This window comes from Sphingomonas sp. (assembly GCF_036402235.1).
Lineage (GTDB): Bacteria > Pseudomonadota > Alphaproteobacteria > Sphingomonadales > Sphingomonadaceae > Sphingomonas.
The window spans coordinates 1-54,828 of the sequence record NZ_DASWTG010000087.1; the positions used below are offsets into that span (position 1 = coordinate 1).

General features: G+C 68.2%; 56 protein-coding genes, 1 tRNA gene and 1 pseudogene (1 of these 58 only partly in view). 17 read left to right on the plus strand and 41 right to left on the minus strand.

Going from position 1 to position 54,828, the window contains the following annotated elements; genetic code table 11:
* Positions 1-88: 88 nt before the first annotated feature.
* From VGD28_RS17345 to VGD28_RS17390, 10 genes are all read right to left on the minus strand, one after another.
* Entirely contained in the window at positions 89-1,096 is a 1,008-nt protein-coding gene (locus VGD28_RS17345) for an RcnB family protein (protein ID WP_331029609.1), read from the minus strand.
* Between the two features lie 192 nt (positions 1,097-1,288).
* Positions 1,289-1,774, minus strand: a complete 486-nt coding sequence (locus tag VGD28_RS17350; protein ID WP_331029610.1) for a GAF domain-containing protein — start codon at positions 1,772-1,774, stop codon at positions 1,289-1,291.
* Between the two features lie 41 nt (positions 1,775-1,815).
* A complete protein-coding gene (locus tag VGD28_RS17355) occupies positions 1,816-2,268 on the minus strand; it encodes a hypothetical protein (RefSeq protein WP_331029611.1) in 453 nt (150 codons plus the stop codon).
* Positions 2,269-2,271: 3 nt separating this feature from the next.
* Complete coding sequence (locus VGD28_RS17360) at positions 2,272-2,952, minus strand: DNA alkylation repair protein (protein ID WP_331029612.1); 681 nt, start codon at positions 2,950-2,952, stop codon at positions 2,272-2,274.
* Complete coding sequence (arfB, locus tag VGD28_RS17365; RefSeq protein ID WP_331029613.1) at positions 2,949-3,350, minus strand: alternative ribosome rescue aminoacyl-tRNA hydrolase ArfB; 402 nt, start codon at positions 3,348-3,350, stop codon at positions 2,949-2,951. The genes VGD28_RS17360 and arfB overlap by 4 nt, the downstream gene beginning before the upstream one ends.
* Complete coding sequence (locus VGD28_RS17370; RefSeq protein WP_331029614.1) at positions 3,343-4,035, minus strand: RNA pseudouridine synthase; 693 nt, start codon at positions 4,033-4,035, stop codon at positions 3,343-3,345. The genes arfB and VGD28_RS17370 overlap by 8 nt, the downstream gene beginning before the upstream one ends.
* A 40-nt stretch (positions 4,036-4,075) precedes the next feature.
* Positions 4,076-5,059 (minus strand): glycosyl hydrolase family 43, encoded by a 984-nt coding sequence (locus tag VGD28_RS17375; protein ID WP_414714519.1) that lies wholly within the window; start codon positions 5,057-5,059, stop codon positions 4,076-4,078.
* A 153-nt stretch (positions 5,060-5,212) separates the two neighbouring features.
* Entirely contained in the window at positions 5,213-5,995 is a 783-nt protein-coding gene (locus tag VGD28_RS17380; RefSeq protein WP_331029616.1) for a class III extradiol ring-cleavage dioxygenase, read from the minus strand.
* A 4-nt stretch (positions 5,996-5,999) separates the two neighbouring features.
* Positions 6,000-6,602 (minus strand): NAD(P)H:quinone oxidoreductase, encoded by a 603-nt coding sequence (wrbA, locus tag VGD28_RS17385; RefSeq protein ID WP_331029617.1) that lies wholly within the window; start codon positions 6,600-6,602, stop codon positions 6,000-6,002.
* Between the two features lie 84 nt (positions 6,603-6,686).
* A complete protein-coding gene (locus VGD28_RS17390; RefSeq protein WP_331029618.1) occupies positions 6,687-7,385 on the minus strand; it encodes a pirin family protein in 699 nt (232 codons plus the stop codon).
* Between the two features lie 194 nt (positions 7,386-7,579).
* Here VGD28_RS17390 and VGD28_RS17395 point away from each other — a divergent pair, with 194 nt between their 5' ends.
* Positions 7,580-8,509 carry a LysR family transcriptional regulator gene (locus tag VGD28_RS17395; RefSeq protein WP_331029619.1) on the plus strand — a complete coding sequence of 310 codons (930 nt, stop codon included), beginning with the start codon at positions 7,580-7,582 and terminating at the stop codon, positions 8,507-8,509.
* A gap of 53 nt (positions 8,510-8,562) precedes the next feature.
* Here VGD28_RS17395 and VGD28_RS17400 read toward each other — a convergent pair whose 3' ends face one another.
* Complete coding sequence (locus VGD28_RS17400) at positions 8,563-11,511, minus strand: TonB-dependent receptor plug domain-containing protein (RefSeq protein ID WP_331029620.1); 2,949 nt, start codon at positions 11,509-11,511, stop codon at positions 8,563-8,565.
* A gap of 327 nt (positions 11,512-11,838) precedes the next feature.
* Here VGD28_RS17400 and ctrA point away from each other — a divergent pair, with 327 nt between their 5' ends.
* From ctrA to VGD28_RS17420, 4 genes are all read left to right on the plus strand, one after another.
* Positions 11,839-12,546 carry a response regulator transcription factor CtrA gene (gene ctrA, locus VGD28_RS17405; protein ID WP_331029621.1) on the plus strand — a complete coding sequence of 236 codons (708 nt, stop codon included), beginning with the start codon at positions 11,839-11,841 and terminating at the stop codon, positions 12,544-12,546.
* A gap of 81 nt (positions 12,547-12,627) precedes the next feature.
* Positions 12,628-13,161 (plus strand): DUF1697 domain-containing protein, encoded by a 534-nt coding sequence (locus VGD28_RS17410; protein WP_331029667.1) that lies wholly within the window; start codon positions 12,628-12,630, stop codon positions 13,159-13,161.
* 44 nt (positions 13,162-13,205) lie between these two features.
* Positions 13,206-13,502 carry an autorepressor SdpR family transcription factor gene (locus tag VGD28_RS17415; protein ID WP_331029622.1) on the plus strand — a complete coding sequence of 99 codons (297 nt, stop codon included), beginning with the start codon at positions 13,206-13,208 and terminating at the stop codon, positions 13,500-13,502.
* Entirely contained in the window at positions 13,499-13,873 is a 375-nt protein-coding gene (locus VGD28_RS17420) for an ammonium transporter (RefSeq protein ID WP_331029623.1), read from the plus strand. Before VGD28_RS17415 ends, VGD28_RS17420 begins: the two co-directional genes overlap by 4 nt.
* A 4-nt stretch (positions 13,874-13,877) precedes the next feature.
* On the opposite strand, the gene VGD28_RS17425 is transcribed toward VGD28_RS17420, so the two are convergent.
* A complete protein-coding gene (locus VGD28_RS17425; RefSeq protein WP_331029624.1) occupies positions 13,878-14,207 on the minus strand; it encodes a hypothetical protein in 330 nt (109 codons plus the stop codon).
* A 371-nt stretch (positions 14,208-14,578) separates the two neighbouring features.
* Positions 14,579-16,255 (minus strand): amidohydrolase, encoded by a 1,677-nt coding sequence (locus VGD28_RS17430; RefSeq protein ID WP_331029625.1) that lies wholly within the window; start codon positions 16,253-16,255, stop codon positions 14,579-14,581.
* A 210-nt stretch (positions 16,256-16,465) separates the two neighbouring features.
* Between VGD28_RS17430 and VGD28_RS17435 the strand changes: the two genes are divergently transcribed.
* On the plus strand, positions 16,466-17,710 hold the full coding sequence (locus VGD28_RS17435) for a threonine ammonia-lyase (protein WP_331029626.1): 1,245 nt from the start codon (positions 16,466-16,468) through the stop codon (positions 17,708-17,710).
* Positions 17,711-17,979: 269 nt separating this feature from the next.
* Positions 17,980-18,753 carry an arginyltransferase gene (locus VGD28_RS17440; RefSeq protein WP_331029627.1) on the plus strand — a complete coding sequence of 258 codons (774 nt, stop codon included), beginning with the start codon at positions 17,980-17,982 and terminating at the stop codon, positions 18,751-18,753.
* 5 nt (positions 18,754-18,758) lie between these two features.
* Here VGD28_RS17440 and VGD28_RS17445 read toward each other — a convergent pair whose 3' ends face one another.
* From VGD28_RS17445 to VGD28_RS17470, 6 genes are all read right to left on the minus strand, one after another.
* Complete coding sequence (locus VGD28_RS17445) at positions 18,759-19,565, minus strand: transglutaminase family protein (RefSeq protein WP_331029628.1); 807 nt, start codon at positions 19,563-19,565, stop codon at positions 18,759-18,761.
* A 9-nt stretch (positions 19,566-19,574) separates the two neighbouring features.
* Positions 19,575-20,510: an alpha-E domain-containing protein gene (locus tag VGD28_RS17450; protein WP_331029668.1), complete on the minus strand. Its 936-nt coding sequence runs from the start codon at positions 20,508-20,510 to the stop codon at positions 19,575-19,577.
* Between the two features lie 160 nt (positions 20,511-20,670).
* Positions 20,671-22,143, minus strand: coding sequence for a circularly permuted type 2 ATP-grasp protein (locus VGD28_RS17455; protein ID WP_331029629.1), 1,473 nt, complete (start codon positions 22,141-22,143; stop codon positions 20,671-20,673).
* A gap of 284 nt (positions 22,144-22,427) precedes the next feature.
* A complete protein-coding gene (locus VGD28_RS17460) occupies positions 22,428-22,709 on the minus strand; it encodes a LysR family transcriptional regulator (protein ID WP_331029630.1) in 282 nt (93 codons plus the stop codon).
* A gap of 133 nt (positions 22,710-22,842) precedes the next feature.
* The gene (locus VGD28_RS17465) at positions 22,843-23,448 is read right to left on the minus strand and encodes a redoxin domain-containing protein (RefSeq protein WP_331029631.1); all 606 of its coding nucleotides are present in this window, start codon (positions 23,446-23,448) and stop codon (positions 22,843-22,845) included.
* 22 nt (positions 23,449-23,470) lie between these two features.
* The gene (locus VGD28_RS17470; RefSeq protein WP_331029632.1) at positions 23,471-25,516 is read right to left on the minus strand and encodes a protein-disulfide reductase DsbD family protein; all 2,046 of its coding nucleotides are present in this window, start codon (positions 25,514-25,516) and stop codon (positions 23,471-23,473) included.
* A 71-nt stretch (positions 25,517-25,587) separates the two neighbouring features.
* Between VGD28_RS17470 and VGD28_RS17475 the strand changes: the two genes are divergently transcribed.
* Positions 25,588-27,228 carry an alkaline phosphatase family protein gene (locus VGD28_RS17475; protein WP_331029633.1) on the plus strand — a complete coding sequence of 547 codons (1,641 nt, stop codon included), beginning with the start codon at positions 25,588-25,590 and terminating at the stop codon, positions 27,226-27,228.
* A 133-nt stretch (positions 27,229-27,361) separates the two neighbouring features.
* Here VGD28_RS17475 and mmsB read toward each other — a convergent pair whose 3' ends face one another.
* From mmsB to VGD28_RS17495, 4 genes are all read right to left on the minus strand, one after another.
* The gene (gene mmsB, locus VGD28_RS17480) at positions 27,362-28,267 is read right to left on the minus strand and encodes a 3-hydroxyisobutyrate dehydrogenase (RefSeq protein WP_331029634.1); all 906 of its coding nucleotides are present in this window, start codon (positions 28,265-28,267) and stop codon (positions 27,362-27,364) included.
* Positions 28,268-28,446: 179 nt separating this feature from the next.
* Positions 28,447-29,220: an enoyl-CoA hydratase gene (locus VGD28_RS17485; RefSeq protein ID WP_331029635.1), complete on the minus strand. Its 774-nt coding sequence runs from the start codon at positions 29,218-29,220 to the stop codon at positions 28,447-28,449.
* Positions 29,221-29,228: 8 nt separating this feature from the next.
* Positions 29,229-30,269, minus strand: coding sequence for an enoyl-CoA hydratase/isomerase family protein (locus tag VGD28_RS17490; protein ID WP_414714518.1), 1,041 nt, complete (start codon positions 30,267-30,269; stop codon positions 29,229-29,231).
* A 42-nt stretch (positions 30,270-30,311) separates the two neighbouring features.
* Positions 30,312-31,454 carry an acyl-CoA dehydrogenase family protein gene (locus VGD28_RS17495; protein ID WP_331029637.1) on the minus strand — a complete coding sequence of 381 codons (1,143 nt, stop codon included), beginning with the start codon at positions 31,452-31,454 and terminating at the stop codon, positions 30,312-30,314.
* Between the two features lie 82 nt (positions 31,455-31,536).
* Between VGD28_RS17495 and VGD28_RS17500 the strand changes: the two genes are divergently transcribed.
* Complete coding sequence (locus VGD28_RS17500; protein ID WP_331029638.1) at positions 31,537-31,734, plus strand: hypothetical protein; 198 nt, start codon at positions 31,537-31,539, stop codon at positions 31,732-31,734.
* A gap of 8 nt (positions 31,735-31,742) precedes the next feature.
* On the opposite strand, the gene VGD28_RS17505 is transcribed toward VGD28_RS17500, so the two are convergent.
* Complete coding sequence (locus tag VGD28_RS17505; RefSeq protein ID WP_331029639.1) at positions 31,743-32,669, minus strand: polysaccharide deacetylase family protein; 927 nt, start codon at positions 32,667-32,669, stop codon at positions 31,743-31,745.
* A gap of 71 nt (positions 32,670-32,740) precedes the next feature.
* On the opposite strand from VGD28_RS17505, the gene VGD28_RS17510 reads away from it, so the two are divergent.
* A complete protein-coding gene (locus VGD28_RS17510) occupies positions 32,741-33,157 on the plus strand; it encodes a nuclear transport factor 2 family protein (RefSeq protein ID WP_331029640.1) in 417 nt (138 codons plus the stop codon).
* A 15-nt stretch (positions 33,158-33,172) separates the two neighbouring features.
* Here VGD28_RS17510 and VGD28_RS17515 read toward each other — a convergent pair whose 3' ends face one another.
* Positions 33,173-34,684, minus strand: coding sequence for a CoA-acylating methylmalonate-semialdehyde dehydrogenase (locus VGD28_RS17515; RefSeq protein ID WP_331029641.1), 1,512 nt, complete (start codon positions 34,682-34,684; stop codon positions 33,173-33,175).
* 198 nt (positions 34,685-34,882) lie between these two features.
* Between VGD28_RS17515 and VGD28_RS17520 the strand changes: the two genes are divergently transcribed.
* Together VGD28_RS17520 and VGD28_RS17525 are read left to right on the plus strand one after the other, a co-directional pair.
* Positions 34,883-35,761: a LysR family transcriptional regulator gene (locus tag VGD28_RS17520; RefSeq protein WP_331029642.1), complete on the plus strand. Its 879-nt coding sequence runs from the start codon at positions 34,883-34,885 to the stop codon at positions 35,759-35,761.
* 162 nt (positions 35,762-35,923) lie between these two features.
* A complete protein-coding gene (locus VGD28_RS17525; protein WP_331029643.1) occupies positions 35,924-37,201 on the plus strand; it encodes a methyl-accepting chemotaxis protein in 1,278 nt (425 codons plus the stop codon).
* 147 nt (positions 37,202-37,348) lie between these two features.
* On the opposite strand, the gene VGD28_RS17530 is transcribed toward VGD28_RS17525, so the two are convergent.
* The 4 genes from VGD28_RS17530 to VGD28_RS17545 are packed head-to-tail and all read right to left on the minus strand — an operon-like array spanning position 37,349 to position 41,131.
* Complete coding sequence (locus VGD28_RS17530; protein ID WP_331029644.1) at positions 37,349-38,596, minus strand: adenosylmethionine--8-amino-7-oxononanoate transaminase; 1,248 nt, start codon at positions 38,594-38,596, stop codon at positions 37,349-37,351.
* Positions 38,593-39,192 carry a dethiobiotin synthase gene (gene bioD, locus VGD28_RS17535; protein ID WP_331029645.1) on the minus strand — a complete coding sequence of 200 codons (600 nt, stop codon included), beginning with the start codon at positions 39,190-39,192 and terminating at the stop codon, positions 38,593-38,595. The genes VGD28_RS17530 and bioD overlap by 4 nt, the downstream gene beginning before the upstream one ends.
* Positions 39,189-40,298, minus strand: coding sequence for an 8-amino-7-oxononanoate synthase (locus VGD28_RS17540; protein WP_331029646.1), 1,110 nt, complete (start codon positions 40,296-40,298; stop codon positions 39,189-39,191). The genes bioD and VGD28_RS17540 overlap by 4 nt, the downstream gene beginning before the upstream one ends.
* On the minus strand, positions 40,295-41,131 hold the full coding sequence (locus VGD28_RS17545; protein ID WP_331029647.1) for a CoA ester lyase: 837 nt from the start codon (positions 41,129-41,131) through the stop codon (positions 40,295-40,297). The genes VGD28_RS17540 and VGD28_RS17545 overlap by 4 nt, the downstream gene beginning before the upstream one ends.
* Positions 41,132-41,233: 102 nt before the next feature.
* On the opposite strand from VGD28_RS17545, the gene VGD28_RS17550 reads away from it, so the two are divergent.
* Positions 41,234-41,307: transfer RNA gene (locus tag VGD28_RS17550), tRNA-Gly, on the plus strand.
* Between the two features lie 110 nt (positions 41,308-41,417).
* Entirely contained in the window at positions 41,418-42,635 is a 1,218-nt protein-coding gene (locus VGD28_RS17555) for a serine hydrolase domain-containing protein (RefSeq protein ID WP_331029648.1), read from the plus strand.
* Here VGD28_RS17555 and VGD28_RS17560 read toward each other — a convergent pair.
* The 8 genes and pseudogenes from VGD28_RS17560 to glmU all read right to left on the minus strand — a co-directional run bounded on the left by VGD28_RS17560 (position 42,622) and on the right by glmU (position 48,983).
* Positions 42,622-43,227 (minus strand): ATP-binding cassette domain-containing protein, encoded by a 606-nt coding sequence (locus VGD28_RS17560; protein ID WP_331029649.1) that lies wholly within the window; start codon positions 43,225-43,227, stop codon positions 42,622-42,624. The two genes, VGD28_RS17555 and VGD28_RS17560, sit on opposite strands and share 14 nt — an antisense overlap.
* On the minus strand, positions 43,217-43,906 hold the full coding sequence (modB, locus tag VGD28_RS17565; protein ID WP_331029650.1) for a molybdate ABC transporter permease subunit: 690 nt from the start codon (positions 43,904-43,906) through the stop codon (positions 43,217-43,219). Before modB ends, VGD28_RS17560 begins: the two co-directional genes overlap by 11 nt.
* Positions 43,906-44,661: pseudogene (modA, locus tag VGD28_RS17570) on the minus strand (molybdate ABC transporter substrate-binding protein). Before modA ends, modB begins: the two are co-directional and overlap by 1 nt.
* A gap of 4 nt (positions 44,662-44,665) precedes the next feature.
* Positions 44,666-46,504 carry a glutamine--fructose-6-phosphate transaminase (isomerizing) gene (glmS, locus tag VGD28_RS17575; RefSeq protein WP_331029651.1) on the minus strand — a complete coding sequence of 613 codons (1,839 nt, stop codon included), beginning with the start codon at positions 46,502-46,504 and terminating at the stop codon, positions 44,666-44,668.
* Between the two features lie 15 nt (positions 46,505-46,519).
* Entirely contained in the window at positions 46,520-46,900 is a 381-nt protein-coding gene (locus VGD28_RS17580) for a PIN domain-containing protein (protein WP_331029652.1), read from the minus strand.
* Positions 46,897-47,259, minus strand: coding sequence for a ribbon-helix-helix protein, CopG family (locus tag VGD28_RS17585; protein WP_331029653.1), 363 nt, complete (start codon positions 47,257-47,259; stop codon positions 46,897-46,899). Before VGD28_RS17585 ends, VGD28_RS17580 begins: the two co-directional genes overlap by 4 nt.
* Before the next feature lie 60 nt (positions 47,260-47,319).
* On the minus strand, positions 47,320-47,631 hold the full coding sequence (locus VGD28_RS17590) for a hypothetical protein (protein ID WP_331029654.1): 312 nt from the start codon (positions 47,629-47,631) through the stop codon (positions 47,320-47,322).
* Positions 47,628-48,983 (minus strand): bifunctional UDP-N-acetylglucosamine diphosphorylase/glucosamine-1-phosphate N-acetyltransferase GlmU, encoded by a 1,356-nt coding sequence (gene glmU / locus VGD28_RS17595; protein WP_331029655.1) that lies wholly within the window; start codon positions 48,981-48,983, stop codon positions 47,628-47,630. The genes VGD28_RS17590 and glmU overlap by 4 nt, the downstream gene beginning before the upstream one ends.
* Before the next feature lie 80 nt (positions 48,984-49,063).
* Between glmU and VGD28_RS17600 the strand changes: the two genes are divergently transcribed.
* The gene (locus tag VGD28_RS17600; RefSeq protein WP_331029656.1) at positions 49,064-49,777 is read left to right on the plus strand and encodes an HAD-IA family hydrolase; all 714 of its coding nucleotides are present in this window, start codon (positions 49,064-49,066) and stop codon (positions 49,775-49,777) included.
* On the opposite strand, the gene VGD28_RS17605 is transcribed toward VGD28_RS17600, so the two are convergent.
* The 4 genes from VGD28_RS17605 to VGD28_RS17620 form a co-directional block, all read right to left on the minus strand.
* Positions 49,719-50,723: a nucleotidyltransferase family protein gene (locus VGD28_RS17605; RefSeq protein WP_331029657.1), complete on the minus strand. Its 1,005-nt coding sequence runs from the start codon at positions 50,721-50,723 to the stop codon at positions 49,719-49,721. The genes VGD28_RS17600 and VGD28_RS17605 overlap by 59 nt on opposite strands.
* Positions 50,720-51,583, minus strand: coding sequence for an HprK-related kinase A (locus VGD28_RS17610; protein WP_331029658.1), 864 nt, complete (start codon positions 51,581-51,583; stop codon positions 50,720-50,722). The genes VGD28_RS17605 and VGD28_RS17610 overlap by 4 nt, the downstream gene beginning before the upstream one ends.
* Positions 51,583-51,852, minus strand: coding sequence for an HPr-rel-A system PqqD family peptide chaperone (locus tag VGD28_RS17615; RefSeq protein WP_331029659.1), 270 nt, complete (start codon positions 51,850-51,852; stop codon positions 51,583-51,585). Before VGD28_RS17615 ends, VGD28_RS17610 begins: the two co-directional genes overlap by 1 nt.
* A gap of 189 nt (positions 51,853-52,041) precedes the next feature.
* On the minus strand, positions 52,042-52,443 hold the full coding sequence (locus VGD28_RS17620) for a hypothetical protein (RefSeq protein WP_331029660.1): 402 nt from the start codon (positions 52,441-52,443) through the stop codon (positions 52,042-52,044).
* 96 nt (positions 52,444-52,539) lie between these two features.
* Here VGD28_RS17620 and VGD28_RS17625 point away from each other — a divergent pair, with 96 nt between their 5' ends.
* Both VGD28_RS17625 and VGD28_RS17630 read left to right on the plus strand, forming a co-directional pair.
* Positions 52,540-53,745 carry an ATP-binding protein gene (locus VGD28_RS17625; protein ID WP_331029661.1) on the plus strand — a complete coding sequence of 402 codons (1,206 nt, stop codon included), beginning with the start codon at positions 52,540-52,542 and terminating at the stop codon, positions 53,743-53,745.
* An 81-nt stretch (positions 53,746-53,826) separates the two neighbouring features.
* Positions 53,827-54,828, plus strand: partial view of a substrate-binding domain-containing protein gene (locus VGD28_RS17630; protein ID WP_331029662.1) — the 5' portion only. Its footprint extends 27 nt past the window's final position; the window shows 1,002 of its 1,029 coding nt (coding positions 1-1,002); its start codon is at positions 53,827-53,829; its stop codon lies beyond the right edge, outside the window.

The following is a 54,828-nucleotide window of genomic DNA, read 5'->3' on the forward strand; positions in this document are numbered from 1 at the left end:
CCCTGGCGGGGGAGGATCAAAGAATATCGAACATCGACTAATATAGCCCGCTACCGCCTTCCCCCCGGAGACGGCAGCGGGCGGCGCCTCAACGGCAATAGCAGTTCTTGCTCTTCACCGGCGCGCGATACAGTTTCTTGCTGGGGGCACGGCGCACGACCCTGCGCCCGCCATAGGTCACATATTCCTCGGTCACGGTCGTGGTCGTGGTCACCACCGGCGCCGACTGGATCACCACAGTCGTGGTCGCCGGGGCGCCGTAATAATAGCCTTGGGTGTAGCAGTTCGCGACGCACACCAGCGGCCGCGCCGCATAGCCCCGATGCCCATAGTCCCCGCGATAGTCGTAGCGGTCGTCATGCCGCAGGCGCACGTCGCGGTCATATTCGGACTCGTCCGCATAATCGGGCGCGTCGTAATCGACGCCATGGCCGCGATCCTCGTCGGCATCATAGCCGTCATCGTCATAATAGTCATAGCCATGGCCGTCGCGGTCCCAGTCGAGGCCGCTCACCGAATCCCACACGCGGCCGCGCCGGTCGATCAGCACCGCATCGTCATAATAGCGGATCCAGTCATAGCCCGCCGCCGGCGCGCTCAGCCCCCAGCTCGACCAGTCGTTGATCCAGAAGCCGCCGCCGATCCAGTAGCTCGGCAGCGTCCAGCCGCGCACCGGACGGCGATAGGCGCCCCAGCCACCCGGCGCCTTCCATCCGGCATGCCAGCGCCCGTCGATCCGCCGCCCCCAGCGGCCCGGGCGCATCGGCTGCCAATGGCCCGGCCGCGGTGTCCCGGGCTTCCATGTGCCGGGCCGATGCGGCGTTCCAGGCCTCCATCCGCCTTGCGGCGGTTGGCCAGGCCTCCATCCGCCTTGCGGCGGACGCGCCGGCTGCCAGCTGCCGGGCCGCGGCATGCCGGGACGCTGCGGCATGTGCCGCACGGCGGGCGCTCCCGCGGCAGGCGTCGCGACCATCGGTGCGGCCGGCGCGATCGCAACCGGCGCCGGGTAGGAGGCGCCCCGCACCTGCTGCGCGTGCGAGGGCATGGCGAGCGACAGGCCGCTGACGGCTGCGACGATCAGGGTGGCGGTACGCATCGTGGCGGCAAACTCCCTTTTGGAATCGCGCCGGCCAAAGGCGAAGACGCGAATCTTCACCCTTTCTTAACATTCTCGCCCGCGTCGCTCCACGATACGCTGTGGTTAAAAGTCCCAAATCGGGCCAATGGCTTAGTCGGCACTCAAGCCTGGCAGCCAAAGCCGTGCCAATTCAGAACAGCAAGATCCGCGTCAGCGCGCGATTCGCGGCGCCAGCAGCGCCGCCAGCGCCTCGCATCCCGCCGCGTCCTCGGCATCGAACCGTCCCCGCACGGGGCTATCGAGATCGAGCACGCCGATCAGCCTGCCCTCGTGCGAAATCGGCACGACCAGCTCGGCGTTGCTTGCCGCGTCGCACGCGATATGGCCAGGAAAGGCATGGACGTCCTCGACCAGCTGGGTCTCCCCGCTCGCCGCCGCGGCGCCGCATACGCCCTTGCCGAACGGGATGCGGATGCACGCCGCCTTGCCCTGGAACGGCCCGAGCACCAGCTCGCCCTCGACGTTGCGGTAGAACCCCGCCCAGTTGAGGTCGGGCAGATACTGCCAGATCAGCGACGCGGCGTTGGCCATGTTGGCGATGGCGTCGTCCTCCCCTGCGGTCAGCGCATCGAGCGCGGCCAGCAGGTCGCGGTAAAGCTCGGCCTTGGATCCGGCCGCGATGTCGAAACTGTACATGCATGCGCAAGTGGCCCGCGGCGGCGCCATGCGCAAGGGGATCAGGGGCAGCGCACGCGGTCCATCCCGTCCGCGCTCAACGTCCTCCCGTCCACCGAGAGGGTGAAGCGCCGCTCATTCTCCCACGTCTCGCCCTCGCCGGTGTAGCGCGCGCGCACCGCGATCGTTTGCCCCTCCTCGCGCACCGCCAGCACCTCGCCGCTGCTCTCGTGGAAACGGATGCGCTTCGCCTCGATCCGCAGCCGGCTGTCGTTGCGCGCGGTGCCGCAATCGGCCGCCACGCGATTCCACTCGCCCCGGAACGCCTCGGGGATCACCTCCGCTTCGGCCGGCGCGGACGGCGAGATTGCCGGGACCGGCAGCGGAGCTTCCGGCCCGGGCGCGGTCGGCCGCTCGGCCTCGTTCGTCACGGATGGCGGTGCCGCCTCCTGCGAGCAGGCGGCGAGGATCACGGGCAAAGCGAGCAGCAACGGGCGCATCCTGTCCCAACGCACGAGCTAGCGCGCGGTGCCCTTGCCGTCCGCCTTGGCAAAGGCGCGCAGCGCGTCCTTTCCGTTCCAGCGCGCGGTCCGGTCATCCGACGCGGCCAGCTTCGCCGCCAGTTCGCGCGCCGCCGCGCGCAGTGCCGGATCCTTCTTCCCGCCGATCGCGCGCAACGCCCAGTTGGCGCCCTTCTTCACGAAATTGCGTTCGTCGCTCGCCGCGCCCTCGATCAGCGCAAGGCCGCGCGGATAGTCCGCCGGCTTCCCGTGCAGCGCCAGGCAGGCAAGCAGCGCGAACCCCGCGCGCCGCCCCATCTCGTCGTTGAGCCGCGTCCACGGCTCCACCATCGCCGCCGCGCCATCGACCTTGTCGAACAGCTTGAAGCACGCGGTGTCGGTCACCGCCCAATTGTCGAACCCGGCGCGCCACGCGTCCATCTGCGCATGCGTCACCCGCGCCGGATCGTCGATCAGGAACGCAATCATCCGTCCCTCATAGACCCGCGTCCCCCACATCGCGGCCGCCAGATCATGATCCTTGCCCAGCGGCCTGGCGATCGCCTGGATCCGCGCCATCGGCACGCCGAACACGCGGTCGGCGGTGACGATGCCGTAGCGCGGCCCCATCGCATCGCGCACCTTGGCCGATCCCTCGGCCTCCAGCGCCGCCAGTACCGCTGCGGCCCGCGCGGTCATTCGATCCGCACCTTGCCGCGCCCGGCCTTGATCGCCGACCGCCCCTTCTTCTCGTCCACCCGCCGCGCCTTGGCCGCCTTGCTCGGCTTGGTCCTGATTCGCCGCGCATCGCGTTCGTGCGCCCTGGCGATCAGCTCCATCACCCGCTCGCGGGCATCCTGCCGGTTGGCCTCCTGCGTGCGGAATTTCCGCGCAGTGATCACCAGCTCGCCGCCCGCGGTCATCCGGCTCCCGGCCAGCTCCCTGAGCTTGGCATAGGCATAGGGCGGCAGGCCCAGCCTGAACACATCGACGCGCAGCTGCACCGCGGTCGCCACCTTGTTGACATTCTGCCCGCCCGGCCCGGACGCGGCGAGGAACTTCTCCTCGACGATCGCCGCCTCGGGCAGCTCAGGCATCGCTGGCCCCGGCTTCGTAGCCGCTCCCGCCAAACCCCATCGCCTTGAAGCGCTCGGGCGTCGGCGCCTCGGCATGGACGTCGGGCTTGCCCGGCCGCGGCACGGTGAGCTGCGCGGCGTGGAGCATCATCGTGCGCCCGCCCGCGACGCCATAGACCGGATCGCCGGTGATCGGGATACCCAGCCCCTCGGCGGCATGCACGCGGATCTGATGCGTGCGGCCGGTCTCGGGATAGAAGGCGACGAACGCCCGCCCCTCCTTCGCATCCAGCACCCGCCAGCGCGTCCGCGCCGCCTTGCCTCTCCGGCTGCCGTCCGCATCGCCCGTCATGCGCCAGCCGCGCTCCGCGCTCGATACCTTGATCAGCGGCAGGTCGATCAGGCCCGAAGACTCCTCGGGCACCCCGTCGATCACCGCCAGATAGCGCTTGGTCACCGCGCCCGCCTCGAACGCCTGCTGGAAGCGCGCATGCGCCTTGGGGTTGCGCGCAAGCAGCAAGCAGCCGCTCGTGTCGCGATCCAGCCGGTGCACCGCGGTCGGCCAGCGCCGGAAGCCGAAGGTCAGATTGCCCAGGTAATTCTCCAGGCTGACCGATCCGTCGCGCGGCGGATCGACCGGCAGGCCTGCGGGCTTGTCGATGATGATCGCCTCGCCGTCGATGAAGAGAACTTGGTCCTGGATCATGCCCCGCTTTGCGGAAAGGCGGGGCCGCATGCAATGGGGATCACTTCCCGTCAGGAAACGCAGCGACCAGCGCGTCATGCTCCTTGCGGCTGATCCGGATCATCGATCCGTGCCGCACGCCCGCCGGCATCGCGTAGCGGTTCCACGCCGGCACGCCGGTGTTGCCCGACACCTGATACCAAGGCCCTTCCAGCCGCCGCGCCTTGGACAGGCCGTATCCGGTCCCGGCATATTGCTCGTAATAGAGCAGCCATTCGCGATTCCCGGGCGATCGGATCAGCGTCGGCGCCTCGCGAAAATTGGGGCTGAGCGGCGGGCCGGGCTCGGGATAGGGGCCGAGCAGCGACGGCGCGCAGCTGATCCGGATCGTCTTGCCGGTCGTCCAGTCATAGGACGGATAGCGCTCGTCCTTGACGATCGCGCAATAGCCGCCCGCCGGGTTGGGCTGGATGACCGTGTCGATCGTCGCCATGTCCCATCCGAACAGCCGCCGCGGCGGCCCGTCGAAGGTCCTGAGGTCCTTCGACAGCACATAGAGCGTGCGCTGGCTCGCCCAGTAGCGCTCAGGGTCCTTGTCCGATCCCGGCACGTTCGGCGTGTGCCAGCTCAGCAGGAACTGACCCGACGGCTTGTCGAAATAGAGCTTGGGGGCGCCGATCCGCTGCATCGCGTTAGGTAGCCCGGCGATGCCCTTGAGGTCCGGCCGGTAGGTGCCATAGGGCGTCCAGCGGATCAGGTCGCCCGAGACCCAAAAACGGATCAGCGGATCGCTGTCGCTCTTGTTCCCCACCAGATAATAGCGCCCGTCCGGCCCACGCGCGATCGAGGCATGGCCGTGATAGTCGGCCGACACCGGCCTGCCGCCGTTCAGCCGCTTCCAGTGCAGGCCGTCGACGCTCGCCGAATAATAGAGGACGCCGTAGCGCTCCTTGGTCATGTGCGCGAACAGATAGGCCGTGGCGGGATCGACATGCGGCGTCTCGGGTGCGCCGGGCGGCACCTCCTGCCCTGCAGCCGCCGGCATGGCAGCGAGCGTCGCGATGGCGAGCAAGGTCCAGGGGAATCGCCGCATGCTTCACGCCTCCGCTACCCGCGCGCGGCGAAGCCTGCGGCTCCCGCGTCACCAGTCGCGGGATAGCCTGACGATTATTATCATACAAGTGCGATAATTAACCTGTCACCCGAAGCGATAGGAATCCATCGCCAGCACGCCATAGGTGTAGCTGTGGTGCAACCGCTGCCCCGGCATGCCGCCCGCCCCCATCGCGGTGAACAGCGGCAGGATGTGGTCCGGCGTCGGATGGTTCTGCCTGCCGAACGGAGCGCGCTCGACCGCATGCAGCACCGCATCTGTATCGCCCGCGTCCATCCGCTCTTTCATCCAGTCCGCGAACGCCGAGACCCACTCGGGCACCGCCGCATCATGGTCGCGCGCCTCGGCGAAGATCGCGCGCAGATTGTGCGTCAGGCTGCCCGATCCGATGATCAGGATATTGCGCTCGCGCAGCGGCGCCAGCGCCTGCCCTACGCGATGATGCCATTCGGGCGCATGCGCGCTGCTGATCGACAGCTGCACCACCGGCACGTCCGCCCCGGGCCAGGCGAGCATCAGTGGCACCCACGCACCATGGTCGAGCCCGCGCTTTGGATCGAGGAAGGCAGGGATCCCCGCCGTCTCGACCAATGCCGCGACCTCCGCCGCCAGCGTGGGATCGCCCTTCGCCGGATAGCGCAGGTCGAACAATTTCTGCGGGAACCCGCCGAAATCGTGGATCGTCGCCGGCGCCTCCACCGAGGTCACCACCGCCTCCGCCATATCGTGATGCGCGGAGACCATCAGAATCGCATCGGGCCGCTCGACCTGCCCGGCCAGCCCGGCGAGGAACTCCCGCGCCGGGCTGGGCTCGAACATGATCATCGGCGAGCCGTGCGATACGAACAGGGCAGGCTGACGCGCCATCGGATCAGCCGAACAGCTTCGCCGCGGTCTCGGCGATGCGCTTGCCCTGGTAGCGGGCGCCACCCAGATCCGCCTCGCTCGGCTGGCGGCTGCCGTCGCCATCGGCGATCGTGGTCGCGCCATAGGGGCTGCCGCCCTTCACCTCGTCCACGCCCATCTGCGCGGCATAGCCATAGTCGAGCCCGACGATGGAAAGCCCGTGATGGAGCAGGTTGGTGATGATGCTGAACAGCGTCGTCTCCTGCCCGCCATGCTGGCTCGCGGTCGAGGTGAAAGCACCGCCGACCTTGCCGACCAGCGCACCGCGCATCCAGATGCCGCCGGTCGTGTCCCAGAACGCCGCCATCTGGCTCGCCATGCGGCCATAGCGGGTCGGCGCGCCGACGATGATCGCGTCGTAATTGGCGAGCGCCTCGGGTCCTTCGATCACCGGATGCGAATGATCGGCCTGGAACCCCGCGGCCGCAACCACCTCGGGCGGCGCCGTCTCGGGCACGCGGCGGATATCGACCTCGGCGCCCGCCGAGCGCGCGCCTTCGGCAACCGCGTCGGCCATCTTCGAGAGATGTCCGTAGGACGAGTAATAGAGGACCAGAACCTTGGCCATGATGTGTCTCCTGATGTGTAGAGGGGGGTGGAGCGGCCCGCCTTGGGAAGGGGGGCAGGCCGCGGGCCGCTCCGGGGGGTCTTGTCAGTCGGCGTCGACCAGGACGATCTCGGCGTCCTCGATCGCGGTGATCGTCACGGTCTGCCCGCCGGTCAGGGCGGCGCCGTCACGCGCGTCGAAGGGCTGTCCATCGATCGTGATCTTGCCCACCGCGGGAACGAGATAGGCATAGCGCCCCTCGCCCACCGTGTGCGTCAGGCTCTCGCCCGCCTTGATCGTCGCGCCCAGCACGCGGGCATCGGCGCGGATCGGCAGCGCGTCGGTGTCCTCGGCAAAGCCCGAGGCCAGCGTCACGAACCTGCCCGAGCGCTCGCCCTTGGGAAACGGCTTGGCGCCCCAGCTCGGCGCGCCGCCTTCGGCCCGCGGCACGATCCAGATCTGGAACAGCGTCGTGGTCTCCGGCTCGAGATTGTACTCGGCGTGCCGCACGCCGGTGCCCGCGCTCATCACCTGGACGTCGCCGGCGCCGGTCTTGCCGGTGTTGCCCATCGAGTCCTGGTGCGTGATCGCCCCGGTGCGGACATAAGTGATGATCTCCATGTCCTTGTGCGGGTGCGCCGGAAAGCCGCTGTTGGGCGCGATCTCGTCGTCATTCCACACGCGGAGCGATCCCCAGCTCATCCGGTCGGGGTCGTAATAGTTGGCGAAGCTGAAGTGATGGCGAGCGTTGAGCCACCCGTGATCGGCATGGCCCAGGCTGTCGAACGAGCGTTTCTCGATCATGTGTGCCTCCTTGGTTGACGCCCAAGATAGGCTCTGCGATCAGTGCGTAAATGGAAACGTCCGAAACAGATCGTTTCGTATTTACAGACAAGCCGTCACCCCGGCCTTGAGCCGGGGTCAAGCTTCTTACACGTCGCGGAAGGAGCGGGACCCCGGCTCAAGGCCGGGGTGACGGAGTTGATCAGGAGCAACCGATGCGCTTACCCGATTTTGAAGCCTGGGCGATCTTCGCCTGCGTCGTCGAGCACCGCTCGTTCAGCGGCGCTGCTGACGCGATCGGCGTGTCCAAGGCGACCGTGTCCAAGGCGATCGCCCGCCTGGAAACCCAACTCGGCACCGCACTATTCCATCGCACCTCGCGCCGCCTCACCCTCACCGACAGCGGCAATGCGCTGGCCGAGCGCGCCGGCCGCATCCTGGCCGAGGCGCAGCAGGCCGAGGAGGCCGCGCTCGATGCCGCCAAGGCGCCCTCGGGCCTGGTCCGCATCGCCGCCCCGATCACCTTCGGCATCCGCTTCGTGTCCGACGCGATCGCCGACCTGCTCGTCGCGCATCCCGGCATCGAGATCGATCTGCGGCTGTCCGACGCGCGCGTGGACATCGTCGCCGACGGCTTCGACATCGCGCTGCGCATCGCCGATCTGCCCGACAGCTCGCTGCGCGCCCGCCGCCTCGCCCCGATCACCGCGCGCGTCGTCGCAGCGCCCAGCTATCTCGAGAAGCACGGCACCCCGCGCCATCCGGCCGACCTCGCCCACCATGCCTGTTTCCTCTACGCCAATGCGATCGGCGCCTGGCATTTCCGCAAGGCGGATGGCGAAGAGGCGGCGGTCCGTCCCGCCGGCCCGCTGATCACCGACAATGGCGACGCGATGCTCCCGGCTCTGCGCGCCGGACTCGGCATCGCCCGCCTGCCCGATTTCATCATTGACGAGGATCTGGCGAAGGGGACGCTGGTCGAGATCCTCACCGGCTGGTCGCCGATGAACATCGCGCTTCATCTGCTCACCCCGCCCAGCACCCTGCGACCGGCGCGAGTCGAGCTGGTGATCGACTATCTCTCGCACCGCTTCCGCAACATCTGCAGCAGGGTCGAGGCCGAGCGGACCGCGAGCCGCGCATAGAAAAAGGCCGGCCCGCGCACCCGCGGACCGGCCTGTTTTCCTGTGCCTTCAGATCAGAGCTTGTAGCGGAAGCCGATACGGAACTGACGTCCCAGCATGTCCGAGTAAGTGGTGTTCGATGCGTTGCCCGTCTCCGGAACCAGCAGCGGCCAGCGGTTGAACAGGTTGGTCACATTGAAGAACACTTCCGCTTCGGAGCTGCCTGCCTTGACCTTCTGGGTCAGGTTGAGGTCGGCATAGAACAGCCCCGACACGCGATTGTTGTCATAGGTCGGGAAGTTCGTCGTCGAGAGCGGGCAGCCGCTGGTGCACTCGATGCCGTTCGCGACATATTTGCCTGCGCTTATGCCACGGCCCGTGAACGTCGCCGAGAAGGTCGGCGTCTCGTAGTTGATGCTGCCGCGGAAGATCCAGGTCGGCGTGCTGAACTGGCCGCCATTCGCGCCGACGGTGTTCACCGGCGCCGAGCCGGCGACACCCGTCACCGCCAGATTCTCGATGTAGCGCGTCGCGATACCGCGCAGCGTGACCTGCCCGCCGCCCAACGGGATGCGATAGGCGGCGTCGAAGTCGATGCCGCGCACCAGCCGGCGGACATAGTTGAACGGCTGGGTGCGGATCAGCAGATAGGGCGCTCCGGGCTGCGAACGCGCCGGATCGGTGGTGATCGCATCACAATATTCCTGAACCTTGTCCGCGTAGCAACGATTGACCACCTCCTGCGCGGTGATGGAGTCAATCGCTCCTTCCAGGTCGATGCGGAAATAGTCGGCCGATATGGTGAAGCCGGGCAGGAAGCGCGGCGACAGCACTGCACCGATGTTCCACGAATTGGCGACTTCGGGCTTCAGGTTCGGATTGCCCGTGGTCAGGCCCGAATAACCGTAGCGCTGCGGTCCGTTCGCACCGTCCTGAGTATAGATCGGGTTCGCCACGGAGTCGCTGTTGGCGGTGCCCGCCTGGTACAGCTCGTTGAGGTTGGGCGCGCGGATGTCGCGCGAGCGGGTCACGCGGATCCGGATATCCTCGATCGGCTGCCAGGTCGCGCCCAGCTTCCAGGTCGTGACATAGCCGGCGTTCGAGTAGTCGGTAGCGCGCACCGCACCGTTGAACTCGAGCCCGAAGCCCAGCGGCACGACGGTCTCGAGATAGGCTTCCTTCACCCGGTATTTGCCCCGGAAAGGCAGATAGTTGCCGACCGACCAGGCGTTGCTGGTGGTCCCGTTGGGATTGATCACCGGCTGGAACTCGGTCGGCACGCTGCCGCGGATCTTCTCCTCGCGATACTCGCCGCCCACCGACACGCTGACGTCGCCGGCCCAGGTCGCGAACGGCGTGAAGGCCCAGTTGGTGCCGACCACGATCTGCTCCAGCACCTGATCGCGATACGGATCGCCGAGCACATAGTCGATCGCCGCCGGATTGGCGACGCCCAGGCCGAGGCGGTTGAGCGGCACGCAGTTCGGATCGTCGTTCGTCGTGCTGGCATCGACGTTGATCAGGCACTGGATCGAGCCGACCGCATAGCCGCGCGCGTTGCCGGCCGGCGCGAACGCCGCGGCGGTGGCGGCATTCATGCGCGCGGTGTGCATGATGTTGCGCAGCTGCTCGCGCACGTCGGACCGGCCATACTGGCCATAGAAGTCCCAGCGGGCGGTCCTGCCGAACGCATCGAACGTGCCTTCAAAGCCGAGGACATAGCGCTGGACCTTGCGCTCGTTGTCGATCGCGCGGAACGGCAGGTCGGCGGCGGTCGTGGCCAGGGTGAAGCTGCTGACGCCGTTCAGCCGCGCAGCGCCCAGGGTCTGCAGCGCAAAGGCGTTGCAGGTGACGGGCGTCGGGACGGTGGTGCAGCCCGTAGTGGTATAGGTGATGCCGGTCGACAGGTTCGGACCCGCGTTGAAGAACACCTTCTGGTGGTTGTAAGATCCCTCGAAGAACATCTCGACGCCGTCGAGAATCTCGTAGCTCAGCCGGCCGAACACGCCCCAGCGATCGTCTTCGGGCATCAGGCCGATGCGGCGGCCGGAGTCGTTGACTTGCCACGACCCGTTCTGGACCACCGACGGCGCAGAAGCGCCGCCGAGGGCGGGGAACTGGAAGGTGCCGTAATCGAAAACGTTCACCGAACCGCCCTGACCGAAGTACAGGCCGCGCAGCGCGGTGCTGGTGATCAGACCGCCGGGCGTCGAGTTCGAGGCGCCGACATTCCGGAGCGTCGTGATGTAGCGCGGGACCGTCGCGTTGGCGCTCCACGCCGGGTTCTCCACCCGGACATAGCCGGTGTGGTTCCACTTGCGATCGATCGGGTCGATCTCGAAGATGCCGTCCTGGTGCGCGATCTCGGCATTGAACAGCACATGGCCGCGCCCGCCGGCGAACGAGGTGCCGCCCGAGACGCTGCCCGAATAGTTGAAGCCGTCGCCATAGGTGGTGACGCCGGCCTCGCCGGTGACGCGCAGCCCCTCGAGCTTCTTGTTGAGCACGAAGTTGACCACGCCGCCGACGGCGTCCGAGCCATAAGCCGCCGAAGCGCCGCCGGTCACCACCTCCACGCGATCGACCAGTCCCTGCGGGATCGTGTTGATATCGACCCATCCGTAGATCGTCGAGCCGACCGAGCGGCGGCCGTCGAGCAGGACCAGAGTACGGCCCTCGCCCAGGTTGCGCAGGCTCAGTGCGTTGATGCCCGCCGAGCCGTTCGACAGGTTGAGGCGCGAGTTGGCCGGCTTGGTCGAGCCGGCAAGCTGCGGCAACTGGTTGACGAAATCGGCGATGTTGTTGGTCGGCGAGGTATTCTCGATGTCCTGCCGCGTCAGAACGGTCAGCGGCGTCGGCGCCTGGAACCCGTCGCGCACGATGCGCGTGCCGGTGACGACCACCTCGCCCTCGCGCTCGGGTTCCTGTGTCGCCGGGGCGGGTGCGGGGGCCGGAGCGTCCTGCGCAAGAGCCGGTTGCGCCAGCGCGCAAACCGAGACGAGAAGCGCGGCTTTGATCTTCATATTGACCCCCTGAGTGTCCCGGCCCGCGTTATCGCGTGACCACCCCTGAAAGGGCGAAGCTAACCACGCGAGCTCTCGGTCGGCAAACGCAAAAAAAGGAGGAGTCCCATAGACTGGGGATATGGCCTGCGACCGTGATAAAAAGGCGACAGCCGCGCGTATCCAGGTGGCGCGCGTGCCTACGCGCTTCCGCCGGATTCGCCGCGACTCGCGGATTCCCGCGGGTTAGCACTAAATTAACCTTTTGCCTTCAGACCTGCTTAGGTTAATGAATCAGTCGCGTTGCGGCCACAGGGGGCTGGCAACCGGCACAGGGGGATCCCGCACATGCGCGTGCTGCTGATCGAAGACGAGCCGACGACTGCCAAGGCGATCGAGCTCATGCTCTCGACCGAGGGCTTCAATGTCTACACCACCGATCTGGGCGAGGAAGGCCTCGATCTGGGCAAGCTGTACGATTACGACATCATCCTGCTCGATCTGAACCTGCCGGACATGCATGGTTACGACGTCCTCAAGAAGCTGCGCGTCGCACGGGTGCAGACCCCGGTGCTGATCCTGTCGGGCATCAGCGAGATGGACAGCAAGGTGCGCTCGTTCGGCTTCGGCGCGGACGATTACGTCACCAAGCCGTTCCACCGCGAGGAGCTGGTCGCGCGCATCCACGCCGTGGTCCGCCGCTCGAAGGGCCATTCGCAGTCGGTCATCCGCACCGGCAAGCTGGCGGTGAACCTGGATGCCAAGACCGTCGAGGTCGACGGCGCCCGCGTCCACCTGACCGGCAAGGAATATGCGATGCTGGAGCTGCTCTCGCTCCGCAAGGGCACGACGCTCACCAAGGAAATGTTCCTCAACCACCTTTATGGCGGCATGGACGAGCCCGAGCTCAAGATCATCGACGTCTTCATCTGCAAGCTGCGCAAGAAGCTCAGCATGGCATGCGACGGCGAGAACTATATCGAGACCGTGTGGGGCCGCGGCTATGTGCTGCGCGACGCCGAAGAAGTCGCCGTGCCGGTCAGCGCGGTCGCCTGACGCGAGCTTTCACGCAGAAGGGCAAATGGCCGCGGGATCCGACCGGGTTCCGCGGCCATCTCTTTTGACCGGAGCACGACCCTGGCAACCCATGTCGCCCTCCTCCACAGCGTCACCCTCGCGCCGGGCAAGCGGCTGGTGATGGCCGAATGGCGCGATATGATGGCGGCGATCGGCCTCGAGCGCCCGCATACCCTGATCGCCACCGGCAACGCGCTGTTCGACAGCAGCGGCGCGTCGGTCGCTCAGCTCGAGCAACGGCTCGAGACCGCCTTCGCCCGGCGCTTCGGCCGCCACATCGACACGATCGTGACCACCGCCGCGCAATGGCACGGCCTCGCCGCCGCCAACCCCTTCCCCGAGGAGGAGGACGGCACCCGGATCGCCGTGCGCGTCATGCGCACGCCGCTCGACCCGTCAGCCCTCGCCGCGCTCGCGCCCTATGCGACGCAGGGCGAGCAGCTGAAGCTGGTCGACGGCCATCTCTGGCTGCATTTCGCGCAGGATCCGGCGCGCTCGCGCCTCACCGCGCAGCTCACGATCAGGCGGCTCGGCGCGGGCACCGTGCGCAACTGGAACACCGTGCGCCGGCTGGACGAGATGATCGCCGGCTAGAAGCGCCGCTTGACTCATTTCGATGATTAGCTAATTATCGATTTATGAGCCAGGTCTTCAAAGCCCTTTCCGATCCCACCCGCCGCCGCGTGCTTCAGCTGCTGCGCAAGGGGCCGATGAGCGCAGGCGAGCTCAGCGACCAGTTCGACGTGTCGAAGCCGACCATGTCGGCGCACTTCGCGGTGCTGAAGGAGGCCGATCTGGTCCACACCGAAAGGGACGGCAAATCCGTCATCTATCACCTGAAGCTGACCGTGCTTGAAGAGGCGCTGCTCGGCTTCGTCCATTCGTTCGGCATCGGCGCGGAAGCGGCCGATCCCGGGAAGGAGACCGCACGATGAACAAGGAACTGATCCCCGGCATCGCCTGGGCTGCCGGTGCCATCGGCCTCGCCCTCGGCGCCACCGCCGCGCGCAAGGCCGGGCTGATCGACGGCGACACCGTCGTCCGGCTGGTCATCGGCTTCAACGGCCTGATGATCGCATGGTTCGGCAACCGAATGCCCAAGAACTTCGTGCCCGACGCCCGCGCGCGACAGGTCGCCCGCGTCGGCGGCTGGTCGATGGTGCTCAGCGGCCTCGTCTATGCCGGCTTCTGGGCGTTTGCGCCGATCCAGACCGCGGTGATCGGCGGCTGCGCCGCAGTGCTGCTCGGGATCGCGGTAACGGTCGGCTACGCGCTGTCGCTACGGGGCAAGGCGAACGCGGCCTGAAGGATCACACTTTGACCAGCCGTTCGCACGGCTTCGTCCCGATGACCTTCACGGTCGTATGCATGTGCCGGGTGACATAGCCGACCTGCTTGCGGACGCCGTTCCTGCAGCGGACCTCGATGGTGCCCTCGACCCGTGGAATGGCATAGAAATAGCCGCCCCACAGCCTGTGCAGCGCTCGCTCGGTGCTTCCATTGCCGGCCACCGCCGTTTCGACGCCCCCTGTCTCGTCGATCACGACCATCGATCCGGCCAGCCAGAAAAAGGCCGCGATCGACACCAGGGCAAAAGCGCCGATCAACCATGGCAGGGGGCTGGAAAGCAGCGTGCGCATCGGTCGAGCATCCACCACATGTCCAGCCTCCGCAAGGACCCATAACGCCCTTCCAATGTTGGAATTCATCTGATCTATCCTGATCGATGAAACAGCGGAAATCCCGGCGCCAGTCAGGTCCGCCGCGTCACCGCCGCGCGGATGGCGCGTCGCTGCCGCGTCCCGCGCCGGTGCCGTTCGTTTCCGGCGCGTCGGTGCGGCGTCAACGCCGCGTCGGACGAGCGTCGATGACGCGCAACTGGCGCGTCGGTGACGCGTCGCAGGCGCGTCGTGGAGCGAAACCGGTGCAAACCCGGCGCGTCGCCGGCGCTTCCGCCGAAAAACCCCTGTTTTCTGTCAACTTTGTAAATCGCCGCGCAACGGCGGACCGATCAGCGCCCCTGTCCTGTCCCCGCCGCGTCGCTGCGCCGGTACACGCGCTGCCCGCCGACCCAGGTCTCCAGCACTACCGTGCCGCGCAGATCGGTCGGCGACGACAGCAGCGGGTCGCGGTCGACCACGATGAAATCCGCCAGCAGCCCGGGCGCGAGATGACCGAACAGCTTCTCGCCGAACCCGGCATAGGCTGCGTCGATGGTGAAGGCCTTCCATGCCTGCTCCCTGGTCACCGCCTCCTCCGGACGCCAGCCGCCGAACGGCTGGCCCTGCGCGTCCTGCCGGGTGAACGCCGCCGCCCAGCCCTCGAACGGGTTGGGGCTCTCGACCGGATAGTCCGATCCGAACGCCAGCCGGACCTTGTTGTTCAGCATCGATTTCCAGGCATAGGCGCCCGCCAGCCGCGCTGGCCCCAGCCGCGCTTCGGCCATCGTGCGGTCGCTGGTCTGGTGCACCGGCTGCATCGAGGCGATGATGCCGTGCTTCGCGAAGCGCGGCAGATCGGCGGGGTCGACGATCTGGGCATGCTCGATCCGCCAGCGCCGGTCGCCGTTGAACGTGTCCGATACCTCGTCGATCGCGTCGAGGACCTGCTGGTTGCCGCGGTCGCCGATCGCGTGAATCGCGAACTGGAAATTGTCCATCGCCCCCCGGCTGATCGAGTTGAGCAGCTGCGCGTCGGTCAGGAACGGCAGCCCGCTATTGCCCGGCGCGTCGGCATAGGGCGCCTTGAGCCATGCCCCGCGCGAGCCGAGCGCGCCGTCGACCATCAGCTTGATCCCGCCCATCCGCAGCTTGTCGCCGTAGAGCCACGGCGTCGGGCCGGTGCCGGCCGCAACCAGCGCGGTATCGACTCCCGCCGCATAGCTCATGATCCGGAGGCGCAGCGCGCCGAGGTCACCCATGCGGCGGAAGGTCTGCCAGTCGTCCAGGCTGGTGCCCATGTCGGCGCTGGCGGTGACGCCCAGGCTCAGCAACTGATCCTGCGCCTTGAGGAACGCGGCGTTGCGGTCGCGGGGGGTGGGCTTGGGCAGCGCCTTCTCGATCAGCTCCATTGCCGCGTCGACGAACACCCCGCCCGGCTTGCCCGCGATCAGCTCGATCCGGCCGCCTATGGGCGATTTGGTCGCGGCGGTGATCCCGGCGGCACGCATCGCCGCGCTGTTCGCCCAGCCGGCATGGCCGTCGGCGCGCACGAACCATGCGGGCTTGTCGCCGGTCGCAGCGTCCAGCTCGGCAGCGGTCGGGAAGCGGCCCAGCGCCCAGGCTTCCTGGTTCCACCCGCCCCCGGTCAACCACGGCCGCGCCGCATTCTCGAGCGCATAGCGGCGGATCGCCTCCTGCGCCTGCACGAGCGACGTGGTGGCGGACAGGTCGAGCGCGAGTGCGCGGAAGCCCAGCCCCATCACATGGCCATGCCCGTCGATCATGCCGGGGATCACCGTCCGGCCCTTCAGGTCTTCCTTCCAGTCGGGCCGCTCGGGCCGCTTGTCGCCGCGCTTCAGCAGCTTCGCCACCTTGCCGTCAGGCGCGATGACGATGCCGTTGAAGCGCACCACCTCGCCCTTCTCGTCCAGCGTCATGCCGTCGACATTCTCGACCAGCGCGTCGGCGTGGGCGGGCGAGGCGAGCAGCAGCGACGCGGTCAGGGCAAGCGAAACGGGAAGGCGCACAGAGGTCTCCGGACTGGCTGGCTGAAAAGCCACACTTGGCTGCGCTTTCGCATAGGCGGTGTTCCCCCGCCGCGCCAGATGGTCTACGGCCACACCGATCCGTTCGGGCTGAGCTTGTCGAAGCCCTGTTCTTCTCTGTGGAACGCGGAAAACAGAAAAAGCAGCCCTTCCCCCGGATCAAGTCCGGGATCAGGGCGAACGGAAGTTAGAATGGCAACCCAGGCAGCAACCGCACCGCAATCCCTCCCCGTCACCCTCGCCGACGTTCAGGCGGCGGCGGGCCGGATCATGGGCGCGGTGGTGCACACGCCGACACTGCACAGCAAGACGCTGTCAGATCTCACCGGCGCGAACGTCTATCTCAAGTTCGAGAACCTTCAGTTCACCGCGGCCTACAAGGAACGCGGCGCACTCAACACGCTGCTCCAGCTCGACGATGCGGCGCGGGCCAAGGGCGTGATCGCGGCCTCCGCCGGCAATCATGCCCAAGGCCTCGCCTATCACGGCAACCGGCTCGGCATCCCGGTCACGATCGTGATGCCCAAATCGACTCCGACCGTGAAGGTCATGCAGACCGAGAGCCACGGCGCGTCGATCATCCTCGAGGGCGAGACCTTCGACGAGGCCTATGCCCATGCCCGCCAGCTCGAGGCATCCAACGGCTATACCTTCGTCCATCCGTTCGATGATCCGCGCATCATCGCGGGGCAAGGCACCGTCTTTCTCGAAATGCTCGCCGACGCGCCGGCGATCGATACGCTGATCGTGCCGATCGGCGGCGGCGGGCTGATCTCCGGCGCACTGACCGTCGCCAAGGCCGCGGACAAGCCCATCGAAGTGGTCGGCGTGCAGGCCGAGCTGTTCCCGTCGATGTTCAACCGCGTCACCGGCGCACACGAGCCGATCGGCGGCGATACGCTGGCCGAGGGCATTGCGGTCAAGGAACCGGGCGGCCTCACCGCGCAGATCGTCGAGGCGCTGGTCGACGAGATCATGCTGGTCAGCGAGCGCAGTCTCGAGGAAGCGGTCAGCCTGCTCCTCCAGATCGAGAAGACCGTGGTCGAGGGCGCCGGCGCCGCCGGCCTCGCGGCGCTGATGACCCGGCCCGAGCGGTTCCGCGGCAAGACCGTCGGCATCATCCTGACCGGCGGCAACATCGACACGCGCCTGCTCGCCAACGTGCTGCTGCGGGACCTCGCCCGCTCGGGCCGCCTGGCCCGGCTGCGCATCCGTCTCCAGGACCGCCCCGGCGCGCTCTATCAGGTCGCCCGCATCTTCCAGGAGCAGGCGGTCAACATCCTCGAGCTGTCGCACCAGCGCATCTTCACCAACCTGCCGGCCAAGGGCCTGAGCCTCGACGTCGAGTGCGAAACCCGCGATCGCGCGCATCTCGAGCGGCTGAACATGGCGCTCCAGGACGCGGGTTACGAGGTGCGGCTGATCGAGCTCGCGTAAAGCCTCTTGGTTACTATCCACGTTTTCCACAGCTTGTGGACGAACTGAATCGCACGCGCGACGAACCGAGTCGCGCGACGCTTTCAGGTGAGTCATCACCTCGATAATGATTCACCACAGATGCGCCCGAAACGGCCTTGCGCGTCGTCCACAACTCCTTTCATCCGTTAACTCTCTTTCGTGGTGAATCGCCTTTTCATCACGATTCGCCTGATTCATAAGAGACGTATCGCACAACGGTTTCGGCGATCGGCAAGGGGCGCAGAAGGGTGACGGCACTTACCCGCTTTCCACGGTTCTTCGTGACCAGCCCCTCGCCATGCCCGTATCTTCCGGGCCGGCAGGAACGGAAGATCTTCACCGAGCTTTCGGGGCCACACGCGGGCGAACTGAACGACGCGCTCGGCCGGATCGGTTTCCGCCGCAGCCAGTCGGTTGCCTATCGCCCCAGCTGCGTCGGCTGCAACGCCTGCCTGTCAGTCCGCGTCGTCACCAACGAGTTCCGTCCGAATGCGACCCAGCGCAAGCTGGTACGCCGCCATTCCGACCTTGAGGTCACCGCCTGCCGCCCCTGGGCGACCGAAGAGCAGTTCGACCTGCTCCGTCGCTATCTGGCGAGCCGCCATCCCGGCGGCGGCATGACCGCGATGGACGAGAGCGACTATTCGGACATGGTCGAGCAGTCACCGGTCGGCACCTATGTGATCGAGTATCGAGAGCCCGCCGACCGTGGCGGGAAGCTGGTCGGCGCGTGCATCACCGATCATCAGGCGGACGGGCTGTCGATGATCTACAGCTTCTTCGACGCCGACAATGCCGACCGCCCGGGGCTGGGCAACCTGATCATCATGGATCACATCATCCGCGCCCGCACCGCGGGGCTGCCCTATGTCTATCTCGGCTATTGGGTGAAGGGCAGCGCGCGCATGGCCTACAAGACCCGCTACCAGCCGATGGAAGTGCTCGGCCCCAATGGCTGGCGCCCCTTCAGCGAGGAAGAGGCCGCGCCGCCCCGGCAGATGCAGGTGCGCGAGCTGGCCTGATCCTTCTAGGCGTCGCCGCCCAGCCGGCCCACTTGCAGCTCGACGTCCATCTCCTCGCCACCCTGCCCCAGCCTTGAGCCGGCGATCGATGCGGCGCCGGGCGCGTCCAGCCCCACCGCGACGCGCACATAGCATTCGTCCGGGCTGATCCCGGCGGAAGGGTCGAACCCCACCCAGCCCAGATCGGGCACCCATGCCTCGGCCCAACCGTGCGGTGCGCAGGCGTCTGCGCCCCGCCGGTAGCCGGAGACATAGCGCGCCGGCACGTCGATTGCGCGGGCGCCGGCGATGAAGATATGGGCCAGATCGCGCGAGCTCGGACGCGGCTTGGCAAATGCCTGCGCTGCCGACAGGCCGGAGTCGGGCAGGTCGGGAACGCCGGGGAAGCGCTTCGCCAGCGCCCTGTTCCAGCGATGCAGGCAATCGAGCGGGCCGCTGCAACCGCCGCGCGCTTCACCTGCGAACGCGGTCAGCGCCTCACTGGCGGCGGTGCGCGCGGTCTCGCGCAGGAACAGCCCCTCGGGCAGCGGCTCGTGGCTTCCGCGCACGACGCCGTTGGACTCGGTCGTCAGCACCTGCCCCGCCACGGTGATGTCGATGCTCTCCAACGGCCCTTCGGCATAGAGCATCGTCACCTTGTTGCCGAATCCGTCGATCGCGTCGCGCAGCCGCACGTCGCAATCGACGTCGACGCGCCAGGTCAGCACCGTCTGGTCGATCGTATCGCTAGGGGTCAGCCGCAGCATCTGCACCAGGCGCGACTGCGGCTCGCTGAACCGGTATTGCGTGTGATGCTCGATCGCGAGACGCATGGCCAGACCTCAAATGAACCGGAACTGCCGCGCGATCGATGCGTCGAGCATCGCATTCTCGCGGATGAACGCCTCGAGATATTCGTGCAGCCCGCTGACGATCACCTCATGGCTGCGCGTCTTCTGCATCCGCGCGATCCGCCCGCGCGCCATCCGGTCGGCCTCGCCCTGCAACCCGGTCCGCTTGGCCAGCGCGCTGAGCAGCTCGACCACCTCCTCGACGCACGCCGCCAGGCTGCGCGGCAACTCGGCATGGCAGACCAGCAGGTCGATCACGTTCACCGGCTCCAGCCCTTCGGTGTACAGCCAGCGATAGGCCGTGACCGCGGACACCGTCTGCAGGATCGTCGTCCACTGGTCGCGGTCCACCACCCCGCCGACCTGCTCCCCCTCGGGCAGCAGCAGGTGATATTTGACGTCGAGCAATCGCGCGGTGTTGTCCGCACGCTCGATCGCCGCGCCGAGCTGGATCAGCAAGGTCGCCTCGTTGCGCATCATCCGGTGAATCGCGCCCTCGAACCCGCGCGCCTCGGCCATCACGCCCTCGACCAGATTGAGCGTCGCCGCCGATCCGCCGGGGCTGGAGCGATTGGCGAACAGCAGCCACAGCCGGTTGATCGCGGTCCACGCTTCCCGCGTCAGCGCCGTGCGCACCGCCCGCGCATTGTTGCGCGCCTGCTCGAGGCAGCGCACGATCGACCCGGGATGAGTCATGTCGAGCGTCAAATAGCGCGCGACCGGCTGCTGGCTGACATTCTGCCCGGTCGCAGCGAACCCTTCGGCATTGTAGGTCACGCTGAGCGCGCTCGCCCAGGCCGCCTCACCCGCCGGGCGTGCCGACAGGGCATCGAGCCGGACCGTCGCCTCGACCAGCCGCGCGGTGAAGTCGGCCCGCTCGACATAGCGACCGAGCCAGTAGAGCGCCGCCGCGGTGCGCGAGAGCATGCGCATCAGTAAAGTCCTCCCCCGGAGGGGGTGGGGGACCGGCGCAGCCGGTGGAGGGGTAATCTCCCCTCGCAGGCGGTCTCGTGTGGGGAGATTACCCCTCCACCATGCTGCGCATGGTCCCCCTCCCCCACCGGGGGAGGAATAAGGAATCGTCCCCTCATGCCTGCACCTGCGTCTGGATCTGCCCATGCCCCTCGGGCAGCAGCACGAAGCTGTCCTTGGTCCCGCCGCCCTGGCTCGAATTCACCACCAGCGATCCTTCCTTGAGCGCGACGCGCGTCAGCCCGCCCGGCACCACGCGCACCCCGTCCGATCCGGTCAGGACGAAGGGCCGGAAGTCCACATGCCGCGGCGCCAGCCCCGTCTCGGTCACCGTCGGCACGGTCGACAGCGCGAGCGTCGGCTGCGCGATGTAGCGGTGCGGCTCGGCCTTGAGCGCGGCGCGGAACGCCTCGATCTCGGCCTTGCTCGCGGTCGGCCCCACCAGCATGCCGTAGCCGCCCGATCCGTCAACCAGCTTGACCACCAGCTCGCCCAGATGATCGAGCACGTAGCTCAGCGCCTCGGGCTCGCGGCAGCGCCAGGTCTCGACATTGGGCAGCTTCGCCTCGCTGCCCGAGTAGAATTTCACGATCTCCGGCATGTAGCTGTAGATCGCCTTGTCGTCGGCGATGCCGTTGCCCGGCGCGTTGATCAGCGCGACATTGCCCGCCCGATAGGCCGAGATGATCCCCGGCACGCCGAGCAGCGAGTCCGGACGGAACACCAGCGGATCGAGGAAATCGTCGTCGATCCGGCGATAGATCACATCGACCTTCACCCGCCCGGCGATGGTCTGCATGTAGACGACATCGTCATCGACCACGAGATCGGCCGCCTCGACCAGCTCGATCCCCATCGTGTCGGCGAGGAAGCTGTGCTCGTAATAGGCCGAGTTGAAATGCCCCGGCGTCAGCACCACGCAGACCGGCACGCCACTCGAACTCGCGCGCGTGGGGGCGACCGAGCGCATCGTCTCACGCAGCATGTCGCTATAGCTGTCCACCGCCGCCACGCGGAAGCTGCGGAACAGCTCGGGGCACAGCCGGATCATCGCCTCGCGATTCTCCAGCATGTACGAGACGCCCGAGGGGGTGCGGGCATTGTCCTCCAGCACCCAGAACTCGTCCGGCCCGGTGCGGACGAGGTCGATCCCGCAGATATGCGCCCAGATCCCGTGCGGCGGGCGGATGCCGGCGACCTCGGGCCGGAATTGCGGGTTCTTGAGGATCAGCTCGGCCGGGACCACGCCTTCCTTGAGGATGCGGCGCTCGCCATAGATGTCCTCCAAGAAGGCGTTGATCGCCTCGACACGCTGGACCAGCCCCGCGCTCAGCCGCTGCCATTCGTCATGCAGGAAGATGCGCGGCACGATGTCGAACGGGATGATGCGTTCGCTGGCGTCGCTGTCGCCATAGACGGCGAAGGTGATGCCGAGCTGGCGGAAGGTGGCCTCAGCCGATTGCTGGCGGCGATGCAGCTCGGATTGGGGGGTGTCGGCGATCCACTCGGACAGAGCGGCGAAATCGGGCCGCGGGTTCTCCGGCCCGCCATGACCCCAGATCTCATCGAACGCGCGGCCTTTCCCCATTCAGCCTCCCGGTGCCGACTGCCAACCGCTGGCGTGCCGGACTGACGTCATGCTGCAACGCTTTGCTGCGTTGCACAAGGGGGTGCCCGGCAAAGCGCCGGTTGACAAAGCTGACGCAAAACCGGGGTTTCCGCGCAATGCGCCTGCAACGCGCCGGATCCGCGCCGCAAACGCGCCGCTCACGCGCCACCTGCGCACCAGCCGTGCGCCGACCACGCGCCAGTCGCGCGGCGGCGACGCGCCGCTTGGGCACCGTTTCGCGCCACCGACGCGCCACGCGCGCATCAGGCGCGCGCCGCCGGCGCGGCAGGCGGGACGGCAAATGGATCGGCCAGGCGTCGCTCGTGCGCCGACAGCACCTGATCCCAGGTGCGATCGAACGGCGTGCCGGACAGGCGCCGGCGCAACCGGTTGGCGCTCGAGCGCGACATGCCGGCGGCGCGCGCCGCCGCCGCGACGCTGCCGGTTTCGAGAAGCGCGGCGAGGAAGATGCGCTGCTTGGCGGGAGTCCAGCGCGCATGGCTGCGGGCCGGCGGGGCGGATTGGGGGACGTTCTCAATGCTCATGCCGCCAGCGCAGCACGGATTTTCCAACATGTATCCAACAAAATGCGGCAGCCCGCGCCGCCCGACGAAAAAGGCCGGGGTTTCCCCCGGCCTTCTCTCCCTCCCTGCCCCCTATAACAGGGAAGGAAAGCTCTTATTCGGCGTATTTCACCGAGCAGCCATAAGGCTGGCTGGTGGCAACGGAGACGGGCTTGCCCGCCTTCATCTCGCCCAGCGCCGCAAGGACATGGTTGCGCGCGGCGCCCATCTCCTCGACCCGCGCCGCAGGCTTGTCGTCGATGCCGCCCTGGTAGCGCAGCACGCCATCGCCATCGATGATGTACATGTGCGGGGTCGTCTTCGCGGCATAGCCCTTGCCGACGATGCCCTTGGGATCGAGCAGATAATGCGCGGGCACCGCCTTCTGATCGCCCACCCATTTCCTCGCGCCGGCGCCGTCCATATGGCCCTGCTTGCCCGGCGCGCCCGAATTGATCGTCAGCCACACCACGCCGCCGGCCTTCGCCGCAGCCTGGGTCTTCTGCATATTGCCCTGATAGTGGCGCTGCACGAAGGGGCAGCCGGGGTTGTTCCATTCCAGCACCACCGTCTTGCCCTTGAACTGGGAAAGCTGGACGGTGTTGCCATTGGCATCGGTCAGCTTGAAATCGGTGGCCTTCTGGCCATTGGCCTGCTCGGCCGCGGCCGGCATCGCGAGTGCCGCGATCACCGCTGCGCTAATCGGGATCAACTTGTTCATCACCCTGTCTCCTGGTTTCGCGTTACGCACCGTCCCCCGGAAGCGCGGACAACATGCCTTGGGTCAGCACTTGCGGCAAGACCTTCGGCTCGTTCGATCCCTTGGGATACCAGAGATATAGCGGCACGCCCGCGCGGTTGTGCCGTTCGATGAAGCGGCCGAGCGCGGGGTCGCCATCGGTCCAGTCCCCCACCAGCACCGCGACGTTGCCGTCGCTGAACGCATCGCGCACCGCATCGGTTTCGATCGCGGTCTTCTCGTTGACCTTGCAGGTCACGCACCAGTCGGCGGTGAAATAGGCGAAGACCGGGCGGCCTTCCGCGCGCAGGGCCGCGAGGCGCGTTTCGCTGAACGGCTCGGCACCCGTGGCCCTGGCCTCCGCGGCGGCGGGCTTATCGATCGCCGCGACGGCCCAGATGCCGGCAAGCGTCACCAGCAGCGCTCCGGCCCATGCCGCGCGGCCGCCCGCACCCCGCGTCTGCCGCCGTCCGACGATCCACAACACCACCGCCAGCGCCAGCGCGACGATCAGTCCCACCGCCATGCCGTTGACGCCCTTGAGGCCACCCAGCACCCAGGCGAGCGCGATCGCGGTGAGGAACATCGGCACCGACAGAATCTTGCGGAACGTGTCCATCCACGCCCCCGGCTTGGGCAGCATGCGCCGCAATGCAGGCACGAAGCCGAGCAGCAGGAAGGGCAGCGCCAGCCCCAGCCCGAGGCCGAGGAAGATCACCGCGGCGACGTACCACGGCAGCACCAGTGCCGCCCCCAGCGCCGCGCCCATGAAGGGGCCGGTGCACGGCGTCGCGATGAACGCCGCCAGCGCCCCGGTCATAAAGGCGCCACCGGAACCGCCGCTCGCCAGCCGTCCGGCGAATTTGGGCGTCATCAGCTCGAACAATCCGGCCAGGTTGAGCGCGATCCCCAGCACCAGCAGCAGCAGGAACAGAATCACCCGCGCATCGGTGAGCTGGAACGCCCAGCCGACGCTCGCCCCCGCCGCGCGAAGGCCCAGCATCGCGCCGCCCAGGGCGAGCACCACCAGCACCACGCCCGCGGTATAGGCCAGCGCCTCGGCCCGGGCGTGGCTTTCGCTCGTCCCGCTCCTGGCGAAGCTCAGCGCTTTCAGGCTCAGGATCGGGAAGACGCAGGGCATGACGTTGAGGATCAGCCCGCCGAGCAGCGCGCCGCCGAGCGCGACCAGCGCTGCGGTCCAGTCGATCGCGCCGCCCTGCGCCGCGCCCGCCGCGACCGCGCCCGGCACCGCCGCCAGCGCAAAGCCCTGCCCCGGCCCGACCGACAGCACGCCCTCGAGCTTCGCCGGCGTCTTCGTCCCGGCCTTCACCTCGACCACCACCGTGTCGCCGTCGCGCGTCACCTTCTGTGGCGCCGAATAGTTCACCGCCTCCAGCGTCAGCGGGAAGAAATAGGCGTCGGCGCCCAGCGGTGCGTTCGCCGGATAGGGGATCGCGACCCGCAACATTCCGTCGGCCGCCGCGAACCTGCCCTCGCTGCCCAACGGCCTGGGGAAGGCGCGCCGCCACTCGTCGAAGCGCGCGCGCCGCTCGGGCGGGATCGCGCCGTCGCCGACGGTAAGGTCGATCGCCAGATTCTCGGTCTCCGGCACGCACACCTCGTCGGTGCAGACGAGATAGTCGGCGCGCACAGTGACCGGCAGCGCGGTGCCGGGTTTCAGGCTTGCCGGGACTTTCAGGGTGACGAGCTGGGTGTAGCTGCCCTTGTAGACATAGTTCATGATCCCCGCGACCATCAGCCGCGTCGGCACCGGATAGCGCAGCTCGCCCGCGGTCACCCCCTGCGGCAGCTTCCAGTCGAGCCGCGTGTCGAGGCCAGCGTCGCCGGGGTTCTTCCAATAGCCGTGCCAGCCCTCGTCCGGCTTCGCGACGAACGCCAGCGTGACCTCACTGCCTGGCGCGGGCGTATCGGTCTCGGCCACCAGCTCGACGGTGAGGTTGTCCTGCCCGGCCTGCTGCGCCGCCGCGGGCAGCGCGGCCGCCAGCAGCCACGCCAACACTGTCACCAACGCGAAACTCAACCTGCGCATTCACCAGTCCTTGCCGTGCGGGAGCGAAAGGAACATAGCGCCCGCGGCCCGATTTGCCATCCGGAGGAAAGATGCTTCGTTCGCTCGCCGCCGCCCTGCTGCTCGCATCGCCCGTTCTTGCGCAGGAAGCACCGCCCCCTCCCGCACCGCTCCCCCCGCCGAAGCTGATCGTCGCGATCGCGGTGGACCAGTTCTCGGCTGATGTCTTCGCGGAGTATCGCCAGCATTTCACCGGCGGCCTCGCGCGGCTCGCCAACGGCGTCGTCTTCCCCTCGGGCTATCAGAGCCATGCCGCGACCGAGACCTGCCCGGGCCATTCGACGATCCTGACCGGCAGCCGCCCGGCGCGCACGGGGATCATCGCGAACGACTGGATCGATCTCAAGACGCCGCGCAAGGACAAGACGATCTATTGCGCAGAGGACGAGAGCGTTCCGGGCAGCAGCTCCTCCAGCTACACCGTCTCGCCGATCCACCTGAAGGTGCCGACGCTGGGCGAGCGGATGCAGGCCGCCAACCCCGCCGCGCGCGTCGCCGCGGTCGCGGGCAAGGATCGCGCCGCGGTGATGATGTCGGGGCACAGGGCCGACCAGGTGTGGTGGTGGGGCGGCAAGGGCTTCGTCAGCTATGCCGGCCGGACCGCGCCCGAAGCCATTACCCGCGGCAATGCCGCCGTCGAGAAGCGCATCGCCGAGGCGCAATCCGCGATGGAGCTGCCCGACTTCTGCAGATCACGCGACATTGCGATCCCGATCGGCGGCGGCAAGACCGTCGGCACCGGCCGCTTCGCGCGCGACGCCGGCGACGTGCGCCGCTTCCGCGCGTCGCCCGAGTTCGACATGGCGGTGGTCGGCATCGCCGCCGACCTGCGCGCCGAAATGAAGCTCGGCGAGGGCAGCGCCACCGACCTGCTCATCGTCGGCGCATCGGCCAGCGACTATGTCGGCCACACCTACGGCACCGAGGGCACCGAGATGTGCCTTCAGATGGTCAACCTCGACCGCACGCTCGGCTATCTGTTCGACATCCTCGACAAGACGGGGATCGACTATCAGGTCGTGCTCACCGCCGATCATGGCGGCCACGACCTGCCCGAGCGCCATAACATGCACGGCATCCCCGAGGCGACACGGGTCGAGGCCGGGATGGGCGCCAGGGCGATGGGGCAGAAGGTCGCGGCGAAGCTCGGCCTGGGTGACGCCCAGCTGCTGTGGGGCGGCAATTTCGGCGACATCTATGTCGATCCGGCGCTCCCGGCGAAGCGGCGCGAGGCGGTGCTGAAGGAGGCGATGGCGCTTTACCGCGCGCACCCGCAGGTCGCTGGGGTCTATACCCGCGCCGAAATTGAAGCCACGCCCAGCCCGAGCGGCCCGCCCGAGACCTGGTCGATGCTCCAGCGCGCCCGCGCCTCGTTCTTCCCCGAGCGCTCGGGCGACTTCGTCGTCGCGCTGAAGCCGCGGATCACGCCGATCTCGGACCCCACCAACGGCTCGGTCGCGACGCATGGCAGCTTCTGGGACTATGACCGCCGCGTGCCGATCCTGTTCTGGCGCAAGGGCCTGACCGGGTTCGAGCAGCCCATGTCGGTCGAGACGGTCGACATCCTGCCGACGCTGGCAGCCTTGATCGGACTGCCGATCCCGGCGGGTGAGATCGACGGGCGGTGTCTCGATCTGGATGCGGGGCCGGGGACGACCTGCCCGGGACGGTGACCAGGCCGATCCTCCCTCGCCAGGGGGAGGTGGCAGCCGAAGGCTGACGGAGGGGGCGGACGCGAAACGCCGGTGGCTCGTGTCCTCCCCCTCCGTCGCGCTATGCGCGCCACCTCCCCCTGGCGGGGGAGGATTAGTTTGATTGCGCGCTGCCGACCTTCCCCTCATCCAGCATCTTGATGATGCCCGAGAAATCCGTTCCTGCATTCCCTTCGTCCGCGAACTTCGCGTAAAGCTCGGCCGCGCGCGCACCCATCGGGGTTTCGGCATGGGTGCTCGCCGCAGCTTCCATCGCGAGCTTCAAGTCCTTGAGCATCAGCCCCGCGGCGAACCCGCCCTGATAGCCATTGTCGGCGGGGGTCTGCGGCCCCATGCGGGGCAGCGGGGCATAGGTGTTGAGCGACCAGCACGCGCCCGACGAGACCGAGGCGATGTCGTAGAAGGTCTGCGGGTCGAGCCCGAGCTTCTGCGCCAGCAGCAGCGTCTCGCAGGTCGCGACCATCGTGGCGCCGAGCAGCATGTTGTTGCAGATCTTCGCCGCCTGCCCCGCGCCGTTGCCGCCGGCATGGATCACCGCCTTGCCCATCGCCGACAGGAAGGCATCCGCCCGGTCGAACGCCGCATCGTCGCCGCCGACCATGAAAGTCAGCGTTCCAGCCGCCGCCGCCGCGATGCCGCCGGAGACCGGCGCATCGACCGCTGCCAGCCCCTTGGCCGCCGCGGCATCCGCAACGCGGCGCGCGGTGGCGACGTCGATCGTCGAGCAATCGATCAGGATCGCGCCGGTATCCGCCGCGCCGAACACGCTGTCCTCATAGACCTGCTCGACATGCTTGCCCGCAGGCAGCATCGTGATGACTGCCTCGGCCCCCTCGGCGGCCGCAGCGGCGCCCTCGACGGGCAGGCAACCCGCCGCCTTGGCACGGTCCAGTGCCTCGGCCGAGAGGTCGAAGGCGCGCACGTCATGCCCCGCCTTCGCCAGGTTCGCGGCCATCCCGCCGCCCATATTGCCGAGGCCGATAAAGCCGATACGCGCCATTCCTGCTCTCCCAAACCTTCTCCAGAGGGAGAAGGATACCGTAGCTTGGCGCTTCAGCGCCTAGCGGAAGTTGGATGAGGGGAAGCGCCCTCGATAGCGCGATCCCCTCACCCAGCTACGATTAGGCAGCAAGCTGCCAAATCTTCGCATCCCTCTCCCGATGGGAGAGGGAAGTTGCACTACTTCCCCGTCCAGTTGCCGGGCCGCTTCTCGACGAAGGCGGCCATGCCTTCCTTCTGGTCCGCCGTGCCGAACAGGCCGTGGAACAGCCGCCGCTCGAACTGCACGCCCTGCGCCAGCGTCGTTTCAAACGCGGCGTTGACCATCTCCTTGTTCGCCAGCACCGCGAGCGGCGCCATCGCCGCAATCGCGGCGGCGGTCTTCACCGCCTCCTCGACGAGCTCGGCGGCGGGCACGATCCGGCTCACCAACCCGGCACGCTCCGCCTCCTCGGCGCCCATCATCCGCCCGGTCAGGCACATCTCCATCGCCTTGGCTTTCCCAACGGCCCGCGCGAGGCGCTGCGACCCGCCCATGCCGGGCGCGACCGCCAGCTTGATCTCCGGCTGGCCGAACTTGGCGGTATCGGCGGCCAGGATGAAATCGCACATCATCGCCAGTTCGCAACCGCCGCCCAACGCAAAGCCGGCCACCGCCGCGATCACCGGCTTGCGCGTCCGCGTGAACTGGTCCCAGCCGGCGAAGAAATTATGGCCGTACATGTCGGCGAAGCCCTGCGCCTGCATCTCCTTGATGTCGGCACCGGCGGCGAACGCCTTCTCGCTGCCGGTCAGCACCCCGCAGCCCTGCGAGGCGTCGGCGTCGAACTTCACGAACGCATCGAGCAGCTCGCCCAGCACCTGGCTGTTGAGCGCGTTCAGCGCCTGCGGCCGGTTGAGCGTCACCAGCGTGACCCTGTCGCGCTGCTCGACGAGGATGGTTTCGTAGCTCATGTCTTCTCCTATGCCGGCGTCCATGCCTCGCCCTCGGCCAGCGGCGCGAAGATCTGGTCGATCAGATGATCGCTCACTTCCTCGGCGCTCGCCGGGTTCCATTTCGGCGCATTATCCTTGTCGATGATCAGCGCGCGCACGCCCTCGACAAAGTCGTGACGCTGCACGACGTGGCTGGCGACCGCGAACTCCTGCCGCATCTCGTCCTCGAAGGTCGGCATGGCCTTGCCGTCGAGCAGCAGCTTGAGGCTTACCTTCATCGTCTGGGGCGACTTGGTGCGAAGCGTCGCGAGCTGCTGCGCCGCCCATTCGCCGCCATCGGTCTCCAGCGCCGCCAATATGTCTTCGAGCCGGTCCGACGCGAACAGCCGGTCGATCGCGCCGCGATGCGCGAGGATGCGGGCGTCAGGCGACGGGGCGGACAGATTTTCGAGGACCGTATCGATCGCCTGCGGATCGGCGATGATCCGCGCCTTCGCCGCCTCCAGCGCGTCCGAATGGAGATAATGGCTCGCCAGCCCCAGCGCGAGGCACTCCGCGCCGTCGAGCCGGTGCCCGGTCAGCGCGAGATACTGCCCCATCCGGCCCGGCAGCCGCGAGAGATACCAGCCGCCGCCGACATCGGGGAGCAGGCCGATCCCCGTCTCAGGCATCGCCAGCTTGATATTCTCGGTCGCGACCCGGAACTTCGCCGGCTGGCTGATCCCGACGCCGCCGCCCATCGTGATGCCGTCCATGAAGGCGACGATCGGCTTGGCATAGGTGAACAGCGCGTGGTTCATCCGGTACTCGACGCGGAAGAAGTCGCGCGCCGCGCTGCCGTCGCCCGCGCCGCTTTCGGCGATCATGCGGATATCGCCACCCGCGCAAAAGCCCCTACCCTCGGCATGGTCGATCATCACCGCTTCGACCGCGGTGTCGTCGCGCCATGAAGTCAGCGCGTCGAGGATCGCAGCGCACATGCCGGTGTTGAGCGCGTGGATCGCCTTGGGCCGGTTGAGCCGGATGCGGCCGACCTTGCCCTCGATGGAGATGAGGACGTCGGACATCAAATATCCTCCCCGGTACGGGGAGGATTTGAAGTATCGTACTCATTGCCGCGTCAGCTCCCGCCCGACGATCATCCGCATCACCTGATTGGTCCCCTCCAGGATCGAATGGACGCGCAGGTCGCGCCAGAAGCGCTCGATCGGATAGTCCATGAGGTAGCCATAGCCGCCGTGCAGCTGCAACGCGCGGTCGACCACCGACGATCCGGTGTCGGTCGCGAAGCGCTTGGCCATCGCCGCGAACTTGGTCTTGTCGGGCGCGTTCGCCGTCACCTTGGCCGCGGCGAGGTAGAGCAGCGCGCGCGCCGCCTCGAGCTCGGTCGCCATGTCGGCGAGGGTGAACTGGGTGTTCTGGAAATCCGCGATCGCCGAGCCGAACTGCTTGCGGTCCCTGGTGTAGGTCACCGCTTCGTCGAGGCAGCGCTGCGCCCCGCCCAATGAGCAGGCGCCGATGTTGAGCCGACCGCCGTCGAGTCCCATCATCGCGATTCGGAAGCCCTCGCCCTCGCCGCCGATCAGGTTCCCGACAGGCACGCGGACATTGTCGAACATCACCTGCCGCGTCGGCTGGGCGTGCCAGCCGAGCTTGCGCTCGTTGGCGCCGAAGCTGACGCCGGGCATGTCCTTCTCGATCGCGAGGCACGAGATGCCCTTGGGGCCGTCGGCGCCGGTGCGGACCATGGTGACGTACAGCTCGTTCTCGCCCGCGCCGGAGATGAACTGCTTGGAGCCGTTGACCACGAAGAAGTCCCCCTCGCGCCGGGCCGTGGTCTTGAGCGCCGCCGCGTCCGAGCCCGAGGAAGGCTCGGTCAGGCAATAGCTCGCCAGCCAGTCGGCGGTGACGAGGCTGGGGAGATATTTGTCCTTCACCGCCTGCGACCCGAAGCGGTCAATCATCCACGCGGCCATGTTGTGGATCGAGATGAACGCGCTGGTCGCGGGGCAGCCATAGGCCATCGCCTCCATGATCAGCGCGGATTCAAGCCGGCCGAGGCCGATCCCGCCGCTCTCCTCGGAGACGTAGATCGCGCCGAAGCCGAGCTCGGCCGCGGCCTTCACCGTCGCGCGCGGGAAGATGTGCTTCTCGTCCCACTCGGCGGCGTGCGGGGTGATCGCGTCGGCGGTGAACTTGCGCGCCATCTCCTGGATCGCGCGCTGATCGTCGTTGAGGTCGAACTGGTCCATTGGCCCCTCGTCAGAAATCGGCGGTTGAACGCAGCCCATGGCCGTGCGATCCGATGCCGCACAACCGGGGGAGGTTCACTCCATGAAGCTTCGTCTTCTGCTCGCCGCGCCGCTGCTCCTGCCCGGGGCCTGCGCCACGCCCGAGACGCTCAACAGCCTGGCCGTCGGCATCTGCGAAAAGCGGGAAGGATGCCATGTCCGCGACCAGGCGCCGCGCTACGGATCGCAGCAGCAGCGCGCGGTCGAGGACGTGATCGAGGGCCGGCAGGAGCCGATGTAGGCGCGCGCTCATTCCGCTTCCCCCAGCACGCGCTGGCGGAACAGCGGATTCGCGATCTTCAAGTCGTTGCGCTCGTACCAGCGCGGCGCGGGCAGGCCCTTCTCCCACGCCAGCGCCTCGGTCAGCGTGCCCTGCGCAAACGGCGTATCGGGGTGCAGCTCGCGGATCGGATCTGCGAACGCCTCGTCCGCCGTCACGATCTTCCACCCCTTGGCTCGCAGCGCCTTGACCAGGTCGTCGACGAACATCGCCGCGATGTCAGTCTCGTGCAGCAGCATGACGTGCGCGGGCGAGCGGCCCAGCACCTTCACCGCCAGCGCGTCATAATATTCCGCGGCCTCGACATGGCTTTCGACATAGAGAGCGCGCAGCGCCGCCATGTCGATCGTCTTGCCGGCTGCCTTCGCCGCGGCGGCCAGAGCGTCGATATTCCAGTCGGACGCCTCGGCGGTGACATAGCCATTGGCCAGCCCGCGCGCCTTCAGTCCTTCCCGCACGGCATCGCGCTTGGCCTTGTCCTTGCCGCCCTCGTCCAGGAACGGATAGCGGAACCACGGCCGATAGCCGGCCCGGCCCTTGAGCCACGCCTGGGCCTGGTCGATATCCGCCAGGTAATCCGCCGCCGCCATCCCGCTCAGCCGCTTGTGCGCAAAGCTGTGGTTCGCGATCACATGCCCCGCCGCGACATAGCGCGCGATATTGCCGCCCCCGTCGCCCGTGCCCGGCTTGCCGAGATTCCCGACCGTCACGAAGAACGCCGCCTGCTTCACCCGCGCCTTCGCAAGCGCTCGCACCAGCATCTTCGCCCGAGCGTCCGGCTCGAAAAACCCGCCCGCATGCCGCGGCGTATCGTCGAAGCTCAACGCGATCCGCTTCTGCGCCGCCGCCGGAGCGAGCGTCAGCAGCAATCCGCAAAGTGCCGCAATCCATTTCATGCGTCTTGCCCCATGCGCCGATTGCCGGCCGTCCTTCGCGCCCCTAGCATCGTTACAACAGAAACGAGAGGATGCCGATGCTCACCACGCTGCTGATCGCCGCCGCCGCACAGGCCGGCTTCACCGCCACGCTCGAACGCCATGTCGCCGCGATCCCCAGGCGCGACCTTGCCGAGATCGAGGCAACGATCACCAGGGGCGACAAGCTCACGCTGATCCTGCCCAATGGCAAACGCATGACGACGCGCGCCGAATTCCTCGCCTTCCATCGCGAATTCTTCGCGGACAAGGACTGGTCGATGCGCTTCGAGCGCCAGTCGCTGATCGAGGGCAAGGACATCGCCACCGCCACCTACCGGACCTGGTTCTCCTCGACCGAGGACGGCAAGCCCATCAACACCAGCAGCTGGCTCACCCTCACCTTCCGCAAGGAAGGCGGCGAGTGGCGGCTGGTGCATGACCAGAATACGCGCATCCCGGCGAGTTGATGAGCCCCGCACGCGTCACCCCATCGTCGGGATAACGAACGCATTCTCCCCGGTCACGCTGCCATCGGGCCAGCGCTGGGTCACCGTCTTGACCTTGGTGAAGAACTTGACCCCCTCCATGCCGTGCTGGTTGGTGTCGCCGAAGGCTGAGCGCTTCCATCCGCCGAAGGTGTGATAGGCGACCGGGACCGGGATCGGAACGTTGATCCCGACCATGCCGACATTGACCCGCGCGGCGAACTCGCGCGCGGCGTGGCCGTTGCGGGTGAAGATGGCGACGCCGTTGCCGTACTGGTGGTCGCTCGGGAGACGCAGCGCTTCCTCGAAGCTGCCGGCGCGGACCATCTGGAGGACCGGGCCAAAGATCTCCTCCTGATAGGAGCGCATCTGCGGGGTCACGCGATCGAACAGGCTCGGGCCGATGAAGAAGCCCTGCTCATGCCCCTGCAGGCTGAAGCCGCGGCCATCGACGACCAGCTCGGCGCCCTCGTCGACGCCCATCTGGATATAGCTCTCGATCTTGGCGCGGTGCGCGGCAGTGACGACCGGGCCGTAATGCGCCTCGGCATCGGTCGAGACGCCGACGCGCAGGCCCTCGATCGCAGGGAGCAGCTTCTCGCGCAGCGCGTCGGCGGTCTTGTCGCCGACCGGCACGACCACCGGAAGCGCCATGCAGCGCTCGCCCGCCGAGCCGAAGGCGGCGCCGGCGAGATCGTTGACGACCTGATCGAGGTCGGCGTCGGGCATGACGATGCCGTGGTTTTTGGCCCCGCCCATCGCCTGGACGCGCTTCCCGGCCTCGACGCCGCGGCGATAGACGTAATGCGCGATGTCGGACGAGCCGACGAAGCTCACCGCCTTGATCTCGGGGTGGTCGAGGATCGCGTCGACCATCTCCTTGTCGCCCTGCACGACCTGGAGGATGCCCTCGGGCAAGCCGGCCTCGAGCATCAGCTCGGCGAGCCGCACGGGGACGCTGGGGTCGCGCTCGCTGGGCTTCAGGATGAAGGCGTTGCCGCAGGCGATGGCGACGCCGAACATCCACATCGGGATCATCGCCGGGAAGTTGAACGGGGTGATGCCCGCGACCACGCCTAGCGGCTGGCGCATCGAATAGACGTCGATCCCCGGCCCTGCCCCTTGGGTGTATTCGCCCTTCAGCGCATGGGGGATCCCGCAGGCGAACTCGATCACCTCGAGCCCGCGCTGGATGTCGCCCTTGGCGTCGGCGATCACCTTGCCATGCTCGGAGCTGAGCAGGTGCGCCAGCTCGTCCATGTTCTTCTCGATCAGCGCCTTGAAGGCGAACATGACGCGCGCGCGCCGCTGCGGGTTGGTCGCCGCCCAGCCGGGCTGGGCCTTGAGCGCATTGACCATCGCCGCGTCGAGATCGGCCTGCGCGCCGAGGGTCACCTGCGCCTGCACCGCGCCGGTATTGGGGTCGAACACGTCCGACCGGCGCGTGCCCATCCCCGCCGTCGCCGCATTGCCGATGAAGTGCGAAATCTCGCGAAGCGCCGTCGCCATTTGAACCTCTCCAAGTCCTTCACCGTCATCCCCGCGAAGGCGGGGATCCATTCAGGCTGACATCGCGAAAGAACCGCAGCGCCTGAGGCAATGGATTCCCGCCTGCGCGGGAATGACGAAACATGAGGACGTTCTGCTCCCCGCTTTTCGGCCCGGCAACCCATCGACATGCAGCCACTACCTGCATATTTGCAGGCAATGGACTGGAGCGACCTCCCGATCTTCCTCGCCATCGCGCGCACCGGGCAGCTCGCCAAGGCCGCGCAGGCGCTGGAGATCGATGCCACTACTGCCGGCCGCCGCCTCCGCCGGCTTGAACAATCCCTCGGCGAACGCCTGTTCGAGCAAGGCCCCGACGGCCAGTCGCTCACCGCGGCGGGCGAGCGGCTGCTCACTCATGCCCGCGCGATGGAGCGTGCCGCCGCCGCGATCGGCAGCCGAGACCCCGGCGGGCCGGTGCGCGGCGCGATCCGGGCAAGCGTGTCCGAAGGCTTCGGCACCTGGTTCGTCAGCCGGCATCTGGGCGAGCTCGCCGACGCGCATCCGGGGCTCGCCGTCGATCTGGTCGCGAGCAGCGGCTTCCTCAATCCCACGCGGCGCGAGACCGATGTCGCGGTGCTGCTTGCCCGCCCGCGCCGCGGCCCGCTGCTGACGCGCAAGCTCGCCGATTATGGGCTGCGGCTCTATGCGTCGCACGACTATCTCGCGAAGAGCGCGCCGCTGACCGCGCCCGACCAGCTGCGCGAGCATCGCCTGATCGGCTATGTCCCCGACATCCTCTACGCGCCCGAGCTGCGCTATCTCGACGAGATTCCCGGCGCGCCGGCGCCGCAGCTGCGCTCGTCCAGCATCAACGCGCAGTACCGGATGACGACGGCGGGCGCGGGCATTGCGGTGCTGCCCTGCTTCATCGGCGACGCGGACCGCAAGCTGGTGCGCGTGCTGCCCGATATCCGCATCCGGCGTAGCTTCTGGCTGGTGACGCATGAGGAGACGCGGCACTTCGCCCAGGTCGCGGCCTTTGCCGACTGGCTCACCGCGCTCACCGCGCGGCATCGCGCCGAGCTGGAGGGTTAAAACCTCATCCTCCCACGCCATCGCCCGAAAAACCCGCGAAAAAACCGCCATTTGTCTTCAAACTGTCACGCCCGGATAACATCGCATTTACCGTGACGGCCCTAGCTGGGCGTCATGTTTCGCGCCCCTGACGCCGCTGCCGATCTGCCTCTGTCCCTGACCATGCGGGACTGGCTGACCACGATCGAGCGCAACCCGCCCTTCCTTCGGCAGACCGACACGCTGTTCAAGGCGATCGACCTGTTCCAGACCAATATGGAGTTGCGCCTACTGCCGGTGGTCGACAGCCGGCATCGCGCGATCGGCGCGGTGTTCGAGAAGGACGTGCGGCGCCTGCTGCTCAATCCCTTCGGCCATGCGCTGATGCGCAACCCGGCCTATGGCAACGGCCTCGCCGCGCACATCCGCGCCTGCCCGACCGCGGAGGTCGATCAGGATCCGGGCGCGCTGATCGACGCCTATCGCGCGGCGAACGGCGCCGAGGGGATGATCGTCACGCATCAGGACCGGCTGTTCGCGGTGGTCGCGAACCGGCGGCTCGTCCACCTCGCCTCGACGCGCGACCTTGCCGCTGCGCACGCCCGGGTCGAGCGCGCGCAGCGGATCGAAGCCGCCACGGCACGATTCGAGCGGCAGGTCGCGGGCCTTGCTCGCGCGCTCACCGATCTCGCCCGCTTCATCGCAGGCAATGCGAGGGAAACCGAGAGCCGGGCCGCCGACACCGGCGATCGCGCTGCGGCGGTTGCCGCCGCCGCCGGACAGACGAGCATGTCGATGCGCGACATCGCCGATCGAGGCCGCCTGCTCGCGGGCGCCTTTGCCGCGATCAACACCGACACGGCGCGTGCCAAGACCGCCGCGGCGGATGCTGTCGCGCTGGTGAGCGCGGGCAGCGCGCGGATGGACGGGCTGATGCACTCGGCGCAATCGATCGACGCCGTGATCGGCCTGATCGGCGAGATCGCCAAGCAGGTGAACCTGCTCGCGCTCAACGCGACGATCGAAGCGGCGCGAGCGGGGGACGCAGGGCGCGGCTTCACCGTCGTGGCGAACGAGGTGAAGATGCTCGCGACCCAGGCGGGGGTCGCCGCCAAGCGCATCACCGCGCATGTCGAGGAGATCCGCGGCGGCATCGTCCAGGTCGCCGACGGCCATGCCCAGGTCGAGGCGGCGATCGCGGCGATGGCGCGCCTGTCGGATACGGTGGAGGATGCGGTCGGCACGCAGCGCGACACCACCGGCCTGATCGCGCTGACCGTCGAGGAGGCGGTCGCCGCAGGCGGGCAGATCCACGACGATGTCGCGGCGATCGGCGCCACCGCGCGCTCGGCGTCGAGCAGCGCGGGCGAGATGGGCGGGCTCGCCGGCCGCATCCGCGCCGAGGCCGATGCGCTGGGCAATACGGTCAACGCCTTCCTGGCGGAGTTGCGGGCGGCTTAGATTCGGAATCCATAAATCCTGTTCGTCATTCCCGCGCAGGCGGGAATCCATTGCCTGTACCCTCGCGGCTCGATCCGATCGGTCAGCCAGAATGGATCCCCGCCTGCGCGGGGATGACGACAGTTAGAGGATGACGTGGAACGCCGCCTAAGCCTCCAGCGCCTCGCCGATCACCGCATAGACGCGCGCCAGATCCTCGTCCGGGATGCAGTATGGCGGCATGACGTAGACGGTGTTGCCCAGCGGCCGCAGCAGCACGTTGCGCTCGCGGAAGAAGCTCATCAGTCGCGGGCCGACGACCGAGAGATACGCCCCCTGCGGCGCCTCAACCTCCATCGCAACGATCGTGCCCAATTGCCTGAGGTTGTTGACCTTCCCAGTCAATGCGCGGCTGTAGCTGCGCTGGCGGTGCGCGAGATGCGCGATTCGCTCGAGCACCGGCTCCTCGCGCCAGATCGCCAGGTTCGCGGCGGCGGCGGCGCAGGCGATCGGGTTGGCGGTATAGCTCGACGAGTGGAAGAACATCTTCGCCCGGTCCTTCGACAGGTGCGATTCGAAGATCTCGGGCGTCGCCATCGTCACTGCCAGCGGCAGCGACCCGCCAGTGAGGCCTTTGGAGAGGCACAGCAGGTCGGGGACGACCGACGCCTGCTCGCACGCCAGCAGCGTGCCGGTGCGGCCCCATCCGGTCATCACCTCGTCGGCGATGAACAGCACGCCATGCGCCGCGCAGATGTCGCGCATCGCGCGCAGCACGCCGGGCGCGTACATCTTCATGCCGCCGGCGCCGAGCACCAGCGGCTCGACGATCATCGCCGCGGGCGGCGGCGAGTGGCCACAAAGCTGCTCGAGCGCGTCGAGCGCGCGATATTCGTTCGCACCCTCGGGAAACGGGATCGTGTCGACGTCGAACAGCAGCGGGGCATAGCTCCGGTTGAACACGCCCCGCGCACCGACCGACATGCCGCCGATCGTGTCGCCATGATAGCTGCCCTGCATCACGATGATACGGTGGCGCGGCTCGCCGCGATTGGCGAAATGGCCGAGCGCCATCTTGATCGCCACCTCGACGCTGGTCGATCCGCTGTCGGAGAAGAAGACATGGTCGAGCGGGCGCGGCATCATCGCCACCAGCTCGCGCGCCACAGTCTCGGCGGGCTCATGGGTCCAGCCGGCGAAGATCAACTGGTCGAGCTTGCCGGCCTGATCGCGGATCGCATCCATGATGCGCGGGTGGCAATGGCCATGCGTCGTCACCCACCAGGACGAGATCGCGTCGATCACCCGCCGCCCATCGGCGGTGTGCAGCGCCGCGCCCTCGGCATGCGTCACCAGCGGCACCGGCTCATCGAGGCCGTGCTGCGTGAAGGGGTGCCAGACCGGCGACTTCCTCATGCGAGGCCCGCCAGGTCGAGCGCGTCCGCCGCAGCGCGCAACGTCGCCGGAGTCAGCGGGTCGAGCACCGGAATCCGCCCGAGCGAGCGCACCTTGCCCATCGCACAGATCGTCGCCTCGCTGTCCGGCATCGCATCCCCCGAGAAGAGCACGCCGCCTACCCATATTGAGCGGGCGCGCAAAGCCTCGATCGTCAGCAAAGCGTGGTTAATGGTCCCCAGCGTGGTGCGCGCGACCACCACCACCGGCAGCCCCCAGCGCGCGAACAGATCGGCATAGACCAGCTCGCGGGTCAGCGGCACCAGCGCCCCGCCCGCACCCTCGATCACCACCCGGCCCGGCGGCAGCGCCAGCCGGCCGGGATCGATCGTCACCCCCTCGATCTCGGCTGCACGGTGCGGCGAGCAGGGCGTGACCAGCCGGTATGCCTCGGGCAGCACCTTGACGCCCGTCAGCCGCGCCACGGCCTCGCTGTCAGTCTCCTCGTCCAGCCCCGCCTGCACCGGTTTCCAGTAGGACGCGCCAAGACGCCATGCCAGTGCCGCGGCGGCCACCGTCTTGCCGATGCCGGTGTCCGTTCCGGTGACGACGATCATCGCAAGGCATCCGCCAGCCGGTCGATATCGCCCTGCGTCACGTTGAGCGTCAGGGATATACGCAGCCGCGCAGTCCCGGCCGGCACGGTCGGCGGGCGGATGCCGCGCACGTCGAACCCCCTGGCCTGCACCGCCGCGGCGCGCGCCATCGTCTCGGCATCGCCGCCGACGATCAGCGGCAGCACCTGCGATCCCGTCGGCGTCACGCCGAGCGGGGTCAGCACGCGCTCGGCATGCGCGATCAGCCAGTGCAGCGTCTCGCGCCGCGCCGGCTCGTCCGCGACGATCCGCAGCGCTTTGCGCACCGCCGCCGCCATCAGCGGTGACGGCGCGGTCGAGAAGATGAAGGGCCGCGCCCGGTTGACGAGGAAGTCGATGAACACTTGCGGGCCGCACACCAGCGCGCCCTCGCACCCCAGCGCCTTGCCGCAAGTGTGCAGCGTGATGACGTTCGGCTTGCCTTCCAGCGCCGCAGACAGGCCGCGCCCGCCGGTGCCCCACACCCCGGTCGCGTGCGCCTCGTCGACGATCAGCATGGCGTCATGCCGCGCCGCCACCTCGGCCAACGCCGCGACCGGCGCGCGATCGCCGTCCATCGAATAGAGGCTCTCGACCGCGATCCACGGCGTGCCGGTGCCGCCCTGCCCGCGCCATGCCGCGATGGCGTCGTCCACCGCCTGCGCATCGTTATGCGCCGCCGCCACGGACGGCGCGCGCGCGAGCTTCATGCCGTCATGCGCGCTGGCGTGGACCAGGGCGTCGTACACGATCAGGTCGCCGGGCTGCGGCAAGGTGGCGAGCAGCGCGACGTTCGCGGCGAAACCGGTGGCGAAGTAGAGCGCCGCCTTACTCCCGAACATGGCAGCGGCGTCGGCCTCGAGTGCGGCGATCTCGGAATCGTTGCCGCGCAGCAGCCGCGATCCGCCCGATCCCACCGCGACCCCGCGATCCAGCGCCGACGCGACCGCATCGCGCAGCCGCTGGTCGTTCGCAAGGCCGAGATAGTCGTTGGAAGCGAAGTCGATTCCCGCGCGTGGCGCAAGCGTGCGGTAGCGGCCGGCCTCGCGCAGCCGCTCGAGATCGCCGCGATGGAAGTCCCCGGTCACGCGACGCCGGCGCGCTTCAGCAATGCCTCGGCCTGCTTGAGGTGCGGGGCGTCGATCATCTTGCCGTCGAGCTGGAGCGCGCCTGCCTCCGGGTTCGCTGCGAACGCCGCGACGACGCGCCGGGCGTGCGCCACCGCGTCGTCCGACGGGGTGAAGGCGGCGTTGATGATCTCGATCTGCGCCGGGTGGATCGCCATCATGCCGGTGAACCCGTCGCGCATGGCGCGCGCGCAATAGGCCTTGAGTCCGTCGAGGTTCCGGAAATCGGGATAGACGGTCTCGATCGCCCGCACCCCCGCCGCATGCGCGCCGAACAGGGTCAGCGCGCGGATCATCTCGTAAGGCGGGGTGTAGCTTCCGTCCTTCTCGCGCGACGAGACCGCGCCGATCGCCGCGGGCAGGTCCTCCGCGCCCCAGGTGATCCCCGCCAGCCGGGGCGAGCAGCCGGCATAGCTGCCGAGGCCGAACACCGCCGCGGGAGTCTCGGTCGCGATCGGCAGGATGCGCGCGGCGATCCCGCCGAGCATCGCGTCGAGCGAGGCGACGTCCGCGCCGCTCTCAGCCTTGGGCAGCACGATTCCGTCGGCGCCGTGCGCGGCGGCGAGATCGTCCCGCGTCATCCCCGAATCGAGCGGGTTGATCCGCACCCAATGGCTCACCTCGCTGCGCGTTTCGGCCAGGAACTTCGCCACCGCCTGCCGCGCGGCGCCCTTGTTGGCGGGGATCACCGAATCCTCGAGGTCGAGGATCAGCGCGTCGGCGCCGCTGGCCAGCGCCTTCTCCATCCGGTCGGGCCGGTCACCGGGGACGAACAGCATGGAACGCAGCTTCATGGGGCACCTCTCCTTGCGCTGCCCCATCCGCCCGATCGCATGGAAGTTCAAGAAGGGACTTGAACCGCACGCCGCCCGCATCCTATGGCAGCGCACACCCGGGCGGGTGTAGCTCAATGGTAGAGCAGAAGCTTCCCAAGCTTACGACGGGGGTTCGATTCCCCTCACCCGCTCCACTCCTCCCATGATCCGCACGCGCGAAAATGGACTGCAGATGCGCCTATTGAGTACCGGGCGACGCAAGGCATTCGCCGCGCTTTCGATATTGGGCCTCGGCGCGGGCGCCTTGGCCGCATTTCATTTCTCCGGCCCCCAGCGGCCCTCCGGCCATGCGGCCGCCCCCCTTGCGAACGACGTGGTGCAGGCGGTGGCGACCCCGACGCGCGTGGACTATCGCCGTCTGGAGGCACGGATCGCGCGGCTCATGCAGGAGCCCGACATGGTCGGCCTTGCGGTCGGCACGGTCGAGAACGGGCAGGTTCGCTTCGCAAAGGGCTTCGGCGAGACGATCGCGCACAGCGGCACGCCCGTAACCCCGAACACCGTGTTCCGCTGGGCGTCGGTATCCAAGGGTGTCGCCTCCGCCTTGGTGATCAAGCTAGCCGAAGAGGGCAAGGTTTCACTCAACACCCCGGTGGCGTCGCTGCACACGACACTCACGCTGCCGGGCGATTCGAGCAATGTCACGGTGGCCAATATCCTCTCGCACCGCGTCGGGCTGGTCCGGAACGCATGGGACGAGCGGCTCGAAGCCGGCGAGGATCCGAAGGCGCTGCGCGCGGCGCTGAGCACCCTGCCCGTCTATTGTCCGCCGGGAACCTGCTACGGCTATCAGAACATCGCCTTCGATACCGTGACCGAGATCGTCGAGGGCGCGACGGGCGAGGACTATGCCAGCCTTGCCCGCAAGCGCCTGTTCGAGCCGCTGGGCATGCGCAACGCGAGCGTCGGCCGCGCAGGGCTGCAAAGCGCGACCAGTTGGGCGCATCCGCATCGCAGGGGCAAAGTGCTCGTCACGGTCAACGACGCCTATTATCGGGTGCCGGCCGCGGGCGGGGTCAATTCCTCGATCCGCGACCTGTTGCGCTGGATGCGGGCACAGATGGGCGAGGCGCCGGGCGTCCTGTCGCAGACCGCGCTCGAAACGATGCATCGCCCCAGGGTTTCGACGCCGCCGCACGGGCGGCGGGGAGCGATGGATCGCGCGCTCACGCATGCCCAGTACGGGCTCGGCTGGCGCAGCTTCGTCTATGCCGGGCACGCGCTGGTCGGCCATCGCGGCTCAGTCGACGGCTATGGATCGCTCATCCTGTTCGACCCAGCGGACAAGAGCGGCATCGTGATGCTGTGGAACAGCAACGCGTCCAAGGCAGCGCGATTGCAGCTCGAGTTCTTCGACTTGCTCTATGGCCTACCTCCCACCGACTGGCTTGAGTTCGAGCAGCCCGAAGCCGCCAGAGCGCCTGCGACCACGGAAGCGCCGGATCGGCCTAGAGCTCGATGATGCGTTGCCCCAGGCGTGTGGCCTCGGTCGCATCGTGAGTCACCAGCAGGATCGGCAGGCCGGATTCGTCACGCAATTGCTCGATCACCAGCATCACTTCCTCGCGCCGGGCGCGATCGAGCGACGACAGTGGCTCGTCGAGCAGCAGGAACCGCGGCTTCGCCAGCAGCGCCCGGCCGATCCCGACGCGGCGCGCTTCACCGCCGGAAAGCGAGCGCGGCCAGCGGTCGAGCAGATGCGCGATATCGAACCGGGCCGCCAGATCGCCCAGGCCGGACGGATCGCCGCCCGCGCCATAGAGCAGGTTCGCCCGCACGCTGAGATGCGGGAACAGCCGCGCGTCCTGGAAGACATAGCCGGCCCGGCGGCGCTCGGGCGGCACGTCCGTACCCGTGGCCGCGTCGAACAGCGCCTCGCCATTCACACGCACATGGCCGCTGTCCGGCTTGAGCAGCCCCGCGACCATGTCGAGCACGCTGGTCTTGCCGGCGCCGGACGGGCCGAACAGCACGGTGATCCCATCCCCGCCCTGGATCCGGCAGCTGATCCGCGCATCGCCGCGGCGCTTCTCGACCGCGATGTCAAAGGACATGCACGCCTCGTCCCGCCCGCCGGGCGAGCAATTCGGATGCGACCAGCGCCACGAGCGACAGCGCGACCGAGATCAGTGCCAGCCGCCACACCTGCGCCTCCCCGTCGGGGGTCTGGAGCGCGGCATAGATGGCGAGCGGCAGCGTCTGCGTCTCGCCCGGCACGTTGGAGACGAAGGTGATCGTCGCGCCGAACTCGCCCAGCGCGCGCGCGAAGCCGAGCACCGCAGCGGCAAGCACGCCGGGCAGGCTCAATGGCAGCGTGATCGTGCGGAAGACGCGCATCCGGCTTGCCCCCAGTGTCCGCGCCGCGTCCTCGAAGCGCCGGTCCACCGCCTCGATCGACAGGCGCATCGCGCGCACCATCAGCGGCAGCGCCATCACCGCCGCGGCGATCGCCGCGCCGGTCCAGCGGAACATCACGCTGACCCCGAACCAGCGCTCGAGCCAGCCGCCCGCCGGCCCCGCGGGCGCAAAGGCGAGCAGCAGCAGCCACCCGGTCACCACCGGCGGCACGACCAGCGGAAGATGCACCAGCCCGTCGATCAGCACCTTCCCCGGAAAGCGCGCGCGGGCGAGCAGCCAGGCGAGCGCGAAGGCCAGCGGCAGCGTCGCGGCGGTCGCCACCAGCCCGACCTTGAGCGACAGCGCCACCACGGGCCAGATGCCGCCCTCGAGCATCAGCGCCGCGCGAAGCCGAACCGGGCGAAGATCGCACGCCCCTCGCCCGACAGCAGGAAGCGGCGGAACCCTTCCGCTTCGGGATGCGTGGAGGCCTTCAACCGCGCGAGCGGATAGACGATCGGCGGGTGGCTGGACTGCGGAAACACGCCCGCGACCCGCACCCGCGCCGATGCCCGGGCATCGGTGGCCTAGACGATGCCGCACGGCGCCGCGCCGCGTTCGACCAGCGCCAGCGCCGCGCGGACATTCTCCGCGCGCACCAGCCGCGGCGCGGCGGCGTCCCACAGCTTGAGCTTGCGCAGCGCCGCCTCGGCATAGCGCCCCGCGGGCACCGATGCCGGATCGGCCACCGCGATCCGCCCGCGCAGCATCGCCGCCAGCGGCCGCCGCTCGGCCGGCGCATCCGCACGCGCCACCAGCACCAGCCGGTTGCCGAGGAACGACGCGCGGGTGCCCGGGGCAAGCATCGCCCGCTGATCGAGATGGTCCATCCACTCGAGGTCAGCCGACGCGAACAGGTCCGCTTGCGCACCTGCCGCCGCTTGCCGCGCCAGCACCGAGGAAGCGGCGAAGGACAGCACCGGGCGCGCATGGCCCTTGCGCGCCCATGCGTCCGCCGCCGCGGTCATCGATTCCTGCAGGCTCGCCGCCGCCAGCACCAGCGGCCCCTCGCGCCGCTGCGCCTGGGCCGGAAACGTGGCCAGGGCGAGCCCCAGTGCGGCCCCGATCAGCCCGCGGCGCGCGACGACCATCGCGCTACTCCACCGTCACCGACTTGGCGAGGTTGCGCGGCTGGTCGACATCGGTGCCCTTGGCCACCGCGACATGGTAGGCAAGCAGTTGCACCGGCACGGCATAGACGATCGGCGCGATCAGCGGGTGGACCTTGGGCATGGTGATCGTGGCGACGCACCCCTCGCCCGCCGCGGCGATCCCGTCATAGTCGCTGATCAGCACCACCTTGCCGCCGCGCGCCTGCACTTCCTGCATGTTGCTGACGGTCTTCTCGAACAGCGGCCCGCTGGGCGCGATCACGATCACCGGCACATTCTCGTCGATCAGCGCGATCGGCCCGTGCTTCATCTCGCCCGCGGCATAGCCTTCGGCGTGGATATAGCTGATTTCCTTGAGCTTGAGCGCGCCTTCGAGCGCCAGCGGATAGTCCGTCCCGCGCCCCAGATAGAGCACGTCGCGCGCGCCGGCGACCGCGCCGGCCATCGCCTCGATCGCCTCGTCATAGGACAGCGCCGCGTTGAGCGCCGCCGGTGCCTCGGCGAGGTGCTTGACGATCCCTTTCTCCTCCGCCGGGGTCATCCGCCCCTTGGCCTTGGCGAGGTTGGCGGCGAGCGCGGCGAGCACGGCGAGCTGGCAGGTGAATGCCTTGGTCGATGCGACGCCGATCTCCGGCCCGGCATGCGTCGGCAGCAGCAGGTCCGCCTCGCGCGCCATCGTGCTGGTCGGCACGTTGACCACCGCGGCTATCGTCTGCCCCTCCGCCTTGGCGTGGCGCAGCGCGGCGAGCGTGTCGGCGGTCTCGCCCGACTGGCTGATGACGATCATCAGCCCGCCCTCCTCCATCACCGGCGCGCGGTAGCGGAACTCCGACGCGACATCGATATCGACCGCCACCCGCGCGAACTGCTCGAACCAGTATTTGGCGACCATCCCGGCATAGTAGCTGGTGCCGCACGCCACGATCGTCACGCGCTTGACCGAAGACAGGTCGAAATCGGGGATCGGCAGCGTCACCTGATCCTCCAGCCGCTGAAGATAGCTGCGCAGCGTCTGCGCCACCACGATCGGCTGCTCGTAGATCTCCTTCGCCATGAAGTGGCGATGGTTGCCCTTGTCGATCAGCTGGCCCGACGCGCCCGAATTGACGATCGGCCGCTCGACCGGATTGTTGTCGACGTCATAGACCTGAACGCCAGTGCGGGTCAGCACGACCCAGTCGCCTTCCTCGAGGTAGGAGATGCGCTGGGTCAGCGGTGCCAGCGCGAGCGCGTCGGAGCCGAGATAGGTCTCGGCGCCATTCTCGTTTTCTGGGCCATAGCCGACGACCAGCGGCGAGCCGAGCCGCGCGCCGATCAGCATGTCGGGATGGCTGCGGAACAGGATGGCGAGCGCGAAGGCGCCGTGCAGCCGCGGCAGCACCGCCTTCACCGCCTCGACCGGGTCGACGCCGTTCTCGACCTGCTCGCTCACCAGATGCGCGACGATCTCGGTATCGGTCTCGCTTTCGAGCCTGCGCCCGCGCGCCAGCAGCTCTTCGCGCAGCGGCTTGAAATTCTCGATGATGCCGTTGTGGACCAGCGCGACCTCACCGGTCGCGTGCGGATGCGCGTTGCTGGTGGTCGGCCCGCCATGCGTCGCCCAGCGCGTGTGGGCGATGCCGACATGGCCGGGCAGCGGGTCCGCCGCCAGCTCGCGGCCAAGGTTGACGAGCTTGCCCGATGCGCGGCGGCGCGCGATCGCACCATCCACGATCGTCGCGATGCCGGCCGAGTCATAGCCGCGATATTCGAGGCGCTTGAGTCCGTCGAGCAGCCGGTCGGCGACGTCTTCCTTGCCCAGGATTCCAACGATTCCACACATGTGCCGGTCTCTGCTCTAGAGGATATAGGGAACGCGGATGCCCGGCATGGCCGCCGGGAAATCCTTGGTGTTGCGAGTCACGAGTATGCGGCCGCGAATCTGGGCGGTCGCCAGGATGATGGCATCGGGCGATTTAAGTCTGGAACGTTCCCGGCGAAGCGCCGCCGCACGGTGCGAGATTTCTTCGTCGATTTCATCGAGACCGAAGCGATCGAGAAAAGCAAGCACATCCCGGATGGCCGCATCATTGCCCTTCGACAGCGCTTCGATCCAGGCCATCCGGCTGATCCACATCCGGGCGCCGCTTTCGACGATCCGTCGCATCTCATATTGAGCTGGCTCGTGATCGAGCAAAGCGTCGATCACGATATTGGCGTCCAGACTATAGCCGCTCATATGTTGTTTTTAGGCTGCCTTGACGCCGCCCGTTTCGTCAACGCCAGATAATGCGCGCGTTCCTTGTCATCCTCTTCCGTGAAGCATTCGGGCGATTCAGCGCGCACTTCCTCGTAGTCATCGTCCCATGGCCGGGTCCATTCCGCCCGCCGCTTCCGTTCATATTCATGAGGATCAATGGAAATACCGTGCCGTGCCCACGCGCCGAAACCCACCTCCAGCCAATCCTTCGACGATTCGGCTCGATAGGCAGTAACCGCTTCACGCAGCACTGACGCACGCGACTTTCCCTGCTCGGCCGCGAGACGGTCAAGCCACTGAATATCCTCATCGGGCAAATCGGCGAGAATGCGGGTCATGATGATATCTAGATATCATATCGCGATATCATGTCAATCGCACGCCAGGTCCGCGCCGGCTCAATGCGGGAAATTCTTGTCCACGAACGAACGCACGAACTCCTGCGGCTCGGGCTGGTAGCCCTGCGCCGCCGCGAACTTCGCCGCCCCCTTCTCCCACAGCTCGCGGATCGCGCCCGCCATGCCAGTGGGGAACTGCATCCGCTGCACGACCTGCGCGCGCCAGTCCCCCGTGCCGCCGAACATCAGGCGGAACCCGGCTTCGCGCGCCGTCAGATCGGCGTCGCGCGCGGTATCGAGATGCCCGATCGCATCGAGCACATAGGCGTCGAGCAGTTCCAGGAACGGCTTGCCCGTGTAACGCTCGCTCATTTGCCCTCCTTGCGCGCGGTCATCATCGCGCGGAATCGCTTGGCCCAGCCGGGCTTGGTCGCCCGTTCCGGCCGCACCAGCGCCAGCGCGTCGGCCTCGACGTCCGTCGTCACCACCGCGCCCGCCGCGACGATCGCGCCGTCGCCGATCGCCACCGGCGCGACGAGCGCACTGTTCGATCCGATGAATGCGCCCGCGCCGATCCGCGTCTTGTACTTGAAGAAGCCGTCATAGTTGCAGGTGATCGTGCCCGCGCCGATGTTCGCGCCCGCGCCCACCTCGACGTCGCCGAGATAGGTCAGGTGGTTGGCCTTGGCCCCCTTTCCCAGCACGGCCTTCTTGGTCTCGACGAAATTGCCGATCCTGGCCTTCTCGCCCACCACAGTGCCGGGCCGCAGCCTGGCATAAGGGCCGATCTCCGCGCCGCTCGCGATCGCCGCGCCCTCGACATGGCAAAAGGCGCGGATGCTGGCCCCGTCCGCGACCGATACGCCCGGCCCGAATACGACGTTCGGCTCGATCAAGACGTCGCGGCCCAGCACCGTGTCATGGGCGAACCACACCGTCTCCGGCGCGACCAGCGTCGCGCCTTCGGCCATTGCCCGGGCGCGGCGCGCGTGCTGCCACTGCGCCTCGAGCGCGGCCAGCTCGCCGCGGCTGTTGACGCCAGTCACCTCGACCGCATCGGTCTCGATCACCGCAGAGGCGCGACCGTCGCCTGCCGCCAGCATCACGATATCGGGGAGATAGTATTCGCCCGCGGCATTGTCGTTGCCGACGCGCGCGAGCAGCGCGAACAGGTCCGTCGAGCGCACCGCCATCAACCCCGAATTGCATAGCGTCTCGGCGCGCTCCTCGGGCGAGGCGTCCTTATACTCGACCATCTTGGCGATCCGGCCCTCGCCGTCGGCGATGATGCGGCCATAGGCGGCCGGGTCGGCGGGGCGGAAGCCGAGGACGACCGCTGCCGGTGCATCGGCGCCGTGCAGCCGCTCGACCATGCGCCGCATCGTCGCGCCGGTCACCAGCGGCACGTCGCCATAGAGGATCAGCACGTCGCCGTCGAATCCCGCCAGCGCGGCCTGCGCCTGCGCCACCGCATGGCCGGTGCCCAGCTGCTCGGCCTGATGCGCCGTCGCGACGCCGTGCGGTGCCACCGCCGCCTCGACCTGCTCGCTCCGGGCGCCGACCACCACCACCGTCCGTTCGGGCGAAAGCGCCGAGACCGTATCGACCAGATGCAGCAGCATTGGCCGCCCGGCGATCGGGTGCAGCACCTTGTGAAGATCCGATTTCATGCGCGTGCCGCTGCCCGCGGCGAGGATGACGGCAGCGATGGGTGTTGTGGTCATGGTCGAAATCGGCCTCCCGTGACGCGGCCCTGCCACGATCATCTTGCTATTTCCATAGCGGGGCGGGCATTTGGCGGCGCATGAGTGATTTCCCCTTCGACATCGTCGGCTTCGACCTTGACGGCACGCTGTTCGACACCAGCGCCGACCTCGCCGCCGCCGCCAATCATGCGCTCGAGCTGGTGGGCCGGCCCACGCTCGCGCTCGATGCGATCAAGCCGATGATCGGCCGCGGCGCGAAGCACATGCTCGAGCAGGGACTCGAGGCGTCGGGCGGGCTGGATCCGGAAACGATGGAGCGCGCCTATCCGGCGCTGCTCGAATATTACGAAGCGAACCTCACCCGAGGCACCATCGCCTTCCCCGGCCTGATCGAAGCACTCGACGAACTCGAGGCGCGCGGCGTGAAGGTCGCGATCGTCACCAACAAGTTCGAGCGGTTCGCCGTCAAGCTCGTCGCCGAGCTGGCGCTGCACCACCGCTTCGCCTGCGTGATCGGCGGCGACACCATGGGCAAGGGCAATGCCAAGCCCTCGCCGGAACCGATCCGCGAGATGATCCGGCGCTGCGGCGGCGGGCGCGCGGCGTTCGTCGGCGATTCGATCTACGACATCCTCGCCGCGAAGAATGCCGGCATCCCGTCGATCGCGGTCAGCTTCGGCTTTCTGATGCAGCCGATCGAGGAACTGGGCGCCGACGCGGTGATCGACGGCTATGACGAGCTGATCCCGACGCTCATCCGGCTGGGGAATGCCCCTTCCGCCACTTCGCCCACAGGTGCCGCGCCAGCATGAGCGGCGGCATGCGCAGCCAGTGGCCGCGCAGGTAGAAGGCCAGCTCGGTCAGCTTGCGCATCGGGCGCCCCCAGCCGTCGCGTGCGAGGAGGCGGCGGACATAGAGCCGATCCGTCAGCGTCAGCGCCGCGCTCTCGCCGAACAGATGGTCCGACAGGCGTAGCGCCCGCTCCACCTCGCGCGTCAGGCCGTGCTGTGCCGCGCACGCCGCGAGCTTCAGCTCGAACTCCGTGCTGTCGAACTCATCGATCAGGCAGCGGATGTCCCACAGGTTGCGCAGCCCGCCCTGCAGGTCGCCATCGGCGAACAGGTGTGCCGCGGCGTGCACGATCATCCCCTCGGGCGGCAGCACGAACAGCCCGTTCTCCAGCGCCACCCGGCTCTCGATCAGCGCCGCCGCATCCGGCGTGATCCGCGCGGTGAGCGGGAGGATCGTGTGATGCACGTCGATCATCCGGTCGCGCTCGCGGTGGATCAGCGGCGGCAGCTCGTGCATCCAGCGGCGATAATAGGCGTCGTCATAGGGATCGGGCTTCACCCATTCCCATCCCGCCGCGATCAGCGCCCCCTCGGCTTCTTCGATCCGGTCGCGCGGCACCAGAATGTCGAGATCGCCGATCTGCCGCCCCCGCCCCGCCGAAAGCCCTGCGGCGACGAATGCGGTGCCCTTGAGCAGCACGACGGGCATGCCCGTGCCCGCAAGCGCGCGCCGCGCCATCTCGGCTTCCCAGAGTGCGACCAGCCGCCCTTGCTCCACCGTCGCGCGCGCGTCCTCGAGCACGCGCCGCGCCGCGCCCGGCATCGCCAGACCCTCGACGCGCCAGGCCAGCGTCCCGATCAGCTGCTCCGCCCGCGCCGCGGCCAGCAAAGCGGTCCAACCATTTGCGTCCAGTGGCTCGACCGAGGCGGGATCGCGCAGCGCGCGCGCCAGCAGCGCGCCGCTCATGCGCACTCGCTCCACAGCCGATCGACGGTCGCGATCGCGGTCTTCGTGTCGGGATAGTCGATCGCCCGCGCCGGCACGCCGCGCACCAGCCCGGTCAGCGCGTCGAACCCCGCCTCGCCCAGCGTGACGTAGTTGGTCGACGCCTGGGTCAGCCGCACGAAGCATTCGCTCGGAAACACCTCACGCTCCGCCGCCTCGAACCCGAACGAGGGAAACAGCACCAGCGCCGGCTTGGCCGGCTCCGCCATCGCCGCGATCGAGCGCGCATCGGGCACCAGATGGCGGATCGTCCCCTTGGGCGTCCCCTCCAGCAGCGGCCCCCAGCGGCCGCCCTTGGCCTCACCCTCCATCACGCCGATCGCTTCGTTCTTGAGGCTGATGAGCCGCGGAAATCCGTGGATCATGCCCGTGGCCGGATCGAGCAGGGCGAACTCGTCGCCCAGCAGCCGCCAGCCGCGCGTCATCAGCAGCGCCGCCAGCGTCGACTTGCCTGCGCCGGATTCGCCGGTCATCAGCAGCGCCTTGCCGTTGCGCTCGACCGCCGAGGCGTGGAGCAGCAGGTAGCGCCGCTGCCCCAGCGCCATCTGCAGGTTCATCGCCATCTCCGCCGCGAGCAGCCCCTGCGCCAGCGGCAGCGGCGCCGCGTCAGGGATCACGAAATCCCCGCCGATCTGCACCGACGGCCGCAGCCAGCGCCGCCAGAAGCGCGCCGCGAACAGGCGCACGCTGAAGTCGGGGATGCCGTCCTGCGGCTTGGGATAGTCGCGGTACAGCTCCTCCAGCGCCGCGACCGGTGCGCGCCAGTCGCTTCCCAAGCGGAACCCCACCGGCCCGATCCGCAGCATCGTCGAATGGCGCATCAGGCCGCCTCGACCAGCCCGGCAGCGACAAGCTCGTCGAGCCGTGCCGCCAGCGCATCGCGGTCGGGATCGATCAGGTCATGCGCCGCCGCCAGCCCTGCGAGCGTCTCGTCGAGCGTCAGCGCCTTCTCGCCCAGCACCTCGAGCAGCTCGGGCACCGGAGAATCGACGATATGGGTTATCCCCGACGCGCGGTGATAGATCAGCGTCAGGGCATCGAGCGGGACGATCCGGAGCGTCGCGGCGGCCGCGGCGCGATAGTGGGTCACGACCTGAGACCAATCGACATTTGGTTCTTGATCCTCCCCCGCCAGGAGGAGGTGGCGCCGCAGGCGACGGAGGGGGAGGAGCCCCAATGCACGTTCTGGCATCCGCCCCCTCCGTCAGCCTCCGGCTGACACCTCCCCCTGGCGGGGGAGGATCTGTTCCGCGCCGCATTCACTAAAGGTTGATCCGGCTTACCCGCGCGGCATCTGGAGCGATGCGAAGCAGGTGAAGCCGCTCGTCCCGCGCTGCAGGCGGCGGATATAGTTGGTGTAGGCGCGGCTCTGGTCATAGGTCGTGCCGGGCAGGTTCGCGCCGTTCATCGCCTGCCTGACCTCCTCCCCGCGGAACGCGCGGCCCGCGGGCGGGAACGCACCCTTGGTCCCTGCCGGCACCACCGATCCATCGGCGGCAATATAGCTGCCCGCACGGCCCGGATCGGGCACCGGAATCTCGCAATTGAGCACCGATCCCGCGGTCTGCGCCAGCGCCGGCTTGATCGACACGATCGCCGACGCGCTCGCCGCGCCCAGCATCAGCGCGCGGCGGCTCGGGCGCTTCAGCGGCCCGGCGTCCTGGGAATTGTCGTCGCCCATAGTCACTCCCTGCCACATCTGCCTTTCATAAAGGTGAATCGGGCGCAAGCACGCAAGCGGTGGCGCGTTGTCCCGGATCTGGGCTAGACGCCCGATATGCTTGGGCTTTCCCGGTCCCGCGCGATCGTCGCGCTTGTCGCCATACTGGCCACCGCACTGGCGGCATGGCTGGCGGCAGGAATCGAGGCCGGCGGCATCGCGCTGGTCGGCGCCGCGGTGGCCGCGCTGGTCGCCGCGCCCTCGGTCGAGCATGAAGCGTCGGCCGCCCTCGCGCCGGCTCCCGCCGACGATGGCGTCGCCGACGCGATCGAGGCGATTTTCGAGCCGGTGCTGCTCGTCGCCGAAAATCGGGTGATCGCCGCGAACCAGGCCGCGCGGACCCTGCTCGGCGAGCATATCCTGGGCGAGGACGTCCGCGTCGCGATCCGCCATCCCGCCGCCGCCGAGCGCCTGCTCAATGCCGAGGAGGCGTCCGGCGCGCCGATCCAGCTCGTCGGGCTTGGCGCGCGCGACCAGCATTGGGAGATGCGCGTGCGCACCCTCCCCGGCGGGCATCGCATCGTCCATCTCGGCGACCGCACCGGCAGCCACGCCGCGGACCGAATCCGCGTCGATTTCGTCGCCAATGCCAGCCACGAGCTGCGCACGCCGCTCGCCTCGATCCTCGGCTTCATCGAGACGCTCGAGGACGCCGCCGACGATCCCGAGACGCGCACCCGCTTCCTGCGCGTGATGGACAATGAGGCACGCCGCATGCAGCGGCTGATCGACGACCTCATGTCGCTCTCGCGGATCGAGGCCGAGAAATACCGCGCGCCCGACGATTCGGTCGATCTGCCCGAGCTGATCGACGAGGTGCATGGCGAGCTTGCCGCGCTGTCGCCCGACCGCGCAGGGGATATCGTGATCGACGCCGATCCGGTCGCTCCGGTCCGCGGCGACCGCGTCCAGCTCTCGCAGTTGCTTCACAACATCGTCGGCAACGCGATGAAATACGGGCGGGCCGGCACCCCGGTCGCCGTATCGCTGCGCAGCGCGGGCGAATCGATGGTGCGCCTGTCCGTCACCGACGAGAGCGAAGGCATCGCGCCCGAGCATCTCCCCCGCCTCACCGAGCGCTTCTACCGCGTCGATTCGAGCCGCAGCCGCGCCGCGGGCGGCACCGGCCTCGGCCTCGCGATCGTCAAGCACATCGTCGAGCGGCACCGCGGCCGGCTCGATATCGCCAGCACCGTCGGCAAGGGCACGACGCTGACGATTCTTCTGCCGACCATCCCCCTTCCGGGGTCGCTGTCATCATAACGTAACGCAACTGCAACACAGGCCGCGGCGGAACGGGACCGGCCGCCCGCCAGCGAATCGCTTCGGCCGAGGGGACACCAGATGCGCAGCTTCACCCTGATCGCGCTCTCCGCGCTGGCGCTCGCCGGCTGCGATCGTCAGGCGACGCGGGATCAGATCAAGGTGGTCGGTTCCTCCACCGTCTATCCGTTCACCACTGCCGTCGCCGAAGCCTTCGTCAACAAGAGCACCCAGGCCAAGGCCCCGGTGATCGAGCAGGGCGGCACCGGCGCCGGCATGAAGCTGTTCTGCGGCGGCATCGGCGTCGCGCATCCGGACATCGTCAACGCCTCGCGCCGGATGAAGAAGTCCGAGATGGAGCTGTGCCAGAAGAACGGCGTCACCGATGTGATCGAGATCCAGATCGGCAATGACGGCATCGCGCTGGCCGAATCCAACGCCGGCCCCAAGCTGTCGCTGACCCGCAAGGATATCTACCTCGCACTCGCCGCCAATCCGATGGGCAAGCCCAACACGGCGAAGACCTGGAAGGACGTCAATCCGTCGCTTCCGGCGATCCCGATCAAGGTGCTCGGCCCGCCCTCGACCTCAGGTACGCGCGACGCGTTCGCCGAGCTGATCCTGGAGAAGGGCTGCGAGGAGGCCAATCCCGAGGCGAAGGGCCTCAAGGATTCGGACAAGACCAGGTTCGACAATCTCTGCCTGCTGATCCGCAGCGACGCTGCCTATGTCGATTCGGGCGAGAACGATAACCTCATCGTCCAGAAACTGTCGACCGATCCCAACGCGCTCGGCATCTTCGGCTATTCCTATCTCGAGGAGAACGCCCAGCGCCTGCATGGCGTGCCGATCGACGGTGTGACGCCGAGCTACGAGACCATCGCCGGTAACAGCTATCCCGGCGCCCGCGCGCTCTACATCTACGTCAAGAAGCAGCATCTGAAGGCAGTGCCGGGGCTCAAGGAGTTCCTCGCGCAATATGCCCAGATGTGGGCGCCCGAGGGCCCGCTGGTGAAGCGCGGCCTGATCGCCAGCCCGCAAGCGGCGCGCGATGCCGCGGCCAAGGCGATCGACATGGAAACC

What these genes read in the sequence shown, in the direction of transcription:
- VGD28_RS17345 (WP_331029609.1), bottom strand. Translation starts at nt 1,096, where the DNA reads ATGCGTACCGCCACCCTGATCGTCGCAGCCGTCAGCGGCCTGTCGCTC.
- VGD28_RS17350 (WP_331029610.1), bottom strand. Translation starts at nt 1,774, where the DNA reads ATGTACAGTTTCGACATCGCGGCCGGATCCAAGGCCGAGCTTTACCGC.
- VGD28_RS17360 (WP_331029612.1), bottom strand. Translation starts at nt 2,952, where the DNA reads ATGACCGCGCGGGCCGCAGCGGTACTGGCGGCGCTGGAGGCCGAGGGA.
- arfB (WP_331029613.1), bottom strand. Translation starts at nt 3,350, where the DNA reads ATGCCTGAGCTGCCCGAGGCGGCGATCGTCGAGGAGAAGTTCCTCGCC.
- VGD28_RS17370 (WP_331029614.1), bottom strand. Translation starts at nt 4,035, where the DNA reads ATGATCCAGGACCAAGTTCTCTTCATCGACGGCGAGGCGATCATCATC.
- VGD28_RS17375 (WP_414714519.1), bottom strand. Translation starts at nt 5,059, where the DNA reads ATGCCGGCGGCTGCAGGGCAGGAGGTGCCGCCCGGCGCACCCGAGACG.
- VGD28_RS17380 (WP_331029616.1), bottom strand. Translation starts at nt 5,995, where the DNA reads ATGGCGCGTCAGCCTGCCCTGTTCGTATCGCACGGCTCGCCGATGATC.
- wrbA (WP_331029617.1), bottom strand. Translation starts at nt 6,602, where the DNA reads ATGGCCAAGGTTCTGGTCCTCTATTACTCGTCCTACGGACATCTCTCG.
- VGD28_RS17390 (WP_331029618.1), bottom strand. Translation starts at nt 7,385, where the DNA reads ATGATCGAGAAACGCTCGTTCGACAGCCTGGGCCATGCCGATCACGGG.
- VGD28_RS17395 (WP_331029619.1), top strand. Translation starts at nt 7,580, where the DNA reads ATGCGCTTACCCGATTTTGAAGCCTGGGCGATCTTCGCCTGCGTCGTC.
- VGD28_RS17400 (WP_331029620.1), bottom strand. Translation starts at nt 11,511, where the DNA reads ATGAAGATCAAAGCCGCGCTTCTCGTCTCGGTTTGCGCGCTGGCGCAA.
- ctrA (WP_331029621.1), top strand. Translation starts at nt 11,839, where the DNA reads ATGCGCGTGCTGCTGATCGAAGACGAGCCGACGACTGCCAAGGCGATC.
- VGD28_RS17415 (WP_331029622.1), top strand. Translation starts at nt 13,206, where the DNA reads ATGAGCCAGGTCTTCAAAGCCCTTTCCGATCCCACCCGCCGCCGCGTG.
- VGD28_RS17420 (WP_331029623.1), top strand. Translation starts at nt 13,499, where the DNA reads ATGAACAAGGAACTGATCCCCGGCATCGCCTGGGCTGCCGGTGCCATC.
- VGD28_RS17425 (WP_331029624.1), bottom strand. Translation starts at nt 14,207, where the DNA reads ATGCGCACGCTGCTTTCCAGCCCCCTGCCATGGTTGATCGGCGCTTTT.
- VGD28_RS17435 (WP_331029626.1), top strand. Translation starts at nt 16,466, where the DNA reads ATGGCAACCCAGGCAGCAACCGCACCGCAATCCCTCCCCGTCACCCTC.
- VGD28_RS17445 (WP_331029628.1), bottom strand. Translation starts at nt 19,565, where the DNA reads ATGCGTCTCGCGATCGAGCATCACACGCAATACCGGTTCAGCGAGCCG.
- VGD28_RS17450 (WP_331029668.1), bottom strand. Translation starts at nt 20,510, where the DNA reads ATGCTCTCGCGCACCGCGGCGGCGCTCTACTGGCTCGGTCGCTATGTC.
- VGD28_RS17455 (WP_331029629.1), bottom strand. Translation starts at nt 22,143, where the DNA reads ATGGGGAAAGGCCGCGCGTTCGATGAGATCTGGGGTCATGGCGGGCCG.
- VGD28_RS17460 (WP_331029630.1), bottom strand. Translation starts at nt 22,709, where the DNA reads ATGAGCATTGAGAACGTCCCCCAATCCGCCCCGCCGGCCCGCAGCCAT.
- VGD28_RS17465 (WP_331029631.1), bottom strand. Translation starts at nt 23,448, where the DNA reads ATGAACAAGTTGATCCCGATTAGCGCAGCGGTGATCGCGGCACTCGCG.
- VGD28_RS17470 (WP_331029632.1), bottom strand. Translation starts at nt 25,516, where the DNA reads ATGCGCAGGTTGAGTTTCGCGTTGGTGACAGTGTTGGCGTGGCTGCTG.
- VGD28_RS17475 (WP_331029633.1), top strand. Translation starts at nt 25,588, where the DNA reads ATGCTTCGTTCGCTCGCCGCCGCCCTGCTGCTCGCATCGCCCGTTCTT.
- mmsB (WP_331029634.1), bottom strand. Translation starts at nt 28,267, where the DNA reads ATGGCGCGTATCGGCTTTATCGGCCTCGGCAATATGGGCGGCGGGATG.
- VGD28_RS17485 (WP_331029635.1), bottom strand. Translation starts at nt 29,220, where the DNA reads ATGAGCTACGAAACCATCCTCGTCGAGCAGCGCGACAGGGTCACGCTG.
- VGD28_RS17490 (WP_414714518.1), bottom strand. Translation starts at nt 30,269, where the DNA reads ATGTCCGACGTCCTCATCTCCATCGAGGGCAAGGTCGGCCGCATCCGG.
- VGD28_RS17495 (WP_331029637.1), bottom strand. Translation starts at nt 31,454, where the DNA reads ATGGACCAGTTCGACCTCAACGACGATCAGCGCGCGATCCAGGAGATG.
- VGD28_RS17500 (WP_331029638.1), top strand. Translation starts at nt 31,537, where the DNA reads ATGAAGCTTCGTCTTCTGCTCGCCGCGCCGCTGCTCCTGCCCGGGGCC.
- VGD28_RS17505 (WP_331029639.1), bottom strand. Translation starts at nt 32,669, where the DNA reads ATGAAATGGATTGCGGCACTTTGCGGATTGCTGCTGACGCTCGCTCCG.
- VGD28_RS17510 (WP_331029640.1), top strand. Translation starts at nt 32,741, where the DNA reads ATGCCGATGCTCACCACGCTGCTGATCGCCGCCGCCGCACAGGCCGGC.
- VGD28_RS17515 (WP_331029641.1), bottom strand. Translation starts at nt 34,684, where the DNA reads ATGGCGACGGCGCTTCGCGAGATTTCGCACTTCATCGGCAATGCGGCG.
- VGD28_RS17520 (WP_331029642.1), top strand. Translation starts at nt 34,883, where the DNA reads ATGGACTGGAGCGACCTCCCGATCTTCCTCGCCATCGCGCGCACCGGG.
- VGD28_RS17525 (WP_331029643.1), top strand. Translation starts at nt 35,924, where the DNA reads ATGCGGGACTGGCTGACCACGATCGAGCGCAACCCGCCCTTCCTTCGG.
- VGD28_RS17530 (WP_331029644.1), bottom strand. Translation starts at nt 38,596, where the DNA reads ATGAGGAAGTCGCCGGTCTGGCACCCCTTCACGCAGCACGGCCTCGAT.
- bioD (WP_331029645.1), bottom strand. Translation starts at nt 39,192, where the DNA reads ATGATCGTCGTCACCGGAACGGACACCGGCATCGGCAAGACGGTGGCC.
- VGD28_RS17545 (WP_331029647.1), bottom strand. Translation starts at nt 41,131, where the DNA reads ATGAAGCTGCGTTCCATGCTGTTCGTCCCCGGTGACCGGCCCGACCGG.
- VGD28_RS17560 (WP_331029649.1), bottom strand. Translation starts at nt 43,227, where the DNA reads ATGTCCTTTGACATCGCGGTCGAGAAGCGCCGCGGCGATGCGCGGATC.
- modB (WP_331029650.1), bottom strand. Translation starts at nt 43,906, where the DNA reads ATGCTCGAGGGCGGCATCTGGCCCGTGGTGGCGCTGTCGCTCAAGGTC.
- glmS (WP_331029651.1), bottom strand. Translation starts at nt 46,504, where the DNA reads ATGTGTGGAATCGTTGGAATCCTGGGCAAGGAAGACGTCGCCGACCGG.
- VGD28_RS17580 (WP_331029652.1), bottom strand. Translation starts at nt 46,900, where the DNA reads ATGAGCGGCTATAGTCTGGACGCCAATATCGTGATCGACGCTTTGCTC.
- VGD28_RS17585 (WP_331029653.1), bottom strand. Translation starts at nt 47,259, where the DNA reads ATGACCCGCATTCTCGCCGATTTGCCCGATGAGGATATTCAGTGGCTT.
- VGD28_RS17590 (WP_331029654.1), bottom strand. Translation starts at nt 47,631, where the DNA reads ATGAGCGAGCGTTACACGGGCAAGCCGTTCCTGGAACTGCTCGACGCC.
- glmU (WP_331029655.1), bottom strand. Translation starts at nt 48,983, where the DNA reads ATGACCACAACACCCATCGCTGCCGTCATCCTCGCCGCGGGCAGCGGC.
- VGD28_RS17600 (WP_331029656.1), top strand. Translation starts at nt 49,064, where the DNA reads ATGAGTGATTTCCCCTTCGACATCGTCGGCTTCGACCTTGACGGCACG.
- VGD28_RS17605 (WP_331029657.1), bottom strand. Translation starts at nt 50,723, where the DNA reads ATGAGCGGCGCGCTGCTGGCGCGCGCGCTGCGCGATCCCGCCTCGGTC.
- VGD28_RS17610 (WP_331029658.1), bottom strand. Translation starts at nt 51,583, where the DNA reads ATGCGCCATTCGACGATGCTGCGGATCGGGCCGGTGGGGTTCCGCTTG.
- VGD28_RS17620 (WP_331029660.1), bottom strand. Translation starts at nt 52,443, where the DNA reads ATGGGCGACGACAATTCCCAGGACGCCGGGCCGCTGAAGCGCCCGAGC.
- VGD28_RS17625 (WP_331029661.1), top strand. Translation starts at nt 52,540, where the DNA reads ATGCTTGGGCTTTCCCGGTCCCGCGCGATCGTCGCGCTTGTCGCCATA.